This is a genomic window from Klebsiella sp. CN_Kp066 (genome assembly GCF_040065135.1).
Classification (GTDB): Bacteria; Pseudomonadota; Gammaproteobacteria; order Enterobacterales; family Enterobacteriaceae; genus Klebsiella; species Klebsiella oxytoca.
In genome coordinates this window covers 1-49,823 of the sequence record NZ_JBEAIU010000044.1, presented here as the reverse complement: position 1 = coordinate 49,823, position 49,823 = coordinate 1, and the positions used below count along the sequence as shown (strand labels likewise).

Annotated in this window: 49 protein-coding genes and 1 pseudogene; 21 read left to right on the top strand and 29 right to left on the bottom strand. The window is 56.1% G+C overall.

Annotated features, from left to right (window positions below):
- Nucleotides 1–351: 351 nt before the first annotated feature.
- The 6 genes from ABLV75_RS18445 to ABLV75_RS18420 all read left to right on the top strand — a co-directional run bounded on the left by ABLV75_RS18445 (nt 352) and on the right by ABLV75_RS18420 (nt 4,911).
- Nucleotides 352–666 carry a BON domain-containing protein gene (locus ABLV75_RS18445; RefSeq protein ID WP_004104803.1) on the top strand — a complete coding sequence of 105 codons (315 nt, stop codon included), beginning with the start codon at nt 352–354 and terminating at the stop codon, nt 664–666.
- A gap of 127 nt (nt 667–793) precedes the next feature.
- Nucleotides 794–1,360 (top strand): fructose-1-phosphate/6-phosphogluconate phosphatase, encoded by a 567-nt coding sequence (yqaB, locus tag ABLV75_RS18440; protein WP_004104801.1) that lies wholly within the window; start codon nt 794–796, stop codon nt 1,358–1,360.
- On the top strand, nt 1,357–1,785 hold the full coding sequence (locus ABLV75_RS18435) for a YqaA family protein (protein WP_004104799.1): 429 nt from the start codon (nt 1,357–1,359) through the stop codon (nt 1,783–1,785). Before yqaB ends, ABLV75_RS18435 begins: the two co-directional genes overlap by 4 nt.
- 66 nt (nt 1,786–1,851) lie before the next feature.
- Nucleotides 1,852–3,408, top strand: coding sequence for a glutamate--cysteine ligase (gene gshA, locus ABLV75_RS18430; RefSeq protein WP_004104796.1), 1,557 nt, complete (start codon nt 1,852–1,854; stop codon nt 3,406–3,408).
- Between the two features lie 165 nt (nt 3,409–3,573).
- Nucleotides 3,574–4,089, top strand: a complete 516-nt coding sequence (gene luxS / locus ABLV75_RS18425) for an S-ribosylhomocysteine lyase (RefSeq protein WP_004104795.1) — start codon at nt 3,574–3,576, stop codon at nt 4,087–4,089.
- Nucleotides 4,090–4,143: 54 nt separating this feature from the next.
- Nucleotides 4,144–4,911 carry a helix-turn-helix domain-containing protein gene (locus tag ABLV75_RS18420; RefSeq protein WP_004104793.1) on the top strand — a complete coding sequence of 256 codons (768 nt, stop codon included), beginning with the start codon at nt 4,144–4,146 and terminating at the stop codon, nt 4,909–4,911.
- Here ABLV75_RS18420 and leuA read toward each other — a convergent pair.
- The 14 genes from leuA to ABLV75_RS18350 form a co-directional block, all read right to left on the bottom strand.
- Nucleotides 4,890–6,566, bottom strand: coding sequence for a 2-isopropylmalate synthase (gene leuA / locus ABLV75_RS18415; RefSeq protein ID WP_032734353.1), 1,677 nt, complete (start codon nt 6,564–6,566; stop codon nt 4,890–4,892). The genes ABLV75_RS18420 and leuA overlap by 22 nt on opposite strands.
- Before the next feature lie 144 nt (nt 6,567–6,710).
- Nucleotides 6,711–8,249 (bottom strand): multidrug efflux MFS transporter permease subunit EmrB, encoded by a 1,539-nt coding sequence (gene emrB, locus ABLV75_RS18410; RefSeq protein WP_004104788.1) that lies wholly within the window; start codon nt 8,247–8,249, stop codon nt 6,711–6,713.
- A gap of 15 nt (nt 8,250–8,264) precedes the next feature.
- Complete coding sequence (gene emrA / locus ABLV75_RS18405; RefSeq protein WP_004104787.1) at nt 8,265–9,437, bottom strand: multidrug efflux MFS transporter periplasmic adaptor subunit EmrA; 1,173 nt, start codon at nt 9,435–9,437, stop codon at nt 8,265–8,267.
- A gap of 133 nt (nt 9,438–9,570) precedes the next feature.
- A complete protein-coding gene (gene mprA / locus ABLV75_RS18400; protein ID WP_004104785.1) occupies nt 9,571–10,101 on the bottom strand; it encodes a transcriptional repressor MprA in 531 nt (176 codons plus the stop codon).
- 91 nt (nt 10,102–10,192) lie between these two features.
- Nucleotides 10,193–10,528, bottom strand: a complete 336-nt coding sequence (ygaH, locus tag ABLV75_RS18395) for an L-valine transporter subunit YgaH (protein ID WP_004104783.1) — start codon at nt 10,526–10,528, stop codon at nt 10,193–10,195.
- Nucleotides 10,518–11,243 (bottom strand): AzlC family ABC transporter permease, encoded by a 726-nt coding sequence (locus tag ABLV75_RS18390; RefSeq protein ID WP_085955735.1) that lies wholly within the window; start codon nt 11,241–11,243, stop codon nt 10,518–10,520. Before ABLV75_RS18390 ends, ygaH begins: the two co-directional genes overlap by 11 nt.
- A 299-nt stretch (nt 11,244–11,542) precedes the next feature.
- A complete protein-coding gene (gene proX, locus ABLV75_RS18385) occupies nt 11,543–12,538 on the bottom strand; it encodes a glycine betaine/L-proline ABC transporter substrate-binding protein ProX (RefSeq protein ID WP_004104779.1) in 996 nt (331 codons plus the stop codon).
- A gap of 59 nt (nt 12,539–12,597) precedes the next feature.
- Nucleotides 12,598–13,662: a glycine betaine/L-proline ABC transporter permease ProW gene (gene proW, locus ABLV75_RS18380; protein ID WP_004104777.1), complete on the bottom strand. Its 1,065-nt coding sequence runs from the start codon at nt 13,660–13,662 to the stop codon at nt 12,598–12,600.
- Entirely contained in the window at nt 13,655–14,857 is a 1,203-nt protein-coding gene (gene proV, locus ABLV75_RS18375) for a glycine betaine/L-proline ABC transporter ATP-binding protein ProV (protein ID WP_004104775.1), read from the bottom strand. Before proV ends, proW begins: the two co-directional genes overlap by 8 nt.
- Before the next feature lie 345 nt (nt 14,858–15,202).
- Nucleotides 15,203–16,165 (bottom strand): class 1b ribonucleoside-diphosphate reductase subunit beta, encoded by a 963-nt coding sequence (gene nrdF / locus ABLV75_RS18370; protein ID WP_004104773.1) that lies wholly within the window; start codon nt 16,163–16,165, stop codon nt 15,203–15,205.
- Nucleotides 16,166–16,175: 10 nt separating this feature from the next.
- A complete protein-coding gene (nrdE, locus tag ABLV75_RS18365; RefSeq protein ID WP_004104771.1) occupies nt 16,176–18,320 on the bottom strand; it encodes a class 1b ribonucleoside-diphosphate reductase subunit alpha in 2,145 nt (714 codons plus the stop codon).
- Nucleotides 18,293–18,703, bottom strand: a complete 411-nt coding sequence (gene nrdI, locus ABLV75_RS18360; RefSeq protein ID WP_004104769.1) for a class Ib ribonucleoside-diphosphate reductase assembly flavoprotein NrdI — start codon at nt 18,701–18,703, stop codon at nt 18,293–18,295. The genes nrdE and nrdI overlap by 28 nt, the downstream gene beginning before the upstream one ends.
- A complete protein-coding gene (nrdH, locus tag ABLV75_RS18355; protein ID WP_004104766.1) occupies nt 18,700–18,945 on the bottom strand; it encodes a glutaredoxin-like protein NrdH in 246 nt (81 codons plus the stop codon). The genes nrdI and nrdH overlap by 4 nt, the downstream gene beginning before the upstream one ends.
- A gap of 183 nt (nt 18,946–19,128) precedes the next feature.
- Nucleotides 19,129–19,560 (bottom strand): carboxymuconolactone decarboxylase family protein, encoded by a 432-nt coding sequence (locus tag ABLV75_RS18350; protein WP_004104764.1) that lies wholly within the window; start codon nt 19,558–19,560, stop codon nt 19,129–19,131.
- Between the two features lie 87 nt (nt 19,561–19,647).
- On the opposite strand from ABLV75_RS18350, the gene ABLV75_RS18345 reads away from it, so the two are divergent.
- Nucleotides 19,648–21,009: a PLP-dependent aminotransferase family protein gene (locus ABLV75_RS18345; protein WP_004104761.1), complete on the top strand. Its 1,362-nt coding sequence runs from the start codon at nt 19,648–19,650 to the stop codon at nt 21,007–21,009.
- Nucleotides 21,010–21,078: 69 nt separating this feature from the next.
- Here ABLV75_RS18345 and ABLV75_RS18340 read toward each other — a convergent pair whose 3' ends face one another.
- Entirely contained in the window at nt 21,079–21,405 is a 327-nt protein-coding gene (locus tag ABLV75_RS18340; protein WP_004104759.1) for a DUF883 family protein, read from the bottom strand.
- Nucleotides 21,406–21,554: 149 nt separating this feature from the next.
- Here ABLV75_RS18340 and ABLV75_RS18335 point away from each other — a divergent pair, with 149 nt between their 5' ends.
- The gene (locus tag ABLV75_RS18335; protein WP_004104757.1) at nt 21,555–21,905 is read left to right on the top strand and encodes a DUF2002 family protein; all 351 of its coding nucleotides are present in this window, start codon (nt 21,555–21,557) and stop codon (nt 21,903–21,905) included.
- Between the two features lie 41 nt (nt 21,906–21,946).
- Here ABLV75_RS18335 and alaE read toward each other — a convergent pair whose 3' ends face one another.
- Nucleotides 21,947–22,396 (bottom strand): L-alanine exporter AlaE, encoded by a 450-nt coding sequence (gene alaE, locus ABLV75_RS18330; protein ID WP_004104747.1) that lies wholly within the window; start codon nt 22,394–22,396, stop codon nt 21,947–21,949.
- Nucleotides 22,397–23,100: 704 nt separating this feature from the next.
- Here alaE and stpA point away from each other — a divergent pair.
- Nucleotides 23,101–23,502 (top strand): DNA-binding protein StpA, encoded by a 402-nt coding sequence (gene stpA / locus ABLV75_RS18325; RefSeq protein WP_004104745.1) that lies wholly within the window; start codon nt 23,101–23,103, stop codon nt 23,500–23,502.
- Between the two features lie 46 nt (nt 23,503–23,548).
- Here stpA and ABLV75_RS18320 read toward each other — a convergent pair whose 3' ends face one another.
- The 4 genes from ABLV75_RS18320 to ABLV75_RS18305 form a co-directional block, all read right to left on the bottom strand.
- A complete protein-coding gene (locus ABLV75_RS18320) occupies nt 23,549–23,728 on the bottom strand; it encodes a hypothetical protein (protein WP_004104744.1) in 180 nt (59 codons plus the stop codon).
- Between the two features lie 92 nt (nt 23,729–23,820).
- The gene (locus ABLV75_RS18315) at nt 23,821–24,342 is read right to left on the bottom strand and encodes a rhodanese family protein (protein WP_004104743.1); all 522 of its coding nucleotides are present in this window, start codon (nt 24,340–24,342) and stop codon (nt 23,821–23,823) included.
- A gap of 9 nt (nt 24,343–24,351) precedes the next feature.
- Nucleotides 24,352–24,651: a metalloregulator ArsR/SmtB family transcription factor gene (locus ABLV75_RS18310; protein ID WP_004104742.1), complete on the bottom strand. Its 300-nt coding sequence runs from the start codon at nt 24,649–24,651 to the stop codon at nt 24,352–24,354.
- 251 nt (nt 24,652–24,902) lie between these two features.
- Nucleotides 24,903–26,678, bottom strand: coding sequence for a sigma-54-dependent Fis family transcriptional regulator (locus ABLV75_RS18305; RefSeq protein ID WP_004104735.1), 1,776 nt, complete (start codon nt 26,676–26,678; stop codon nt 24,903–24,905).
- A 251-nt stretch (nt 26,679–26,929) separates the two neighbouring features.
- Between ABLV75_RS18305 and ABLV75_RS18300 the strand changes: the two genes are divergently transcribed.
- From ABLV75_RS18300 to ABLV75_RS18270, 7 genes are all read left to right on the top strand, one after another.
- Nucleotides 26,930–28,450 (top strand): aldehyde dehydrogenase family protein, encoded by a 1,521-nt coding sequence (locus ABLV75_RS18300; RefSeq protein ID WP_004114686.1) that lies wholly within the window; start codon nt 26,930–26,932, stop codon nt 28,448–28,450.
- 663 nt (nt 28,451–29,113) lie between these two features.
- Nucleotides 29,114–29,710: a fimbrial protein gene (locus tag ABLV75_RS18295; protein WP_004104732.1), complete on the top strand. Its 597-nt coding sequence runs from the start codon at nt 29,114–29,116 to the stop codon at nt 29,708–29,710.
- Nucleotides 29,711–29,870: 160 nt separating this feature from the next.
- A complete protein-coding gene (locus ABLV75_RS18290) occupies nt 29,871–30,530 on the top strand; it encodes a molecular chaperone (RefSeq protein WP_032692342.1) in 660 nt (219 codons plus the stop codon).
- 25 nt (nt 30,531–30,555) lie between these two features.
- Nucleotides 30,556–33,099 (top strand): fimbria/pilus outer membrane usher protein, encoded by a 2,544-nt coding sequence (locus tag ABLV75_RS18285; protein WP_004104730.1) that lies wholly within the window; start codon nt 30,556–30,558, stop codon nt 33,097–33,099.
- A gap of 18 nt (nt 33,100–33,117) precedes the next feature.
- The gene (locus ABLV75_RS18280; RefSeq protein WP_004104729.1) at nt 33,118–34,212 is read left to right on the top strand and encodes a fimbrial protein; all 1,095 of its coding nucleotides are present in this window, start codon (nt 33,118–33,120) and stop codon (nt 34,210–34,212) included.
- A gap of 154 nt (nt 34,213–34,366) precedes the next feature.
- Nucleotides 34,367–35,161: a CatB-related O-acetyltransferase gene (locus ABLV75_RS18275; RefSeq protein ID WP_004104728.1), complete on the top strand. Its 795-nt coding sequence runs from the start codon at nt 34,367–34,369 to the stop codon at nt 35,159–35,161.
- 36 nt (nt 35,162–35,197) lie between these two features.
- Entirely contained in the window at nt 35,198–35,971 is a 774-nt protein-coding gene (locus ABLV75_RS18270) for a transporter substrate-binding domain-containing protein (protein WP_004104727.1), read from the top strand.
- A 15-nt stretch (nt 35,972–35,986) separates the two neighbouring features.
- Here the strand turns inward: ABLV75_RS18270 and ABLV75_RS18265 are convergent, their stop codons facing one another.
- Entirely contained in the window at nt 35,987–36,931 is a 945-nt protein-coding gene (locus ABLV75_RS18265; RefSeq protein WP_004104726.1) for a LysR substrate-binding domain-containing protein, read from the bottom strand.
- Nucleotides 36,932–37,076: 145 nt separating this feature from the next.
- Here ABLV75_RS18265 and ABLV75_RS18260 point away from each other — a divergent pair, with 145 nt between their 5' ends.
- Together ABLV75_RS18260 and ABLV75_RS18255 are read left to right on the top strand one after the other, a co-directional pair.
- A complete protein-coding gene (locus tag ABLV75_RS18260) occupies nt 37,077–37,853 on the top strand; it encodes an SDR family oxidoreductase (protein WP_004104725.1) in 777 nt (258 codons plus the stop codon).
- Nucleotides 37,854–37,918: 65 nt separating this feature from the next.
- Entirely contained in the window at nt 37,919–39,112 is a 1,194-nt protein-coding gene (locus tag ABLV75_RS18255) for an MFS transporter (RefSeq protein WP_004104724.1), read from the top strand.
- 56 nt (nt 39,113–39,168) lie between these two features.
- Here ABLV75_RS18255 and ABLV75_RS18250 read toward each other — a convergent pair whose 3' ends face one another.
- From ABLV75_RS18250 to speB, 8 genes are all read right to left on the bottom strand, one after another.
- Nucleotides 39,169–39,963 carry an SDR family oxidoreductase gene (locus ABLV75_RS18250; RefSeq protein WP_004104723.1) on the bottom strand — a complete coding sequence of 265 codons (795 nt, stop codon included), beginning with the start codon at nt 39,961–39,963 and terminating at the stop codon, nt 39,169–39,171.
- Between the two features lie 74 nt (nt 39,964–40,037).
- The gene (locus ABLV75_RS18245) at nt 40,038–40,970 is read right to left on the bottom strand and encodes a glyoxylate/hydroxypyruvate reductase A (protein ID WP_004104718.1); all 933 of its coding nucleotides are present in this window, start codon (nt 40,968–40,970) and stop codon (nt 40,038–40,040) included.
- Between the two features lie 5 nt (nt 40,971–40,975).
- Nucleotides 40,976–41,704 carry a class II aldolase/adducin family protein gene (locus ABLV75_RS18240; RefSeq protein ID WP_004104716.1) on the bottom strand — a complete coding sequence of 243 codons (729 nt, stop codon included), beginning with the start codon at nt 41,702–41,704 and terminating at the stop codon, nt 40,976–40,978.
- Nucleotides 41,705–41,707: 3 nt separating this feature from the next.
- Nucleotides 41,708–43,225: an amino acid ABC transporter permease/ATP-binding protein gene (locus tag ABLV75_RS18235; protein ID WP_004104714.1), complete on the bottom strand. Its 1,518-nt coding sequence runs from the start codon at nt 43,223–43,225 to the stop codon at nt 41,708–41,710.
- Nucleotides 43,226–43,249: 24 nt separating this feature from the next.
- Nucleotides 43,250–44,053 (bottom strand): ABC transporter substrate-binding protein, encoded by an 804-nt coding sequence (locus ABLV75_RS18230; RefSeq protein ID WP_004104712.1) that lies wholly within the window; start codon nt 44,051–44,053, stop codon nt 43,250–43,252.
- A 9-nt stretch (nt 44,054–44,062) separates the two neighbouring features.
- Complete coding sequence (locus ABLV75_RS18225; RefSeq protein ID WP_004104710.1) at nt 44,063–45,139, bottom strand: 2-oxoglutarate and iron-dependent oxygenase domain-containing protein; 1,077 nt, start codon at nt 45,137–45,139, stop codon at nt 44,063–44,065.
- 12 nt (nt 45,140–45,151) lie between these two features.
- Nucleotides 45,152–46,000 carry a TIM barrel protein gene (locus tag ABLV75_RS18220; protein WP_016810054.1) on the bottom strand — a complete coding sequence of 283 codons (849 nt, stop codon included), beginning with the start codon at nt 45,998–46,000 and terminating at the stop codon, nt 45,152–45,154.
- 10 nt (nt 46,001–46,010) lie between these two features.
- Nucleotides 46,011–46,961, bottom strand: a complete 951-nt coding sequence (speB, locus tag ABLV75_RS18215; RefSeq protein WP_024274595.1) for an agmatinase — start codon at nt 46,959–46,961, stop codon at nt 46,011–46,013.
- Between the two features lie 115 nt (nt 46,962–47,076).
- Here speB and ABLV75_RS18210 point away from each other — a divergent pair, with 115 nt between their 5' ends.
- The 3 genes and pseudogenes from ABLV75_RS18210 to ABLV75_RS18200 form a co-directional block, all read left to right on the top strand.
- Nucleotides 47,077–47,988, top strand: a complete 912-nt coding sequence (locus ABLV75_RS18210; RefSeq protein WP_020476661.1) for a LysR family transcriptional regulator — start codon at nt 47,077–47,079, stop codon at nt 47,986–47,988.
- 296 nt (nt 47,989–48,284) lie between these two features.
- Nucleotides 48,285–48,689, top strand: a complete 405-nt coding sequence (locus tag ABLV75_RS18205; protein WP_004104699.1) for a hypothetical protein — start codon at nt 48,285–48,287, stop codon at nt 48,687–48,689.
- A gap of 215 nt (nt 48,690–48,904) precedes the next feature.
- Nucleotides 48,905–49,823: pseudogene (locus ABLV75_RS18200) on the top strand (cell envelope biogenesis protein TolA); the annotation flags it as partial.

Sequence of the window (49,823 nt, the reverse complement as noted above, 5' to 3'; positions counted from 1 at the left end):
GGCTACGAACCGAGCGGTCGGAGGTTCGAATCCTCCCGGATGCACCATATTCTCCGAGATAACAGCCACGCGGTTGTTTCATGGTCTGCGAGATGATCGCCAGCACCAGGGAGGATAACGTTGCTTTAGCAACGGCCCGCAGGGCGAACCGAGTGAGTCATGCTCCCGGATGCACCTATTCTCTTCATAATAAATATTCTTCAGTTCCTCCTCCTTATCTCAAGCATGTTAAGCGCAATAATTCACCTTATTCTTCAGCACTTTTTTCATTGGCAACTCCCTCTTTCCACTATAATTTATTCCTGTATATCGATCTGATTTTGGGTGAGATAAGTGCAAGGAGAGAAATCCATGAAATGGTTCAAAGCAATAACTGCGTTTTGCGCGACGCTGCTGGTGGCCGTATCGCTGGCGGGCTGTGCCGGTTCGTCCACAAAGGAGAGTACCGGTGGTTACATTGACGATACCGTCATTACGACTAAAGTAAAAACCGCGCTCTTCAATGACAAAGAGATAAAGTCTTCAGAAATTAGCGTCCAGACCTTTAAAGGTCGCGTACAGCTCAGCGGCTTTGTCTCATCCGCAGACAGCGCTAAACGTGCGGTCGAAGTCACGAGAAAAGTGCAGGGCGTTCGCGTGGTTGAGAACGATTTAAGAATCAAATAATCGCAGCAGACTGCACTGTTATTAGCAAGGGCGCCACAGAGCGCCCTTGTTGCATCTACCGCTGGCAGCGACAAACCTGACCTTTTGCGTTACAGTAACACCTCCTTAACCGGTTGATGAGAAGACGATGTACGAACGTTATGCAGGACTGATTTTTGATATGGATGGCACGATCCTCGATACCGAGCCGACGCATCGTAAGGCATGGGACGAGGTTCTGGGACGTTACGGCATGCGTTTCGATATGCAGGCCATGGTCGCGCTTAACGGATCTCCAACCTGGCGGATTGCTCAGGCCATTATTGAATTAAATCAGGCTGATTTAGATCCTCATCTTCTGGCGCAGGAAAAAACTGCCGCTGTGAAAGCGATGCTGCTTGATAGCGTCCGTCCTTTACCGCTTATTGAGGTGGTCAAAGAGTGGCACGGTCGTCGTCCGATGTCAGTCGGTACCGGCAGCGAGAGCGCCGTTGCTGAAGCGCTGCTGGCTCATCTGGGTCTGCGTCACTACTTCTCGGCGGTGGTTGCCGCGGATCATGTCGCCAACCATAAACCCGCACCTGATACTTTCTTACTTTGCGCAGAGCGCATGGGCGTTGCGGCGGAGAAGTGCGTGGTCTTTGAAGATGCGGACTTCGGGCTGCAGGCGGCGAAGCGCGCCGGAATGGATGCCGTGGACGTGCGATTGCTGTGAGCGACTCGCTGTCGCTGATATCGCTGTTTGCCAGTAGCTTTCTAAGCGCAACGCTGCTTCCCGGCAACTCGGAAGTGGTGTTGATCGCCATGCTGCTGGCGGGGGTTAGCCAGCCGTGGTTACTGGTTTTAATAGCAATAATCGGTAATAGCCTTGGAGGGGTAACTAACGTTATTCTGGGGCGCCTGTTTCCGCTGCGCAAGACATCGCGCTGGCAGGAGAAGGCGACCGGCTGGCTGAGGCGCTACGGCGCGGTCACGCTATTATTAAGCTGGGCGCCTGTTATAGGCGATTTGCTGTGTTTACTGGCGGGATGGATGCGCATTTCCTGGGGACCAGTGCTCTTTTTTTTATGCCTTGGCAAAGCATTACGCTATATCGTCGTTGCGGCGATAACGCTTCAGGGCATGACGTGGTGGCACTAATTGGACTGATTGTTCAACCATTACAATTATGCTAATTCAAACGATTTCGACAGGCGGGAGGTCAAATTGATCCCGGACGTATCACAGGCGCTGGCCTGGCTGGAAAAAAATCCGCAGGCGCTGCAGGGTATTCAACGCGGTCTAGAGCGCGAAACGCTGCGCGTCAACGCTGATGGCACGCTGGCCACTACCGGCCATCCGGAAGCACTGGGTTCAGCGCTGACTCATAAATGGATTACCACCGATTTTGCCGAAGCTTTGCTGGAGTTTATTACGCCGGTTGATGGCGATATTCAGCATATGCTCACCTTCATGCGCGATGTTCATCGCTATACCGCGCGCCATATTGGCGACGAGCGGATGTGGCCGCTGAGCATGCCGTGCTATATCGCGCCCGGCCAGGATATTGAGCTGGCGCAGTACGGCAGCTCAAATATCGGCCGTCTGAAAACGCTGTATCGCGAAGGATTGAAGAATCGCTACGGCGCGCTTATGCAAACGATCTCCGGCGTGCACTATAACTTCTCTCTGCCGATGGCTTTCTGGCAGGCCAGGTGCGGCGTCGAGGATGCTGAAAGCGGGAAAGAGGCCATTTCTGCCGGCTATTTCCGATCTATTCGCAACTACTATCGTTTTGGGTGGGTCATCCCGTACCTGTTCGGCGCTTCCCCGGCTATTTGTTCGTCGTTCCTGCAAGGGAAGCCGACCACGCTGCCGTTTGAGAAAGCCAGCAACGGCATGTACTACCTGCCTTATGCGACCTCATTGCGCCTGAGCGATCTCGGCTATACCAATAAGTCGCAAAGCAATCTCGGAATTACGTTTAACGATCTGCATGAGTATGTGGCAGGATTGAAGCGGGCGATTAAAACGCCATCCGAAGAGTATGAGAATATCGGGCTGGAGAAAGACGGCAAGCGTCTGCAAATTAACAGCAACGTGCTGCAGATCGAAAACGAGCTGTACGCGCCGATTCGGCCGAAACGCGTGACCCGCAGCGGTGAAACGCCTTCCGACGCGCTGCTGCGCGGCGGCATTGAATATATCGAAGTCCGCTCCCTGGATATCAACCCGTTCTCACCGATTGGCGTTGACGAACAGCAGGTACGTTTCCTCGATCTGTTTATGGTCTGGTGCGTGCTGGCCGATGCGCCGGAAATGAGCAGCGACGAGCTGCTGTGCACGCGCACTAACTGGAATCGGGTGATTCTGGAAGGCCGCAAGCCGGGCCTGACGTTGGGTATTGGCTGCGAAACCGCCCAGTACCCGCTGGCTCAGGTCGGCAAAGATCTGTTCCGCGATTTACGCCGCGTGGCGCAAACGCTGGATAGCATTCACGGATGTCAGGCTTATCAGCAGGCCTGCGATGAGCTGGTCGTCTGCTTTGACAACCCGGAATTAACCTTCTCGGCGCGCGTTCTGCGTTCTATGCTTGAAGAGGGGATTGGCGGTACCGGCAGAGAGCTGGCCGATCGGTATCGGACGTTGCTGCGCGAAGAGCCGCTGGAAATTTTAAGCGAAGCGGATTTTGCTGCCGAACGCGAAGCGTCGGTACAGCGTCAGAAGAAGGTGGAAGCGGCGGACAGCGAGTCGTTTGAAGCGCTACTGGCGAGGCATGCGTAGTTTTACGAGCCGTAAAAAAGAAAACGGCCACATCACTGTGGCCAAACTTTCATCTCTGATTCAGGGATGATGATGATAATAAATGCGCGTCTTTCATATACTCAGACTCGCTGCCTCAAAAAGAGTTCATTTTATTTTTAAAAAAATCACTATCGGAGGTGAAGAATGCCGTTGTTAGATAGTTTCACAGTCGACCATACCCGAATGGAAGCGCCTGCGGTGCGCGTGGCGAAGAAAATGAACACGCCTCACGGCGATGAAATCACCGTTTTCGATCTGCGATTCTGCGTACCAAACCAGGAAGTGATGCCGGAAAGAGGTATTCACACCCTTGAGCACCTGTTTGCCGGCTTTATGCGCGATCACCTGAACGGCAATGGTGTGGAAATTATCGACATCTCTCCGATGGGCTGCCGTACCGGGTTCTATATGAGCCTGATCGGTACGCCGGACGAGCAGCGCGTCGCGGATGCCTGGAAAGCGGCGATGGCCGACGTGCTGAAGGTGAAAGATCAGAACCAGATCCCGGAGCTGAACGTTTACCAGTGCGGAACCTACACCATGCACTCGCTGGAAGAAGCCCAGGAAATCGCTCGCCATATCATTGAGCGTGATGTCCGCGTCAACAGCAACGACGAGCTGGCGCTGCCGAAAGAAAAACTGCAAGAGCTGCACATCTAGTGCTATCGCTACGGCCCGGCGAAGGCTGCCGGGCCGCAATTCATCAACGCCGCAATGTCGACGACTTTAACCCTCAACTTCCAGCATCGCTCACTGGTGCCTTTTGCCCATGATTATGCCCATGGCGATAGCGAACCCTGGCATCAGCACGATTGCGCTCAGCTGTTACATATCCTCAGCGGCGTAGTACGGGTGGAAACCGCGCAGGGTTATTGGGTTGTGCCGCCGGGGCGAGGCGTCTGGCTGCCCGCCGGTACGCCGCATACGCTACGGATTACCGGCGCGGCGGCTGCGCGAACCCTGTTTATCGATCCCCTTGCCCGCGCCGATCTCCCTTCAACCTGCCAGATAGTACAGATCACTCCGCTGCTGCGTGAACTGATTGTCGCGTCGCTGACGCTGGCGGAATCTTACGCGCCGGGCAGCCGCGATGAACGAATCTACGAACTGATCCTCGATGAGATTCGCGGTATGGCGGTGCTGCCGTTTGGCCTGCCGGAGCCGCAAAGCGAAGCGCTGCGCCGTTTATGCCAGAAGGTACGAGAAGCGCCAGGAGAGCCGTGGGGCAGCGCCGCGGCGGCGAAAGAGAGCAGCATGAGCGAGCGCACGCTGAATCGCCATTTTCAGCAGCAGACCACGCTCACCTGGAGCGAGTGGGTGCGCCGGGCGAAGCTGATGGAAGCGCTGGTTCGCCTGGCGCAGGGGCATTCGGTACTGCGGGTGGCGCTGGATCTCGGCTACGGCAGCCACAGCGCTTTTAGCGCCATGTTTCGCCGGGTGTTAGGCGTGACCCCCAGCGATTACTTCCGCTCGCCGGAGTGATGGTTTTCGCTCATCGCGTTGCACAGCGCCTGCAGCGAGGCGCGCGCCACATCGTTATCAATTCCGACCCCCCAACGGCTCTCGCCATTCGGGAAGATGCAGCGAATATAGGCCACTGAACGGCTGTCGCTGCGTTCACCCAGGGTGTGCTCATGATAATCTTTAATCACGAAGTTTTGCCTTAACAGGACGCTAAGCCCGGCGGCGGCGGCGGACAGCAGGCCGTTGCCGCGGCTCTGCAGTCGTCGCGTTTCACCGGCGATGCGCAGGGTAGCCTGCAGAGAAAGCTGGCCGTCCTGCTGGCTATCGCTTTGGTAATCCAGCAGCGCAAGCGGCGGCTGGGGGAGCAGTCCGTAGCGCGCGCGAAACAGCTGCCATAGCGCATTCTGGGTCATCTCTTTCCCGTGAGCGTCGGTTTCGTGCTGGACGTGCAGGCTAAAATCCTGCTGCAGCGCACGCGGAAGCTTGAGGCCATGATTCTGTTCAATCAGCCATGCGCTCCCGCTTTTGCCGGACTGGCTGTTAACGCGGATCACCGCCTCGTAGCTGCAGCCGATATCCTGCGGATCGATAGGCAGGTAGGGCATTTCCCAGCGTTCGCCGGGCCGGCGGGCATCGAATCCCTTTTTAATGGCATCCTGATGCGAGCCGGAAAAGGCGGTGTAGGCCAGACTGCCCGCCCAGGGATGGCGCGGATGAACCGGGATCTGATTGCAGCTTTCGACGATTTCGACCACCCGCTTCATCCCGGAGAATTTGAGCCGGGGATCGATGCCCTGGCTGTAGAGATTCATCGCCAGCGTCACCAGGCAGACGTTACCGGTGCGCTCGCCGTTGCCGAACAGGCAGCCTTCGACGCGGTCGGCGCCTGCCATCACCGCCAGCTCCGCGCTGGCAACGCCGGTACCCCGATCGTTATGCGGATGGACGCTGATGCACACATCGGCGCGGCGCGAAAAGTGACGGCAAAAATGCTCAATTTGATCGGCATATACGTTGGGCGTGCTCACTTCTACCGTCGCGGGCAGATTGATAATCATCGGCCGTTCGGCGCAGGGCTGCCAGATTTCCGCCACCGCCTCGCAAATCTCCAGCGCGAATTCCGGCTCGGTGAAGCAAAAGGTTTCCGGAGAGTACTCGTATTGCCAGCGGGTCAGCGGCTGCTGCTCGCACTGCTGACGGATAAGCCGGGTCGCGCGGGTCGCCAGGTCGATCACCTGCGCTTTGTCCATTCCAAAAACCAGCTCGCGAAACAGCGGCGCGGTGGCGTTATAGAGGTGTACGGTAGCGCGGTGGGCATCGCGCAGAGCGGCAAACGTACGCAGGATCAAATCTTCCCGCGCCTGGGTCAGTACCTGAATCGTCACATCCTGCGGAATGCGCTGCTCTTCAATCAGTTGACGTACAAAGTTGAAGTCGGTTTGTGAGGCGGAGGGAAAGGCAACCTCAATCTCTTTAAAACCACACTCCAGCAGTAAATCCCAGAACTGCAGCTTGCGCGCGCTATCCATCGGCTCGGCCAGCGCCTGGTTGCCGTCGCGCAGATCGGTAGAGAGCCAGCGCGGGGCGCGGGTTATTTGCTGCTCTGGCCAGCAGCGGTCAGGCAGGGCGATCGGCGGATAGGGGCGGTATTTTTCACCGGGTTGAGTCAGCATGATTTTCTCCTTCTTAGCGGATCTTCATCGTGCATGAGGTGGGCAAAAGCGATCTCCAGCAAACCGGACATCGACTAGCGCAAACTGGACAATCTGCGTTTTGGGCAATAAAAAAGGGATCCGCAGATCCCTTCAGGGTAAATCTTAATGCGCGCCGCCGCCGCCGCCCCCGGCGCTAAACGGCGGTCTGGCAAACCATACCAGCCCGAGCAGAAGGATAAACACCGCCGCCGAGAACCAGAAAATTTCGTTGGCGGAGATAATCAGCCCCTGGTTGGTAATCTGCTGCGCTATCCAGCCGGATGCCTGCTGTTGCGTCATTCCTAATCCCTGCAGCTGGTCGTACATCTGCTGGGCGTTGGGATTGTATGGCGTCACCGACTCGGTAAGCTGCGCATGGTGCAGCGCCTCGCGGTTCGTCCACATGGTGGTGGTAATCGAGGTGCCGATAGACCCCGCCAGCGTACGCGTGAAGTTCGACAGGCTCGACGCCGCCGCCAGCCTTTCCGGCGGCAGGCCGGACAGGGTGATGGTGGTCAACGGCATAAAGAAGCAGGCCACCGCGAAGCCCTGGATAAACTGCGGCCACGCCGAGGCGCCAAAGTCCATTCCCGGTTCGAAGGTCCATGCGCGCCAGTAGAAACAGACCGCGTACATGATAAAGCTAAAGGTGACCAGCCGACGCATATCCAGCTTATGCGCAAAGCGGCCGATAATCGGCGACAGGATAACCGGGATCACCCCGACCGGCGCCGAAGCCAGACCGGCCCAGGTAGCGGTATAGCCGTATACCTCCTGCAATAGCTGCGGCAACAGCACGATAGCGCCGAAGTAGAGCATATAGGCGAGGCTGATGCACAGGCAGCCGATGGTAAAGTTTCGCGACTTGAAGAGCGACAGATCGACGATGGGGTTGTCGTCGGTTAGCTCCCAGACGATCAGGAAACTTATCGCCACCACCGCGACAATCGTCAGGATGATGATCTCGTTGGAGGCGAACCAGTCCAGCTCTTTACCCCGGTCGAGCATTACCTGCAGGCTACCGATACCGATAATCAGCAGCGCCAGGCCCACGCCGTCGATCCGCCGCTGTTCGGTGCGGGTTTCCCGGTTGCGCAGCGTTTGCAGCGTCATCACCACCACGGCGATGCCAATCGGCACGTTGATGAAGAAGATCCAGCCCCAGTGGTAGTTGTCGCTGATATAGCCGCCGAGAATCGGGCCGCAAATCGGCGCGACGATCACCGTCATTGACCACAGCGCCAGCGCGATTGACCGCTTGGCGGGCGGGTAGTTGCTGAGCAGCAGACTTTGCGACAGCGGGATCAGCGGACCGGCGACGATCCCCTGTATCACGCGGAAGAAAATCAGCATCGTCAGGCTGTTGGAGACGCCGCAGGCCCAGGAGGCGATAGCGAACGCCACCGTCGACCAGAGGAATAGCTTCACTTCGCCAACGCGCTTTGCCAGCCAGCCGGTAATCGGAATGGAGATAGCGTTCGCCACCCCAAACGAGGTGATAACCCAGGTCCCCTGGCTCAACGATGAGCCAAGGTTACCGGCGATGGTGGGGATGGCCACGTTGGCGATGGTGGAGTCCAGCACCTGCATAAAGGTCGCGAGCGACAGCGCAATGGTCATAATGACCAGCTGCGCGCCTTCCAGCGGTTTTTGCTGTTGCATTACGCTCACCCCGAATTATCCGGCGTTGGCCTGGATGATGTCGTTTATCAGCTTATTGACCGGCTCAAGGCCGATTTCACGGGCATTGCTTTCGTAAACCGGAGCGCTACGTACCTGGCTTGCCAGCATCTCGCCGCCGCGGTCGGTGGTGTTCACTTCAACCAGCGTCGAAAGGCCGATGCGCAGCGGGTGCTCTGCCAGCTGTTTTTCATCCAGCTCGATACGTACCGGCAGGCGCTGAACCACTTTGATCCAGTTGCCGGTAGCGTTCTGCGCAGGCAGCAGCGAGAAGGCGCTCCCGGTCCCCATATCGAGACCGACGACTTTACCGGTGTATTTCACATCATCACCATAAATGTCGCTGATCACGGTGGCAGGCTGACCAATACGCATGTGCGCCAGCTGCGTTTCTTTGAAGTTGGCGTCAATCCACAGGTTGGTCGCCGGAACGACGGCCATCAGCGGGGTAGTGGTGGTGATTTGCGCGCCGGGCTGAACGGAACGGCGAGAAACGTAGCCGCTAATTGGGCTGACGATCTTCGTCCGCTGCAGGGCCAGCCAGGCGTTACGCACTTCGGTGGCCGCTTGCAGGACCGCAGGCTGTTGTTCCAGCTTCGTGCCCAGAACGATCGCCTGGTTGGCGTTGTATTGCTGAATCGCCACGTCCAGTTCGGCCTGCGCGCTGGCAACCGTGTCGCGCGCATGCTGCAGCTCTTCGCGGCCAATCAGGTTGGCCGCGCCCAGCGGAATACGACGGTTAAGGTCGGTTTGCGCCTGGGAAAGCGCGGTTTTTTTCACTTCGATGCTGGCCTGCAGCTGCTTGCTGTTGATCATCTGCTGGCGCGTTTGACGTACGCTGGCGGCCAGCTGGGTTTGCGCTTTTTCAAATGCCTGCTGGGCGTCGGTCTGGTCGAGGGTGACCAGCGGATCGCCTTTTTGCACGTAGTCGGTGTTGTCGGCCCAGACTTTCGTCACGCTGCCGGACACCTGGGCCATAATCTGTACCTGATTCCCTGCCACGTACGCGTCGTCGGTCTCTTCGTAGTGACGCAGTACCAAAAACCAATAAATCCCGTATGCCACGGCAACAATAATAAAGAGCAAGGTCAGCAGCAGGAGGGCGCCTTTACGCTTCCCTTTTTTGCTGCCCGGTTGCTGCGGGGTTTGGCTCTCCGCATTTGCGCTCATGTTATTCTCCACGATCTTATTATTTCACATCGGCTGAGCCGACCTGTTTATCAGAAAGGCCAGCAGAAAGATCTGCTGGCCTGTCCGTTTTCCTTGTCAATCCAGAAAAATTGGTGAGCGGTTGGTTCCGCGCTTAGCGCAGAGACTCCGCAAGCACGCCATCCTCTTCCATTTGGTCAAGGCGACCAAGCAGCTTACGGGTGATGTGCTCAAGCTGATCCTTTTCGCTGGTGCTTAAAGAGGACCAGAGCTGATGCAGGCAGTTGTGCTGCGGCGGTAAGACTTCGCGCAGGAACTGATGCCCTTTTTCGGTAAGCTGTAGATGCAGGCAGCGACGATCGTTATCGCTTTCGCGGCGCTCGATCCAGCCGCGTTTTTCCAGCTCGTCGGCAATGCGCGTGGCGTTGGTTCGCGAAGAGCCCAGCGCGCAGCTCAGCTCGGAAGGCTGAATGCTGTGGTTTTCCTGAGACTCAAGCGTGATCAGCGCCATAAACAATGTCTCGTTAATCCCTTGCGCTTTCAGCATCTTGTTACGGTTTTCCAGCAGTTTTCCCTGCATATGCATGCAAAGACGAGTAAGCAGAATTTCCTGAAAAGGGAAGTCTTCGTGACGGCTGGCGCGGAACTTGAGCATTTGCTCAATGGGAGTAAACGAACTATCCATTTTGGTTATGACCTCATTAATTACAGCCGATATAATAACTATTGTGACAAATAAATCAAATCAATTATTGACAAAAACTTATACTTTAAGCTTATAGCCATACGCTGATTTTCCAGACAACACCGTAGGTTAGCGCGCTCAAAAGCGTAGGCGTAATTATGCTGCGTGTTTTCCAAAACGCCAGGCCCAACGCGGCGAAGCCTGCTAATGTGGGCAGCAGGCGGCGGGCGTCATGGAGGATTTCCGGCACGCTGGAGACAACCAGCAGCGCGCAAATGGAGGCGATGCCGATGGTATCGAGCAGGACGCTGACCGGGCCGCGGCGAGTCGGACGCACGTTTCCGGCGCGCAGGCGCAGCGGCAGATAGCGAAAGAGATAGTTCACGCAGCCGACCACGACGCCGAGAATGAAGACATCACTGTTCATCGGGCATCCCCTGAATGCTGGCCTGCACCAGAGCAGTCAGGCAGCCGCAGACAATCCCGGCAAGGATCGCCGCGGGTATGGAAAACAGAATCATGCCAGCCAGCGCGCCTGCCAGCGCGGCGGTAACGCTCAGCGACTGCTTGCGCTGGAATGAGGCGAGTAAAAAGCTCATAAACAGCGCCGGCAGCATAAAGCCCAGCGCCGCTTCCACTGCCGGAAAGTTAGTCAGCAGGCCGCTGCCCGAATAAGCGCCGATCAGCGTGCCGAAGACCCATGAAGCCCAGGACATAAAAGCGATGCCGATCATCCAGTTATCGCTCCAGCGTCGATTGTCGCGGACCAGCTTAGCGGTGGCAGCGGCAAAAACTTCATCGGTCAGGCCGAATGCCCAGAGTGCGGTTTTTTTCTTGCTCATCGCGCGCTGAATGCGGCTGCGCAGGGACGGGCCGTACAGCACATGGCGAACGTCCATCGCCATGACGGTGAGCGCGGCGACCCATAGCGAGCTTCCTGCGGCCAGCATGGCGGTGATCACGAACTGGCTGGCGCCGGCGTAAATAATGCAGGAGAAGAACAGGCTTTCCAGCGGAGTAAAGCCAAGCTTAGTGGCGTTGAGACCGAAGGCGAAGGCGACGGGAATATAGCTGATGACGATCGGCAGGCTGTCCTTAATGCCTTCAGCCAGCGTCGCCTCGTCAGCGGGGGGAGTGTGCATCAATGCGTCAGGGTTTTCCATAGGAGTTGCTTATTAATAACTCACGTGAAAATCACATGATTAATCAGGTGGATTTACCTTAGCAGAGAGCGGCGCGGCTTAACAGTAACGAAAACGTTGATGGCTAAAGTTATGCAGTTTATTTGCATATCAATCCATCATTTAGAACAGGAGATGTCGTGTTGTGCAGGAGGCCGTCTTCCCCGGGGGCGACGCAAAGCGCCTTGCCCGGGCTACGGGTTTTGTAGCCCGGACAGATGTGTAGTATCGCCTCCGGGAATTGGCTATAAATTGGGAGACTATTTCTGCGCGGCCAGCGCTTCTTCCACCCAGCCGTCAAACTGCTGCTGGTGGGCTTTGATCCAGCCATCGACGTGGCCCTGGATATCTGCCTCAGAACCATGTCCCGCGTGCATCATGGCATTTTCGGCGTTGATATCGGCAATCGGCAGCTTCATGATGCTGAACAGTTTCGCCGCCGCCGGGTTTTTCTCGGCCCAGGATTTGTTGGCGACAATATGCATTGTGTTCACCGGGAAGCCATAGTTCATGCCGTTTGGCAGCTTGGTATCAATATCTTTCTGTTCGCCCGGCAGGGAAGAGAACGGCACCTGCAGCCAGACGACATCTTTACCCGGCTTCAGCACGTCGCTGACCCAGTAAGGCGTCCAGGTGTAGTAGATCACCGGTTTGCCCTCCTTATAGCGGGCGATGGTATCGGCCATCATCGCCGCATAGTTGCCCTGATTATGCACTACCGTATTGCTCAGGCCGTAGGCATCAAGCTGATGGTTGATGACCGCTTCACAGCCCCAGCCTGGCGTACAGCCGGTCAGATCGGCTTTGCCGTCGCCGTTGGTGTCAAAAAGTTTGGCGATTTTCGGATCTTTTAGCTGGTCGATAGATTTGATGTGGTACTGCTCGGCCGTTTTCTTATCAATCAGGTAGCCCTGCGCCGCCCCATTCACAAACACGCCTTCGCGGTAGAATTTTTTATCACCGCCGGCGGCTGCGTACATATCGTCATGCAGCGGCTGCCAGTTGGTGGCGATGTAGGTGGTATCACCTGCGGCGATCGAGGTGTAGGCGACGTTATAGTCAACTTCGCTCGGCTTATCGACGGTATAGCCGAGCTTTTCCAGCGCGCGGCTGACCAGCAGGGTCTGGAAGGTCTCTTCCGAAATTGTGCTCTGTGCTGGTTTTACGGTAATGCCTTTACCAGGCAGATCCGCCGCGAAGGCGGTGGTCGAAATGAGGGCGGTAAACGCTGTGGCAAGGATCGCTGTATGTCGCATCGTTGTTCCTTTATTTGTCAGAAGGGAAGTCCATCCCCCCGGCAGGGGGGGATGTGCTCTTATTTACAGAAAGGGCGAGTAATCAGCCCCAGAGGGCCGGTTGCGTACCAGCGGCGGTTGCCGCGGCTGCGCGAGTCCCGTCCTACGGCCTGAGTCAGACGGTCAAGAATAATGGCGAGGATAACAATCCCGACGCCGCCAACGGTGGCCAGACCCATATCAAGGCGACCGATGCCGCGTAGTACCATCTGGCCAAGACCGCCAACGGCAATCATTGAGGCAATCACCACCATCGACAGGGCCAGCATTAGCGTCTGGTTAACCCCGGCCATAATGGTCGGCATGGCCAGAGGCAGCTGAACCTTAAACAGCATCTGACGCGGGCTGGCGCCGAAGGAGCGCGAAGCTTCAATCAGATCCGCCGGCACCTGGTTAATCCCCAGAATAGTCAGACGAACAATCGGCGGTAGGGCGAAGATAATGGTCACTACCACGCCCGGAACGTTACCGATACCGAACAGCATGACGATGGGCACGAGATAAACGAACGCCGGGGTGGTTTGCATCGCATCCAACAGCGGACGGATAATCTTCGCCGCCCGCGGGCTCCGCGCCAGCCATATCCCAAGCGGCAGGCCGATCAGCATACAAAACAGCAGCGCGGTCAGCACCAGCGCCAGGGTTACCATCGCCTGCGACCAGGCGCCGATAGCGCCGATGGCGATCAGCGAAATCAGCGTCGCCGCGCCCATGCCGATGCTGGAAATCTGCCAGGCAATCAGCGAGAAAATAATAATCGCCACCGGCGCCGGCATGCCCAGCAGCAGTTGCTGGAAGGCGCTCAGGATGTAATCCACCGGTACGCGGATCCCCTGGAAAATCGGACGGAAATGCATCACTACCCAGTCGATGCCGTGCGTGACCCAGCTATCGAGCGGAATCAGCGTTTTATGGAACGGATCCATTATATTGAAGTGTTCCGGCTGCGGCGCAGGCGCGCTGCTTAGCCAGTCGGCACCGCCGCCATCGGTCGGTGCTGGCGTAGAAGTGCCCCACGCATCGGCGGATTGCGCGGCGCTATCCGCCGCCGGTGCGGTGTCCCACGGGTTAGATTGATCAGCCATTGTTTGCCCCCTCGCGATCTAAAGCCTGCAGCAGCATGCGTTTTGAAATGATGCCGATGTACTGGTGCCCTTCATCGACAACCGGCACCGCGCACGGTGCATGGCCGACGTGAGAGAGCAGCTCGCTGAGCGGCGTTTGCGCATCCACCGCCTGTGGGGAGTCGATTAACGCCGCATCAATTCCCTGACCCTCGCTCAGCGCGGCTTTCAGGGAATCGATGGAAACAATGCCAACAAACTTATTCCCGCGTTCAATGACGTAGCCATATTCGCGGTCTTCATCCTGAAGTAATTTCAGCGCGGAACGCGGGCCGAAACCTGGCGTTTTACGAATCAGGCCAACCGGACTACGGCGGGCAATATCTTTGGCACTGAATACCTGGCTAATATCGACGCCGCGGAAGAAGGTTCGAACATAATCATTGGCAGGATTATTGAGTATTTCATCCGGCGTACCGACCTGAACCACTTCACCATTTTGCATAATGGCAATGCGATCGCCAATTCGCATGGCTTCATCAAGGTCGTGGGAAATAAATACCACGGTGCGCTGATGTCTGGCCTGTAATTTAGTTAGCTCATCCTGCATTTCCGTACGAATTAAGGGATCGAGCGCCGAGAAGGCTTCATCCATTAACAGAATATCGGGGTTGATCGCCAGCGCGCGGGCGAGACCAACGCGCTGACGCATGCCGCCGGAGAGCTCGTCCGGCCAGGCGTGAGCGTAGTTTTCCAGACCTACCTGACGCAGCGCCTCCAGCGCTTTCTCCTGGCGTTCCTGAGTCGGCACGCCGGCCAGCTCCATGCCGAAAGCGGCATTATCCAGTACGGTCATGTGCGGCATAAGGGCAAATGATTGAAAAACCATTGCAATCTTTTTCCTGCGCACTTCGCGAAGCTCGGCCTCAGAGATTTTAGCGATATCGACACCGTCGATCAGAACCTGGCCGCGGGTGGGTTCAATCAGGCGATTGAGAAGGCGAACCATGGTCGATTTCCCCGATCCGGAGAGCCCCATGATGACGAATATCTCGCCTTCTTCAATGGTCAGACTGGCGTTCTTTACGCCAAGCGACAACCCCGTCTTTTCCAGTATTTGTTCTTTCGATAGTCCTTTTTCGATATATTTGAAAGCCCGCTGCGGGTGCTCGCCAAATATCTTATAGAGATTCTTGATTTCTAATTTAATTGCCATGCAATAGAGCGTTTCCTGTTATTTATTAATATCGATATGGTACCCGGTGGTGATAATTGCTTTTTTACACCCTAACATACTGAGAATCTGTGACAACCCTTTATGGCGAATTACTGCGGGAATGCACAAGGGACAATTCCGGTACATCCCCCGTGATATAAGGGCTGAGCGGGAATTGCTCATGGTTGATATTTTTTAGTTATGTTAGCTTAATTCGGGCGGAAATCGATGGCATTCTGTTGAATATGACGCAGTGATGACCGAAAGATATTGAGTGGGATGAAAATGAATAATGTGAAATAAATCACCAGGAAATATGCAGATATATTCCTGGTGAAAGTAAGGCTAAAAGTCCCAATCGCTATCGACGGTTTCTTCCGCTTTTCCCATGACATACGACGAACCCGAGCCGGAGAAGAAGTCGTGGTTTTCGTCGGCATTCGGCGAAAGCGCAGCGAGGATCGCCGGGTTGACGGCAGCCATTTCCGCCGGGAACAGCGCCTCGTAGCCGAGATTCATCAGCGCCTTGTTGGCGTTATAGCACAGGAAGGCGTTAACCTCTTCAACCCAGCCGCTATCGCCATACAGCTCGCGGGTATAGGCCAGCTCGTTGTCATACAGATCCATCAGCAGATCGAGGGCGAAGTTTTTCATCTCTTCACGCTTCTCGGCGCTGACTATTTCCAGCCCTTTCTGGAATTTGTAGCCAATGTAATAACCGTGTACCGCTTCATCGCGGATGATCAGGCGAATCAGATCGGCGGTGTTGGTCATCTTCCCCCGGCTGGAGAAGTACATCGGCAGCCAGAAGCCGGAATAGAAAAGGAATGATTCGAGAAAAACGCTGGCGATTTTTTTCTTCAGCGGTTCATCAGCCTGGTAGTACTCCAGCATCAGCTGCGCTTTACGCTGCAGCGGCGCGTTTTGTTCGCTCCAGGCGTAAGCGGCATCGACGTCTTTAGTCTGGCAGAGAGTAGAGAAAATGGAGCTGTAGGAGCGAGCGTGTACCGCCTCCATAAAGCTGACGTTCGACAGTACCGCCTCCTCGTGCGGGGTGAGAGCGTCGGCCATCAGCGCCGGGGCGCCAACGGTATTCTGGATGGTATCAAGCAGCGTCAGGCCGGTGAAGACGCGGATTGTCAGCTGCTGCTCCGCCGGGGAAAGCGTTTGCCAGGCGGGGATATCGTTAGACAGCGGCACCTTCTCCGGTAGCCAGAAGTTGCTGGTCAGCCGATTCCAGACCTCCAGATCCTTATCGTCTTCAATTTTGTTCCAGTTGATGGCGCTGACGCGCGATAAATGGGTCATCCTGTTCTCCTTACAGCGCGCAGGACACGCAGCCTTCGATTTCGGTACCTTCCAGCGCCAGCTGGCGCAGACGGATGTAATAGAGCGTTTTGATGCCTTTCTTCCACGCGTAAATTTGCGCTTTATTGATATCGCGCGTGGTCGCGGTATCGGGGAAGAACAGAGTCAGCGACAGCCCCTGATCGACATGACGCGTCGCCTCGGCGTAGGTGTCGATGATCTTCTGCGGGCCGATTTCGTAAGCATCCTGATACAGCGCCAGGTTGTCGTTGGTCATAAACGGCGCCGGATAATAGACGCGTCCGGTTTTCCCCTCCTTGCGGATCTCTATCTTCGACACGATCGGATGGATGCTGGAGGTCGCGTGGTTGATGTACGAAATAGATCCGGTGGGCGGCACCGCCTGTAGGTTGCGGTTATAGATGCCGTAGCGCATCACGTCATCGCGCAGCTGCCGCCACATATCGCGGTCGGGCAGGGTAATCGCGGAGCGGGCAAACAGCGCGCGGACTTTTGCCGTTTTCGGCTGCCAGTCGCCTTCCAGGTAGGGCCGGAAATAGTCGCCGCTGGCGTACCGCGACTGCTCGAATCCGGCAAAACGGGTCCCTCTTTCACGTGCTATCAGCATTGAAGTGCGCAGCGCGTGCCAGGTAATGGTATAGAAATAGAAATTGGTGAAATCCAGCCCTTCCTCGCTACCGTAGGCGATGCCCTCGCGCGCCAGATAGCCGTGCAGATTCATCTGTCCGAGGCCGATGGCGTGTGAAGCGGCATTACCCGCCGCGACCGACGGCACCGAACGGATATCGCTCATATCGGACACCGCCGTCAGACCGCGCACGGCAACTTCGACCGTGCGGGCAAAGTCGGGAGAGTCCATGGTGTGGGCGATATTCAGCGAGCCGAGGTTGCAGGAGATATCCTGGCCGATGCTGGCGTAATCCAGGTTTTCATCAAAGGTGGAAGGCGCGTTGACCTGCAGGATCTCCGAACACAGGTTGCTCATATTGATGCGCCCGGCAATTGGGTTCGCGCGGTTAACCGTGTCTTCAAACATGATGTACGGGTAGCCGGATTCAAATTGAATTTCCGCCAGCCGCTGGAACAGATCGCGGGCGCGGATCCAGCGCTTGCATACCCGCTCGTCGGCCACCAGTTGCGCATACATTTCGCTTACCGCGATATCGCCGAACGGTTTACCGTACAGACGTTCGACGTCGTAGGGCGAGAACAGCGCCATCTGCGCGTCTTCCTTCGCTAGCTGAAAGGTAATATCCGGAATGACGACCCCGAGCGAGAGCGTTTTTATGCGGATTTTTTCATCGGCATTCTCGCGTTTGGTATCGAGGAAACGCAGGATATCGGGATGATGGGCATGCAGATAGACCGCGCCGGCCCCCTGACGCGCGCCGAGCTGGTTGGCATAGGAGAAGGCATCTTCGAGCATTTTCATCACCGGTACGACGCCGGAGGACTGATTTTCGATACGCTTGATCGGCGCCCCGGCTTCGCGAAGATTAGAGAGCAGAAACGCCACGCCGCCGCCGCGTTTCGATAGCTGTAGCGCCGAATTCACCGCCCGGCCAATCGATTCCATATTATCTTCGATACGCAGCAGGAAACAGGAGACCAGTTCGCCGCGCTGCTGTTTACCAGCGTTGAGGAACGTCGGCGTAGCGGGCTGGAAACGCCCGGAGAGGATCTCATCGGTTAGCTGGTGGGCCAGCGCCTCGTTACCCTGCGCCAGGCTCAGGGCCACCATACAGGTGCGGTCGGCAAAGCCTTCAAGGTAGCGCTTACCATCAAAGGTTTTCAGCGCGTAGCTGGTATAAAACTTCCATGCGCCGAGAAAGGTCTGGAAGCAAAAACCGCCGTTTTGCGCATAGGTAAACAGCTCAAGAATAAACTGGCGATCGTAGCGCGCCAGGACCCTGGCATCGTAATAGCCTTCGGCGACCAGCCACGTCAGCTTGTCGTCCTGGCTGGCGAAGGGCACGGTATTCGGCTCAACGTGGTTGGCCATAAACGCCGCCACTGCCTGGCGATCTTTGTCAAACGGGATGCGACCATTGCTGTCGTAGAGATTCAGCATCGCGTTGAGGGCATGGAAATCCGGCGCCTCGGTGGTTATACGTTCTGCGGTTGTCGTTGCCAAAATTCGCTTACTCCTTTACGCACGTTGTCGACATCTTGCGGGGTGCCCATCAGCTCAAAGCGATAGAGGTACGGTACGCCGCATTTCTGCTTGATGACGTCACCCGCCCGACCGTAGGCCTCGCCGAAATTGCGGTTACCCGCAGCGATGACGCCGCGAATGAGCTGGCGGTTATGCGGATCGTTGAGAAAACGGATCGCCTGGCGGGGTACTGCGCCCGCCGTGCCGCCGCCGCCATAGCTGGGGACGATAAGAATGTAGGGTTCGTCTACCTGAATGCGCTCGCGTTCGTTAAGCGGTATACGCACGGCGGGCAGCCCCAGACGCTGGACGAACCGATGCGTGTTTTCGGAACTGCTGGAGAAGTAGACGATCAGGCTCATAGGCTGGCCGCTGAGGCTGTTGGACGCAGGCGGTTAATCATATCGGGACGGAAGCCGGACCAGCGGGTCTCCCCGGCAATCACCACCGGTAGCTGGCGGAAGCCTTGCTCGCGCAGCATATCGACGGCTTCAGGATGATGGTCAATATTGACCATGTCGAACTCAAACCCGCGGGTTTCCATGGCCCGTTTCGTGGCATGGCATTGCACGCAGTCATTTTTAGTGTAAATAGTAATGCGCATGATTCGTATTTCCATTTAAGATAACAGCACGACGCAAAAACTGGCGCCGCGTGCTATGGGTTATCGTTGAAGGAAATACTAGATGTAGTTATTTAAAAGTTCAACAACTCAATATATATGGTTTTTGTAAAGACTGGCCCCCGAGGAAAGATCCGCCGGGGGACGGGATTTCTTACCGAAAAATTACAGACGCATGCTTACCGCCAGGCGGTTAAAGGCGTTCATCAGGCTGATGGCGAAAGTCAGATCGCTAATCTGCCGGGCGTTAAAATGATCGAGGAGCGGTAGATAAACAGCGTCTTCCGCATGGCTTTCGGCGATATGGGTGACCGATTCAGCCCACGCCAGCGCCGCGCGTTCCGCATCGCTGAAATGGGCGCTCACCCGCCAGCCTGCCAGGGCGTCCAGTTTGTTTTGCGCCACGCCGGATTGACGCAGGGCTTTGCTGTGCATCTCCAGGCAGAAGGCGCAGCCGTTGATTTGCGATACCCGCAAATACACCAGTTCTATCAGCGCGCCGTCCAGCTCGCTTTTTTCCAGCGTAATCTTGGCCTTAACCAGAGCGTTATAGACTTCCGGGCTCAGTTCATTGTACGGCTGACGTAGTGTGTTCATTTTACTCTCCTCATTAAGACGCGAGGAAAATAGCACTATAATGGACTGCATAAGATAGCCATATTGTGATGAAAAAAGCAGACCATGATGGATGCCAAAAAAATCCCGCATTACCAGCGTATCGCCCGACAGCTCAAGCAGGCAATTGAGCGCGGCGAGCTGGCGCCGGGCAGCAGGCTGCCGGCGAGTCGGGTCTATGCTCAGGAGCTTGGCGTATCGCGAGCAACGATTGAAAACGCCTGGGGAGAGCTGGTAGCGCAGGGCTGGCTGGAGCGGCGCGGGCAGGCGGGAACCTTTGTCAGCGATCGCCTCAGCCCACAGCAAAGCGTGCCTGAACGCTCTGTTACCGGCGATGAACCGACGGCGCCGCTGCCGCTTCAGCTTGGGCTGCCCGCGCTGGATCTGTTTCCACGCGGTCTGTGGACGCGGATCATGGGGCGCCGGCTGCGTACGCAAACGCGTTTCGATCTCGCGCCCGGCGATCCCTGCGGGGACCCGACGCTTCGGCAGGCGATCGTCGATTATTTGCGCCTGTCGCGCAGTATAGAGTGTCGTCCTGAGCAGGTGCTGGTGACGGGTAGCTACGCGGCGTCGATGAGCCTCATTCTGCGAACCCTGTCCCGGCCGGGCCAGCAAATGTGGATGGAGGATCCGGGATTTCCGCTTATCCGGCCGATCGTGAGCGGCGAAGGGGTGGCGATCTGCCCGGTTCCGGTTGACGAAGACGGAATGGATATTGGCTGGGCGCAGCGGCATTACCCAAACGCGAATTTTGCGCTGCTGACGCCGGCTCATCAAAGCCCGCTCGGCGTTGCGCTCTCATTGACCCGGCGCAGACAGCTCCTGCTATGGGCGGCGCAGAATAACGCGTGGATTATCGAAGATGATTACGATAGCGAATTCCGCTATCGCGGCAAGCCGCTGCCGCCGCTAAAAAGCCTCGACGCCCCGCAGCGCGTCATCTACGCCGGTGCGTTCAGTAAAACGTTTTTCCCGGCATTACGCGCAGCGTGGCTGGTGGTGCCGGAACCGCTGGTGGCGCAGTTTCGCCAACAGGCGGCGCTGATGAGCTGTAGCGTGCCGACGTTGTGGCAGCAGACGCTGGCTGATTTTATCCGCGAAGGCCATTTCTGGCGCCATCTGAAGAAAATGCGCGCCAGCTATGCTCAGCGTCGTCAGTGGCTTGAATCGGCGCTGCGGGAGCACGGTATCGCGGTGGTTCCGCAAGCGGGCGGCATTCAGATGGTCGTCAGGGTAAGCGGCGACGATCGTCAACTGGCCCTGCGCGGCAGACAGGCCGGTCTGGCCATCCAGGCGTTAAGCGACTGGCGAATGGATAGCCGGGGAGAAGGGGCGCTGCTGATGAGCTTCACCAATTTAACCTCAGCGGAGATGGCGGGCGAGGTGGTACGAAAGCTGACTCGGGCTCTCGCTTCTCAGGACAAATAAAAACCCCTGCATACCGGAGTAGGCAGGGGTGGACGCGTATTTGTTATCTTCATTGGTCTGACAGTTTTATTATCGACGTAAATTCAACAATACGCCAATAAATACCCCAACGGCTGCTGCAGCGCCAACGCTTTGCCACGGTTTGTCGCGCACGTAGCTGTCAGCGCAGCCCATGGCGTCGCATGCCGCCTGCTGAACGCGGTTGTTGCCGTTAAGGCGCGCGCGGGTCTCTTTTAGCAGCGCCTGCGCTTTTTTACGCGCGGCATCCGCTTCGTCTTTGGCGTCGCTGCCCCATGATTTCAGCACCTCTTCCAGCGTATCCGCTAATTGGCTGACATCGTTATGGATATCTTCAGCGCTCTCTTCTACGTTGTTGCGGTTTGCTCGGTTGGCCATTGGTTTCTCCCTTTATTCCATTGAGTCTATAAGTGTAGGACAAGATTTTGCTTTATGCTGTAAATCGCCCTTTATGGAATATTCCGAAAGCGTTGGCTTTAATGAATAAGGTAAGGTTAACGTGCGGTAAAAGATAATGAGGAATTAGTATGTATTTAAGACCCGATGAGGTGGCGCGAGTTCTTGAAAAAGCCGGCTTCACCATGGATGTAGTGACGCAAAAAGCCTATGGCTATCGCCGTGGCGATAATTATGTTTACGTGAACCGTGAAGCTCGTATGGGGCGTACCGCGTTAATTATTCATCCGGCTTTAAAAGAACGCAGCACTACGCTTGCGGAGCCCGCGTCGGATATCAAAACCTGCGATCATTACGAGCAGTTTCCGCTGTATTTAGCGGGAGACGCTCAGCAGCATTATGGTATTCCACACGGGTTCAGTTCGCGCATGGCGCTTGAGCGTTTTCTGAGTGGCCTGTTTGGCGAAGCGCAATACAGCTGACAAAAAGCGGCTGGCGGAACCAGTCGCTTTTTTGCATTAACTCAGGCTTTGGCCTGCTGGTAGGGACTGACGCGGAAAAGGCGTCGGCAGTAGTCGAGGAAGTAGCCGTACGCTGCGCCCATCATCATCGACACCACGATATTTGAACTTACCGCCGCGGCAATCTGATGCCAGTCAGCGCCGACAACCAGCAAAATCGCCACGTAGACCGGCGACTGGAAAGTCACATAGGCCACCACATCCGCAATGTTCTTCATCCAGCCTGATGTGCTGACGCGGCGCGCCTGGCGCATCGCAAAATCGCGATAAAAACCGTAGGGGACGGCAATAATAATGTTCACCGGAATCGCCACCAGTCTTGAAGATAACGACTGCTCGAAGCTCATTCCGGAGAGAAAGATTTCGATCATCATGTTCACAACGGTGCAGTAAACCACCATCGCAAAGGTGTCTGCTACCGCATGACGCAAGCGGGACTGCGCAGAGAACATCGGTGTGCTCCTCGAAAATGAAGTCGATAATGCCAAAAGATTCGCTTTTGTTTAGCGTTTTGGGTTGCCTGTTTTGATGTGCGTAGAGTATATCTCTGCATTAAAAGTGGCAACTAGCTATAAATTTTTATTTAAAGGCTTTTTGTCGATAAAATACTCTGCAACTGGCTGTTTTTTGTTCATTACGCTACTTTTGTTGTCATTGCTTCATTTTTTATTATTTATCAATGATTTGATTTTATTACGCGCAGAATGGACGATACCTCTGGCAATGGGTAACAGCGTCGTTTCGCGACAGAATCGGGTTCTGATGTGAACGGGGTCACTTTTGGAGTTTTTTACGTATCAAAGAGCATAAAACCAGCATGATATGCTGTATAACTCTCTGGGTGGCTATTCATAACTCATGCATGAATATTCCGTACAGACGCCTGCCGCATTTTGCCTGGCTAAGCGGAATATTCTGATAACTCGCTGAGCCTACAGGTATTACATCAAAGAATGGCCGCTATTCATATTGACCTATCTTTCAGCGCTTATTCATTGCTAATAATTACCCTGTTATCGGTTTGTTTATCATATTTGTTGTCGCTAAGTGAGGATGGATATACAGAATTATCCAGGGCTGGAAATAAATAATCGAATCAATTAAACTATTGCCGTCACTTTTGTTTTATTTGCTATTTGGGAATTTTTTGAAATATATGTCATTACTATTAGAGAAACTGAATAATATTCGTTCACTCCGCGCCATGTCTCGTGAATTCTCCATTGACGTGCTTGAAGATATGCTGGCAAAGCTAAGGACCGTCACTGAAGAAAAACGCGCTGAAGAGCAGGCTGCTCAGGCACAGCAGGCGGAATATCAGGAAAAAATAAACACCTGGCTGGAATTAATGACCGCTGACGGTATCACCCCAGAGGAATTAGTGGGCCACGCGACCGCGACTTCAAAAGGCGGCAAAAAGCGCCAGCCGCGTCCGGCTAAATATCGTTTTACCGATCATACCGGCGCCGAGAAAACCTGGACCGGGCAGGGACGTATGCCGAAGCCGCTCGCTAAAGCCGTCGCTGAGGGTAAATCCCTTGAGAGCTTCCTGATCTAATATTCAGAACGGTGGGGAAACCCACCGTTATTTTTACCCGGCTTAATCAGCACACGCCAAAATCGCCGTCTTCTTTATAAGCCGTTACCTCGGTTGCTTTCAGCGTATATTTCTCCCCCTGCTCGTTACCGGCCTGAACGGCAATAATGCTGTCGCCCTGGACTTCAACGACTTTGAGTTTTGGTCCGCCTGCGCGCGGCTGTACCAGGTCACCGACTGTAAACATACTTCTTCTCCTGTGTGCTGATAAAAATCATCGCTGACAATAACCATAGCTCAGCAAAAGCGTTATCAACAGCTGACCGAAAGAGGTAGGGGTTAACGACGATTCCAGGGCATCAGCGCCAAAAGCCGCGCCATGCCGCAAAAGCCGGTGATACCGGCGAAGGCGAGTCCGGCGCCGACGAATGCGCTAAGCAAAAAAAAGCCGCTGTTAACCGCATAACCTAAAGCGACGCCAAGCAAAATCAGGACGCCTGCGGCGATTTGAACCTGACGCATCAGCGGTAGCGGCTGTGATTTATCCTCTTCCACCGGCAGACCTGCCGCTTTCCAGGCCTGTATTCCACCAGCCAGCAGCCTGGCCTGCGCCGGCGCGGCGGAGGCGGCCAGACGGGCGGCGTTATTCTGAGTGCGCGAACCTGCCTGACAGTGAAAAACAATCGTCTCCTCGGGGCTGGCGTGCAGCGCTGCGCCTTTGTTCAAGGTTTCCAGTGGGACGAGTTGTGCGCCGGGAATATGCTCACGGGCGTATTCATCGGCATCGCGGATATCGACCAGCCGGGCGCCTCTGTCGATGAGCGCCCGGGCTTCGGCGGGAGAAAGTGTAGCGATAGTCATAGACGCTCCTTAAGGACAGTAAATTGACTTTAGCGCGGTGACGATTTGCTGCACCGCTGGCCGGGTAATGAAGTAGTGGATCCGCTGCGCCTGACGCTCGCAGCCGATCAGCCCTTCATCGCGCATTCGCGCCAGATGTTGAGATGTGGCGGAGGGGCTTAATCCGGTGATCCGCGCCAGCTCGCCGGCGCTGGTGCCCGGCGAATCGCACAGCATGCACAGAATCAAAAGCCTGCTGGGATGGCTCATGGCTTTCAGCAGCGCGGCGGCTTCGCCCGCGCTGGCCTGTAGCTGTTCTGGTGTATTCATTTATTTTAGTCTTTTCTAAATTTAGTAAATACTAAAATAAAAAAGCGCATTACGCCAGTCATGAATGTTGTGAGGCTAAATAGCCTGGCTGAATCCACGACGATTTATTTCAGCCTGTGGCGTCGGTAGCGCGCAGCTTGTCTGGCAGGGCGTCGGGCGACGATTAACCTCCCTGTGCGAAACGATAAGTAAACGCCTGTTCGCCTGGCTACCGCCGCGCTTCATGCCCTGACGTAATCTCCATGGCTGGCTCACTGGCCTCCGCGGCGGGCGGCGCGGCGATAGAGCGTACTGCGTGCGACGCCTAAAGCCTGCGCGGCCTTACTGATATTGCCGTTATAGCTTGCCAGGGTGTCGGCAATCAGCTGCGCATCGTGCTGCTGTAGCCCACCCGGCGCGGCGGTCGGGGTTCGGTACTCATGAGGCAAATCATCGACCCCCAGCGTTTCACCATCTTCGGCAAGCGCCAGCAATACTCTCATCAGGCTTTGCAGCTGGCGCACATTGCCTGGCCAGGGCTGAGCCGCCAGCCGTTGTATAACCTCCGGGGCCAGCGTGATGCGACGTTTCTCTCCGCCCTGCTCGCGCCACAGCCGCTGAATAAACGCAGGCAGTTCAGGCCACTTGCGCAGCGGCGGCAGCGTCAGGGCAAACTCACGCAGGCGGTAGAGCAGGTCTTCGCGGAAGACGCCTTCGGCCACCCGCTGCGCCAGGTTGCGATGGGTCGCGCAAATGACCGCGAAGTTCACCGGCGAGCTCCGGCTGGCGCCTAGCGGCGTGACCTCTTTCTCCTGCAAGACCCGCAGCAGCCGGGTCTGTAGCGCTAACGGCATATCGCCAATTTCATCAAGAAAAAGAATGCCGCCATCGGCCTCGCGGATTTTGCCGATATAGCCGTTTTTGTTTGCCCCGGTAAACGCGCCGGGCTGGTAGCCAAACAGTTCTGATTCAATTAGCGATTCCGGAATAGCGGCGCAGTTGATGGCGACGAATTTGCCGCTGCTCCAGCGGCTGTGCCGGTGCAGCGTGCGGCTGACGTACTCTTTGCCGCAGCCGGTCTCTCCTTCGATACATAAGCCAATCCCGGCATTAAGCAGACGCAGCAGCTTTTCTGATTCATGCGGGCTGGAGAACGGCAGATCGAGTGCCGGGCGCGCGGTCGTCGCCACGCTGGCGGTCGCGGGAGCACGCAGACGGTAATAGTAGTTGTGCCCTCCGACGGCGACCGGCAGCGGGATACTAACGGCGGTTTGCCGCAGCTGCGAAAAAAGCTGCTGGAAAGTGAGATGACCAAACCGGGCGGCGTCGAGGTCGAATTCGCGCATCGCCAGCCGGTTAGCCGCCGTCAGCACGTTATCGGTAAAGACCAGCAGCCGTTCGTCTACGCTGTCGAGTTTTTCCGCCCGGGGATGCAGGCTCATCAGCCACTGCTGCGGGTGCAGACTCTGTTTCACCCATAGATATTCTATTTGCTTCGCGGCGCCTTTTACCCACGCCAGCGTCCGGGCGTGCGGATAGTGGGCCGGGCCGGAGATATCCAGCACCCCGGCTATTTTCCCCTCGGGATTTTGCAGCGGTACGGCGGCGCAATACAGGCCCTGGTTGCTGGTGAGGAAATGCTGACGGCCATCAATTTCGCAGCTGTCGTCTATCGCCAGCGCGGTGCCGATGGCGTTGGTTCCGCGTCCGCTTTCGCTCCACAGGTTGCCCGGGGCTAAAGCGAAGCGCTGCGCTTTCTGCATGGCCTGCGTCTCACCAAAGGTTTGCAAAACCAGTCCGCTGGCGTCAGAGAGGATCACCACCGATTGCAGATCGTTGACCTTGCTGGACAAGGCATTAACCACCGGCTGGGCCAGCTTTTGCAGACGACTATGGCTGGCGAGCCTGTCGGCCAGCTCGCTGGCGTGCAGGCGAGGGAAGTCGTCAGTAGCGGGGTCGATGCCATAGCGCTGGCTGCGGCACCAGGAGTCGCTCAGCAGCGGGCTCGCTTTGATCTCTGGCGTCAGGGCAAATGGATTTCCTGGCACGGGACACCTCGTCATCTCACTAGTGTTGCAATATTGTAGCTACAAGGTTTTGTTAGTGTTGCGATTTGCAACACATAAGGAACATTCAGTGCAACAGAAAGCGAGATTTATAGACTATCAATATGAAAAATAGAAATATTTTTGGTGGCGAAAAAGGTGGCACGCCCCCTGCAATGGTCTGAAGACGCAGCGAGCCGCCGGACAAAACTAATACGCCGCTGCGCTTCAACCCTACATGAAGGAGATTCGCGATGCGTTATGCACATCCTGGCACGCCGGGCGCTTTGGTTTCACTGAAGTCTGCTTACGGTAACTTTATTGATGGTAAATTTGTCGAGCCGATTGGCGGCGAATTCTTTATGAACACCTCCCCGGTCGACGGTAGCAACATTGGTCAGTTCCCGCGATCGGATGCCAAAGATATCGACTTCGCCCTGGATGCGGCGCATCGGGCCGCCGACGCCTGGGGCAAAACGTCGGCTCAGCAGCGCGCCAATCTGCTGCTGCAGGTTGCCGACCGTATTGAGGCCAACCTCGAGTATCTGGCGGTGGCGGAGAGCTGGGATAACGGCAAACCGATCCGCGAAACGCTCAACGCCGACCTGCCGCTGGCGGTCGATCACTTCCGCTACTTCGCCGGCTGCCTGCGCGCGCAGGAAGGGAGCACGGCGGAGATTGATGAAACGACGGTGGCTTACCATTTCCATGAGCCTCTTGGCGTGGTCGGACAAATTATCCCGTGGAACTTTCCGCTGTTAATGGCCGCCTGGAAACTGGCGCCGGCGCTGGCGGCAGGTAACTGCGTGGTACTAAAACCGGCGGAGCAGACGCCGCTAAGCATCACGCTGCTGCTGGAGATTATTGGCGATCTGTTCCCGGCGGGCGTCCTTAACGTGGTTCAGGGTTTTGGCAAGGAGGCGGGCGAAGCGCTGGCCACCAGTAAACGCATTGCCAAAATCGCCTTTACCGGCTCGACGCCGGTTGGCCGCCATATTATGGCCTGCGCGGCGGAAAACATTATCCCTTGCACCGTTGAGCTGGGCGGTAAATCGCCGAACATCTACTTTGCCGACGTGATGGAGGGGGAAGAAGAGTATATCGAGAAGGCGGTGGAAGGCCTGGTGCTGGGCTTCTTTAACCAAGGGGAGGTTTGTACCTGCCCGTCCCGCGCGCTGATTCAGGAGTCTATTTACGAACCCTTTATGGCGCGGGTCATGGACAAAGTGGCGCAAATTCGCCGCGGCGACCCCTTTGACACCGGTACGATGATCGGCGCGCAGGCGTCACGTCAGCAGTTCGATAAAATACTCTCGTATATCAAGATCGCTCGCGATGAAGGCGGTACCATCCTGACCGGCGGCGAACGCGCCAGCATCTCTGCCGAACTGGATAACGGCTACTATATTCAGCCGACGCTGATTCAGGGACGCAACGATATGCGCAGCTTCCAGGAAGAGATTTTCGGCCCGGTGATTGGCGTGACCACCTTTAAGGATGAAGCTGAGGCGCTGTCTATCGCTAATCAGACCCAGTTCGGCCTTGGGGCTGGGGTGTGGACGAGGGATACCAATCTTGCCTATCGCATGGGGCGCGGCATAAAAGCCGGCCGGGTGTGGACCAACTGTTATCACATCTATCCTGCGCACGCCGCATTCGGCGGTTACAAACAGTCCGGCGTAGGGCGTGAAACGCATAAAATGGCCCTCAACGCATACCAGCAGACGAAAAACCTGCTGGTCAGCTACGGTACCGCGCCGCTGGGCCTGTTCTGATCGAAGCCTGCTATTTATTCATTTTTCAATACCGCCCGCAATCTTGTTTGATTGCGGGTTTTTATTCCATAAAAAAAGTACTGTTATTGCTTTTGCGTCCAGCCGCTTGCCGCTTAAAAAAGCTTCTTCCATATTGATTATTAATAATTACTCACGTGATTATTGATTATTCGTTTACGAAAATAAGATTGAACGCAACCTAAGATTAATCCTAATATTTAATAAATGCCGCGCGTGCTCACGGATTTATTGCCGCAAAATAGCGGCTAAATTCGTTGCGTTTGTTAAATTGTGCAATCCAATGTTGCGATTTGATGTTATTGTATCGTGATTTTTGGTTGCGTTAATTAACAAAAAGCGCAATGTCTTTAATATTATTTTTATATGTGAAATAAAACAGCATTTCATTAACATAACAAAATATTGCGATTTGTAATGGGTAGGGATAGTATTTATTTGTTCCCTGAATAAATGGTTAGTCAATTTCGCTAAAAGCACTTTTTATTTTATTACGCATGATCAATTGAGCGGCACGGGTTTTTTCCTGATGGCCTGCGGACGGAACGCCAATACTATTAACATGGAGGATCTGTATGCAGATTTGCGCGGCCTTAAGCCTTAGCGCGGAATCTGTAAAAATATAAGTTAGAGATGAGATAAATAATGAAAAAGCAATTTCGTATTATGGCAATGTTTGTCGGTGCTCTGGTGTCTGGCAGCGCATTATCCACGCCTTCACAGCCGGCCAGTTCGGCAATGACCGTGAATCCCGGCTCGAATGCGGGCACGCAAGGAACGGGCGGTCAGGTGGAATTTACCGGCTCTATTACCGACTCCTCCTGTAATGTTGATAGCACCAGCGCGAATCAAAGCGTCGATCTGGGAAAATGGGCGAGCAGCTATTTTACCGGCACGGGTTCAGAAACCACCAAAACCTCCTTTCATATCAAAGTCAAAGATTGTCCTTCCACCGTCACCACCGTCTCGGTGCTGTTTGACGGTACCCGCGATAGCAACAATAGCGATCTACTGGCGATTAACGGTACCGCAAAAGGGGTAGCGATTAAGCTGTATGAAGATGACAAATCGACGCCGGTTGAGCTTGGCGACGTTTCTCGCGGCCATAGCGTTACCGCCGGTGCCAGCGGCACCACTACCGGAACCGCCGATCTCGAATTCTTTGCTGACTATGTCTCGACCAGTGCGGTTACCGCGGGTTCTGCCAACGGTACAGCTAACTTCAATATGGTTTACAACTAATAAAATAAAAGCGGGTAACGCTACGGTTATTAAAGCTTGCCCGGGCCGGGCAAGGCGTTAGCTTCTGCCTGGCTGAAAGACGGGCGCCCTGGTTTATCCATATTTATTATCAGGCTTTGTTACTGATACCCGCTTTTATTATTCCCGGACGGTAATGATTATGAAACGAACGATCGCCGCGCTAGCCTTGTTAATATTATCCACCGCGGCCCACGCCGGTATTGTCATGGGAGGAACCCGGGTAATCTATCAGGAAGGGAAGCGAGAGGCCGCAATATCAGTTACTAATGCAGATAGCCATTCGCCTTATCTGGTGCAATCGTGGGTGGAAAATTATGCGGAGAATAATAAGAGCCGGGTGCCGTTTATCGTTACGCCGCCGTTATTCCGGCTCGATCCAGAACAGCAGAACGTGTTGCGTATTAATTTCATTGGCGCAACGCTGCCCGCGGATCGGGAATCGGTATTTTGGCTCAATGTAAAAAGTATTGCGCCAACGAAAAAAGATGAAGTGAATAAGCTACAGGTCAATATTAAATCAAAATTTAAAATCTTCTATCGCCCGAATGGCCTGACGGGTGACCCAGCCGATGCATGGCGCAAGCTGACATTTAAAATTGACGGCTCACGGCTGGTAGCACAAAACCCGACGCCCTATTTTGTTTCATTTTTTACCCTTTCGGTGGGCGGCAAGGAGATTACTGAACCCGGCATGATTGGACCCTTTAGCCAGCAAGAGTGGCCGATTCATCGCACCGGCATTATTAAGTGGCGCGCCATTAATGATTTCGGCGGGATGACGGATTTCGCGCAACAGTAATTTTGCTTCGTCTGGTCAGGATATTGTGAAAAATAACCCCTCTGGTATGACTTCCGGTTATACGGCGATCGCTGCGCCAACCGGCGGGATTTCATTATTAGCGACGGTGCCGACGGCGCTTTTCCTGCTTTGTCAAAGCGGCATCGCGCGGGCGGATGAGTACTTCGATCCGGCGGCCTTAGAATTTGCCAATCCGCAGCAAAAGACCGCTGACTTACGCTATTTTGCAAAATCAGGCGGCCAGCAGCCGGGGACTTATTCAGTCAGCATTTGGGTGAATAATCAGGAAATAACCCGGGGCGAGGTGACGTTTATCGACAGCAACGGCGCGCTGCAGCCGCAGTTAACCCCGGCGCAGCTGGCGGAATATGGCGTGAACGTCAGCGCTTTTTCTGCCTTTCAATCGCTGCATGAGGGGCAAGCGTTCACCCACATCGAGCGCTACATTCCTGATGCCAGTAGCCGTTTCGATTTTGCCGATCAGCGCCTGATCTTAAGCATTCCCCAGGCGGCCATGAACGTCCAGAGCCGCGGATACGTGGATCCAGCGCGCTGGGACGACGGTATCCCGGCGGCGTTTGTTAACTACAACCTGACCGGGTCGCAAACCCGGCAGCCGGATGACAATAGCCAATCCAGCTATCTGAACCTACGCAGCGGGGTTAACCTTGGGGCCTGGCGCCTGCGCAACGTATCGTCGATGGAGTACGATCGCACCCGGCGCTGGAATTCGCAGAGCACCTGGCTACAGCGCGATGTGAAATCCCTCAAAAGCCTGCTGCGAATGGGCGATACCTTTACGACCGGCGACGTTTTTGACAGCGTGCAGTTTCGCGGTATTCAGCTAATGTCCGATGATGAAATGCTGCCGGACAGCCAGCGCGGCTTCGCTCCAACGATCCGCGGGATGGCGCATAGTAATGCCAAGGTGACGATATCCCAGCATGGCTACGTGATCTATGAAACGTTCGTCTCGCCGGGGGCGTTTGCAATAAACGATCTCTATCCGACGGCGCAAAGCGGCGACCTCGAAGTCCAGGTGAAAGAGAGCGACGGTTCGGTGCGAACCTTTACGCAACCTTTTTCAGCCGTACCCTTTATGCTGCGCGAAGGGCGGGTTAAATACAACCTGAGCGCCGGGCGCTTCCGTTCAGCGCAGCGCCAGGGGCAGTCGCCGACGTTTTTACAGGGCACGCTGTTTTATGGGCTACCGGCTGAATTCACGCTCTACGGCGGTAGCCAGCTGGCGCAGGATTACCAGGCGTGGGCGCTTGGCGTCGGGCGCGGTTTGGGCGAACTGGGGTCGATCGGAGGCGATGCGACGTGGGCAAACACCACAGCGCCGTCGGGAAAGCGCTCGGCAGGTCATTCGGTGCGCGTGCAGTATCAGAAGGATTTTGCCGGCACGGGGACTTCATTCAGTCTCGCCAGCTATCGCTACTCCTCCAGCGGCTACTATGACTTCAGCGAAGCGAATACGCTTGAAAGCCGCAACGGGCTGCTCGACAACAAGCGCAGCCGCGAAGAAATATCGCTTTCTCAGGCCTTTGGCGGTATCAGCAGCCTGGCGATATCCGCCTGGTCGCAGGAGTACTGGCACAGTCATAGCCGCGATGAAACGCTGCATCTCGGATTTTACAGCGCCTGGCGAGGCGTGACGTGGGGCGTGGGTTATTACTACACCCAATCATCCGATCGACAAAAAGCCGATCGTTCGTGGTCCTTTAATCTGAGCGTTCCGCTTTTCGGCCCGCTATCCGAGAGCGCGATCAGCTACAGCACGACCTCCGACAATAGCGGACGTACTTCGCAGCAGGCGTCGCTGTTCGGTTCGCTTCCACATCATCCCAATCTCTACTACTCCCTCCAGCAGGGCTACGTTAACGGCGGCCAGGGCAGTAACAGCAGCGCCGCACTGGATTACCACGGCGGCTACGGAACCGCGCAGCTCGGCTATCGCCACGATAGCGCCAGTCAGCAGCTTACCTGGGGCGCATCGGGCTCCGTTGTCGCCCATCCTCATGGCGTGACGCTCGGGCAGACCGTCGGCGAAAGCTTTGCCATCGTGCGCGCGCCGGGCGCTGCTGAGGTGGCGATTCAGAACGGCAGCAATGTGCATACCGACTGGCGAGGCTATGCGGTGGTGCCTTCGCTGACGGCCTATCGCAAAAATACCATTACGCTTGATACCGAATCGCTGGCCGACGATGCCGATGTCGAACTTGAAGGACAGACGGTGATCCCCGGCGGCGGGGCGGTGGTGCAGGCGAACTACCAGACCCATATCGGCAGCCGCGTGCTGTTTACCCTCAGCGATAGTCACGGGCCGCTGCCGTTCGGCGCCAGCGTTCGCTTGCGGAAAGCTGAAGACGATCCTGGCGGGGCCCCGGGCGGCATGGTGGCCGATGGCGGGCAGGTCTATCTGAGCGGCATTCCGCAGGAAGGGACGCTGGATGTTGCCTGGAATGCCGACAACATCTCACGGAGATGCGCGCTGCATTTCCATCTTACCGATACCGTACAGCAGAGGCAGAGTCCGGTTAAAACCGTCTCTGGCTTCTGCCAGTAGGTCTGCACAGAGGTGATTTTGCGCATAGTATCGTTTTTATTCCTGCTGATAGCGGGCATCTATAGCCACAGCGGCTGGGCGGAAACCTGCAAAGGGGATATCGGCCAGATGACCGTTAACGTCCAGAATATCAAGTACCTGCCCACGCTGCCGCTGAATACGCAGATGACCGGCGTGATGGCGGATAACGGCAGCGGGATTCATTTCTCCTGCGATCTTCAGGTGCCGAAAGCGGCGGCAAAGCGTCTGGTTTATCGGCAGCTAAAAACGGCCTCATCGCCGCTTTCCATCGGCGGTCAGCACGTGTTCCCCTCGGCGCTGGAGGGTATCGGATACTCACTGGGCTTCCAGTGCAGCGGCGGCGCGGTTCGCTTTATTGATGGCAGCCACGCGGCTGATAATGCGGAATCCGTGACGGTGTGTGACAGCCAGGAGATGGCTAACCTGCTGAACCAGCAGCAGATTGTGGTGAAAGTCTTTGTGACGTTTTATAAGACCGGGGACGTCGCCCTGGTCAGCGGTAACCACGCTAACGTTCCGGCGCAGCCGCAGATTGGCGAACTGACGATCCAGCAGCAGGCCGACAGCCGCGCCGGTTTTGTCGCCAGCTCGCCGGTCACGCTCGATATGGCGGCGCTGAACGTCGATATCGGCAGCAGCGGTAGCTGTCAGGTTTCAACCACGAATATTCACGTTAGCCTGGGGACGGTGAATAAAGCGGAGTTCAAGGGTAAAAGCACCACCGGCGGCAGCGCGAAAAGCTTCTCCATACCGGTCTTTTGCTCCACGCCAACCGATATCCGCATAGGCTTTTTTGGCGTCACCTCACCAGGCGGCGGTACGGATACCCTCGCGTTAAGCAAAGCCAACGCCTCTGCGAGCGGGGTGGGCGTCAGGCTCACGTACGGCAATAACAGCGCCCCGGCGCCTGCGGCAGGGACCAGCGTCAAAATCAACGAGGCCAGCAATCTCCCGGTGCTAAAGCGGGTTAACGCCAGCAGCGCCGGCAGCGCGGAGAATATCAACTTCAACGCCCAGTACGTTCAGACCGATGATGCGGTGACCGCCGGCACCGCCAATAGCATGGTGACCTTTGCGCTGGAGTATAACTGACGATCGCAGGCGATTACGGCCCAACGCTTTCGCGTTGTAGCTCACAAAAAAGAGATGTCATAGGGATTTTTCGCGCGGCGAGCGGATCGGTACGCTATCAATGATCGAGAGATGAAGCGGCTGACCGGAAATACTTTGGTGCGGGAAATCGATCATGAAAATCACCTTTGGGGAGCTTAAACCCCTGTTGCAGGCGCAGCGAATTTTTGTCGGCGGGCAGAAGCTGGTCTGCGCCCACGCCTTTTACCGTGACGATCTGCCGATCGAGATACCGGAAAATTTAACCACCGAGGCGTATACCACCTACTGGGGGCGCTGCGGCGAACGGCTGGCCTCATTGGGCGCTTTTAGCTATACGCGAACCCTGCTGCCGGCGCTGATTAAAGTGGGGCGCTACACATCGATTGCCGACCGGTTACAGGTACTTGGCGATCGGCATCCCCTGGAGTGGGCCAGCGCCAGCCCGGTTTTTTATGCCCATCACTCCGGCGTGATGGCGACGCTGGCTGCCGATAGCGGCAGGCCCAACCAGTTTTACCCTTTTGAAAAAACTCCCCGACCGATAACCATCGGCAACGATGTCTGGATTGGCCAGAACGTCACTCTGGCGCAGGGCATTACTATTGGCGATGGCGCAGTTGTCGCCGCCAACGCGCTGGTGGTCAAAGATGTCGCGCCTTACGCCATTGTCGGCGGTAACCCGGCGAAAGTTATCCGCATGCGCTTTAGCGAGGCGATTATCGAGCAGCTGCTGGCGCTACGGTGGTGGCGTTTTTCCGCCCAGGATATTGCCGGCTGTCCGGTTAATCAGGTTGAGCGCTTTTGCGAGCAGCTCGCCGGGCAAGCGGCCGACGGAACGATCTCGCGTTTTTCGCCGCCGGTATTGACGGCATCCATGATTAAAGATTTTATGAACGATAAACAGAATCCGCTGCGCAGCGCAGGATAATCATAAAACGGTTCACATTTGAACAAGGATATAAAGATGAAGTTGAAGTCAGGTATTGCTTTCGTCATCGCTGCTGTCGCCTTCGGCGCCCAGGCGCGCGACATGAACAGCATTCAACAAAGCGGCGAACTTAAAGTCGGCGTACCGGGAGATTACGCGCCGCTGGCGTTTCATAATAAAGCCGGAGAACTGCTGGGATACGATGTTGATATGGCGAAGGATCTCGGCAAGCGGCTTGGGCTAAAGGTAAGCTTTGTGCCGACCAGCTGGCCAACGCTCTCTGCGGACCTGAAAGCGGATAAGTTTGATATTGCTATGGGCGGGGTGACGGAAACTGCGGCCCGGGCGAAGGAATTCGCCTTAAGCCAGCCGGTCGTGCCGAACGGCAAAATTGCGCTGGCTAACTGCGCGGCGGCGCCCGCTCTCGGCAGCCTGGAAAAAATCGACCAGCCAAACGTGAAGGTGGTAGTGAACCCGGGCGGCACCAATCAAAGCTTTGTGGATGAACATCTCAAGCAGGCGCAGATTATTCGTGTGAAAAATAACGTGGATAACCTTGAAGCGCTGCGGCAGAAAACGGCGGATATGATGGTAACCGACCTGATCGAAGGCGTGTATTACCAAAGCAATGAACCGGGCGTGTTTTGCGTGGCCAATGAGCAACCCTTCCCGGGCACCGCCAGCTTCAAAGTCTATATGATGAATAAAGATAACCCGCAGCTGCTGGAAAAGGTAAATCAGTGGCTGGATAGCCAGGACAAAAATGTGCTCAAACAGAAGTGGCGCATCCATGACCAGGTCAACCCATAAAACAACAAAGGTTTTCTATGGCGGGGTCAGCGGCAGAAAATCAGCGTTCCCGCTCTCCGCCAGCACATCGTGAAGCAGCCAGTCATGAAATACCTTCACTTCCGGGCGCATGGCCGCATGCCGGGGCGTCACGATATAGTAGGACCAGCTGAGGGGCCAGCGGTAGGCCGGATGTAGCTGAACGAGCTGACCGGTGGCGAGAAGCTGTTTTACCAGCGCCCGGCGGACAATGGCGACGCCGCGCCCGCTGAGCGCGGCCAGAATGACCGCCGACGTTGAGTTGATATGCAGCCCGCTATCGCGCGCCGCTGGGGCCTGAGCGGCCTGCAGAACCTCCTCCCAGGAAGGAAAACGGGCTCCCGGGTGCGGCGTATCATCGTGGATCAGCTTTTGCTGTGCCAGCCAGTCGCCGCAGGCGGATTTGCCCGCTGGAACGATCAGCGGGCTGCACACCAGCACTGCTTCTTCATCCATTAGCCAGGTTTTATCCACACCGGGCCAGTCGCCGCGACCGCAGCGGATGCCTAAATCCGCTTCGCCGTGGGCAACATCCATCAGCTTTTCCGTAACGTTGAGGCGCAGGTCGATGTTTTCATAGGCTTCGGAAAAGCGGTTTAACCGCTCCATCAGCCAGTTCATCATCAGCACCTGTGAGGCGGTGATCACTACCACGGAACGCGCCCGGCGACCGCGAAGTTTATTCAGCCCGCTTTCCAGCTTATCCAGCCCCTGAGTAATATCCTGCAGCGCCTCCTGCGCCTCGTTCACCAGAGTGAGACGCTCTTTACCGCTGCGGGTGCGGTGCAGCAGCGGATGGCCAACCCAATCCTCCAGCGCCCTAACCAGTTGCCCGACGGCGGCAGGCGTCACGCCCAGCTCTCGGGCCGCGCCGGTAAAGCTGCCGTGGCGGGCGGCGGCTTCAAAAGCGTGAAGCCATTTCAGTCGGTTAAGCGAGCGCATGCTGAATATCCATCAATGAATTTTGGCATGAGTATAATCCATCAAGATAGATTTTCTTTATTGTGACGCGATTTCTTCTCATTCGTCAGCGCGGCTCTGCAAAGGCATGCTTAGGTCATCCAAATCAAGCATAAAGAGGTTAATGATGAACACAGCGTTTGCCGGTAAAAAATTGTTAGTGGTTGGCGGAACCAGCGGTATGGGGCTGGCAACGGCCAGACGGGTTGTTGAACAGGGCGGTCAGGTCGTGCTGGTGGGCAATCGCCAGCAGAAGGCTGAGCAGGCCCGTCAGGCGCTGGCGGCTGAGGGTAACGTGGAGATCATCGTCGCTGACCTGATGAGCGAAGCGGGTATGGCGCGGGTTATGGAGAGCATCAACGCGAAACATCAGGATATCAGCCTGCTGGTTAACGCCGCTGGCGTTTTCTTCCCGAAGCCGTTCATCGAACATGAAATGGCCGATTACGATCGGTATATGAATCTCAACCGCGCGACCTTTTTTATCACCCGCGACGTGGTGCGCAATATGCTGGCCAATAATATCAAAGGCTCAATTGTGAATATTGGATCGATGTGGGCGCAGCAGGCGATTGGCGCAACGCCGTCGTCAGCCTACTCAATGGCAAAAGCGGGTCTGCATGCGTTGACCAAAAATCTGGCAATTGAGCTGGGCAGCAGCGGGATTCGCGTCAATGCGGTATCTCCGGCGGTAGTGCATACACCGATATATGAAGCCTTTCTACCTGAAGATGCTGTGAAGGATGTGATGAGTAGCTTCGACGGCTTCCATCCTATTGGCCGCGTCGGTACGCCTGACGATATCGCGCAAACCGTAGCGTTTCTGCTTAGCGATAGCACCCGCTGGGTGACCGGCGCGGTATGGGATATTGATGGCGGCGTGATGGCTGGTCGAAATGCCTGATTACGTTCATTATGTCATCCTGGGCGTTGGCATAACGAAAAATGAATTCAGGATAATGAAAATCTATGAGCGCTGAAATGACGTTGCCCGTCAGGCAGCAAAACCAGAATATTGTTCGCCTGGCGACGGCGCAGGCGCTGGCTGGGGCAAACTCGGTGGTGTTCTACGCTACCGGGGCGATTGTTGGCAACGCCATCGCGCCCTCTCCAACCCTGGCCACGCTGCCGATTACCATTTTTGTGCTGGGCATGGCGGCCTGTATTTTGCCGTTTGGCGCGCTGGCCAGAAGGCGCGGACGCAAAACGGTGTTTATGGTCGGGACCGGCGCCGGTATGTTGACGGGACTGCTGGCGGCGACGGCGGTGGTCATAAGTTCGTTCTGGCTATTCTGCATCGCGGCCTTTTTCGGCGGCGCCTATGCGGCGGTGGCGGTTTCCTTTCGCTTTGCCGCTACTGACGGCGTCAGCGGCGAACGGCGCGCGCGTGCGCTCTCCCTGGTGATGGGGGGCGGAGTGGCGGCAGGGGTCATCGGTCCGATGCTGGTGACCGGCACCATGAATCTTTGGCCGCCGCACACCTTTGCCATGACCTTTATTGCTCAGGGGCTGGTGGCAGCGGTATCGGCGTGGGTATTACTGGGAGTAAAAACCGCCGAACCGGCGGCGCAGGCGAAGTCCGGCGGGCGTCCGCTGGGCGAAATTGTGCGCCAGCCCGGGTTTTCCCGAACGGTATTTAGCGGCGCAATCGCCTACATGGTAATGAACTTCCTGATGACCGCCGCACCGCTTTCCATGCATATGCACGGCCTGTCGCAGCAGGCGTCGAATCTGGGTATCCAGTGGCACGTAATCGCCATGTACGGCCCCGGATTTTTCACCGGCAAATTGATCGCTCGTTTCGGCGCCCGGCGTATTAACGCTGCCGGGTTGATTCTGCTGGCGCTCTCGGTGATGGTTGGCCTGGCCGGTATTGATGTTATGCACTACTGGCTGTTGCTGATCCTGCTGGGCATCGGCTGGAATTTTGGTTTTACCGGCGCGTCGACGCAGATTATGGATTTCCACCGACCGGAAGAGAAAAACCAGGTGCAATCGCTGAACGATTTTATCGTTTTCGGCGTCATGATGATTGGCTCATTTTCCTCGGGCGCGTTGATGAACCTCTTCGGCTGGAACGCCGTATTGTGGGGATCGCTGGTCCCGGTTGTGGTTGCGCTGGCGCTGCTGCTGGTCGGCGAAAGGGCAGCGCGCAGGCGCTAACTTTGCTCAAGATAAACGCCTGCGCGCTGAACGTTTTGTTATCCGCGCGCAGCGCGTCAGACGATATCATCCACTACGCCGCCATCCACGCGCAGCGCCGCGCCTGACGTCGCCGAAGCCTGAGTCGAACAGACGTAAACCACCATACTGGCGACCTCTTCTACCGTGGCCGCGCGCTGAATCACCGAACTGGGGCGGTTTGCCATCACAAACTCTTTGGCCAACTGCTCCAGCGATTTGCCGGTTTTAGCGACTTCATCTTTCATCATCTCGGCAAAGCCATCCGAGAGGGTCGGTCCCGGCAGGACGCTGTTCACGGTGACGCCGCTGCCGGCAACATATTTCGCCAGCCCGCGGGCCAGCGATAGCTGAGCGGTTTTAGTGACCCCGTAGTGAATCATATCCGCCGGGATGTTGCGTGCCGATTCCGAAGCGATAAAAACCACCCGACCCCAGCCTTTCTGTACCATGGCCGGTAGCAGCGCGCGGGAAAGACGAACCCCGGACATCACGTTGGTTTGCCAGTATCTTTCCCAGGTTGCATCGTCGGTGGCATAGAAATCCTGCGGGCCATAAATACCCGCATTATTCACCAGTATGTCGACGCCGTTTACCGCTTGTATCAGCTGATTCACGCCTTCTGCGTCGCTCAGATCGGCTATCGCCGGTCGGGTCTTCGCGCCGGGAACCTCGCTCTGCAGGCGGGCAATGGCCGCATTCACGCTACGCTCGCTGCGGCCATTCACGATCGCTTCCGCGCCGCTTGCCGCCAGACCTTTGGCGATGGCGAAACCAATGCCGCCGGTGGAGGCGGTAACCAGTGCAACTTTCCCCGATAGATCAATATTCATGCTGCCAGCCTTATTTTTTATTGGACAGACCATTAAGCGTAGCAGCGGATATTATGCTTTTGACGTTTTCGGGCTTAATAACCACTCTGTTTGTTCACCCGGTTTTTCAGCGGCAGCGCCCGATGTAGCCGCTGGATGTTGTCCAGCAGCTGGCGGGCGATCGCCTCCGTCTGGGCGATGGAGGCCATATGCGGCGTAATTGCTACCTGCGGGTGTTGCCACAGCGGGTCTTCCTGGGGAAGAGGCTCGACGGGGAAGACGTCGAGCACCGCGCCGGATAACTTGCCGCTATCCAGCGCCCGGATCACGTCCTGGTTCACCATATGCTCGCCGCGGCCGCAGTTTATCAACGCCGCGCCGTTGGGGAGCCGATCCAGTAAAGGGTGGGCGAGGATACCTCGCGTCTGCTCGGTTAACGGCAGGACGTTGATAAGCACATCCAGCTGACCAAGAAATTCACCGGCCTGCGCGTCGCCGTGAAAGCAGCGCACGCCGGCAAGGGATTTCTCGCTACGCGCCCAGCCGGAAACCCGATACCCCATCCCGGCGAGCTGCGAGGCGATATAGCCGCCAATTTCACCGAGGCCCATGACGCCAACGTGGTAATCGGCCGCCGCGCGCTGCGGATACATCTTCCAGATGCGCTTGCGCTGGTGAGCCAGCGCCCGGTCAAAGCGGCGCTGAAACCACAGCACGCCCCACAGCGCGTATTCAAACATGCCGTGGCGAAAGTCATCGTCAACCACCCGGCAGAGCGGAACATCGCTGGCGAAAATGCTGGCCGGGAGATGATCGACGCCGGCGGACGCTGCCTGGATCAGCTTTAGCTGCGGCGATCGCGCCAGGATCTGCGGATCGGGAAACCAGCAGCAGGCGTATTGCGCCTCGCGAGCGGCGGGGTGGTCAGGCAGGACCGCTTTTGCCTGCGGAAATGGCGCGAAAGCGGCGCAAATCTCCTGGGCATATTGAGGATCGTTACAATCCACGACGATAGTGAACGGAGTCATAGGCGTTAACTCTTATAAGAAGTATCAAGACGGTCGAGGCGACGCAGCCACGCCTGCCACACCAGCTGGCGTTCATGTTCGACTCCCTTCAGCTGCTCGCAGGCGTGCTGGCTCAGGCGATCGGGGATCGTATGAATGGAGCCGAGCGAAGCCAGCTGCGCGGCGGCCATCTGGATTTCACAGGCGCGGTTCAGGTAATACATGATGTAAAACGCGTCGGCGACGGTGCGGCCGACCGACAGCAGGCCGTGGCTTTGCAGGATCAGGGCGATATTCTCGCCGAGCGAGCGCTGGATCCTCACGCGTTCATCGAGATCGAAGGCCACGCCTTCATAAGGATGATAACCGACGCGTTGATAAAACTCGGTGCTGATCTGGTTGAGCTGCAGCAGCCCTTCCGCACAGGCGGCGACTGCCATCCCCGGCAGCGTGTGGGTGTGGATCACGCAGTGGGCGTCTTCGCGAGCCATATGGACCGCGCTGTGGATTGTAAAGCCCGCCGAGTTTGCCGGTGCGCTGCCTTCGACGACTTTGCCCTGCATGTCGACCACGATTAAGTTGCTGGCCGTCACTTCATCAAACATCATGCCGAAGGGGTTAATCAAAAATCGCGGCTCGCCGTCGCCGGGCAGGCGAACGGAGAAGTGGGTATAGAGCGTGTCTTCCCAGCCGAACAGCGCCGCCAGACGATAGGCGCCCGCCAGCTGCTGGCGTAATTCCAGTTCAGTTGTCATTTATTACACTCCCATAAATTCACGAATGCGGGCCAGGGACGGTTCGGCGGCATCGCTGCGAATACGCTGCGGCGGCACATCGCTCTGCACGACGCCGTTTTCCATCATCACCACCCGATCAGAAATCGATAAGGCGAAGTCCATCTCGTGGGTCACGATCAGCATCGTCATGCCTTCACGGGCGAGGGACTGAATGACCTTGAGTACTTCGCCAACCAGCTCCGGGTCCAGCGCCGAGGTGGGTTCATCAAACAGCATGATGTCCGGTTTCAGCGCCAGGGCGCGGGCGATGGCCACGCGCTGCTGCTGACCGCCGGAGAGCTGGTACGGGTATTTTTCGGCGTGCGCCAGCAGACCGACGCGATCCAGCAGCCAGAGCGCCTGCTCTCTGGCAGCGGGGCGGTCAAGGAGCTTGTGATAGAGCGGGGCGAGCATCACGTTATCCAGCACCGTACGATGAGGAAAGAGGTTGAAGCCCTGAAAGACCATGCCGATGCGGCGCACGCCCGCGCGCATTTGCTGTTTATCGATAATGGAGGCGCCCTTCAGATAATCTTCGCCGTAAAGAATGATCTCGCCGCCATCAATGCTTTCCAGAGCGTTGATGGTACGGATCAGGGTGGTTTTGCCGGAGCCGGACGGGCCGATGATGCTGATCACCTCGCCGTTTTCTACTTTCAGGTCAATCCCCTTCAGGACGTGGTGCTGGCCCCAGGATTTTTCGATACCCTGCAAATCGAGCGCCGGCGGGTTGCCGCGGGCGGACTGCGCTTTTGTTGTCTGCACCGGCGGCTTCAGGTTTTGACGCAGGGTTTCGCATTCCGTTTCATTGAGCGTTTGCGGACGTTTGCGCTGAATATCCAGCAGGTTTTCCAGCGCCCGGAAGAGCCAGGTAAAGGCCGTGACCACCATGACGTAATAGACCGCGACCGCCAGCAGCGTCTCCATTACGAGAAAATTCTGCGCGTACAGGCGCTGGCCGGTCAGCAGCAGTTCCGGCAGCGAAATAACCGACAGAATCGAGCTGAGCTTAATGATAGTGATATATTCGTTGATCAGCGTGGGCAGGGAGATACGAAACGCCTGCGGAATAATAATTAAGCGCTGAATTCCGATAAAGCTAAAGCTTAAGGCATGCCCGGCTTCGCTTTGCCCTTTAGCGACCGAAAGCAGGCCGCCGCGATGGATTTCCGCCATATAAGCCGCTTCGGTCACCGTCATCGATACCAGCCCGGCGATAAACGGAATGCCGAGCAGCGGCTGGGTGGCCGGAAACAGCTGCGGCAGGTTATAGACAAAGACCAGCAGCACCATCAGCGGTACGCTGCGAAAAAACCAAATATAGAGTTCGACGGGAACCTTCAGCCAGCGCGGGCCGGAGAGCTTAGCGCAGGCTAAAAGAAAACCTAATATCAGGCCAATAAACCAGGACAATGAACTGACGACAATGACGGTAATGCACGCCTGCCAGAATGCCCCAACGCTAAATAATGAGAAAAAATATCCCCAATCGAACTCCATAGCGACTCCCGTTTAATTATTGTATTAATTGATGCTTTCTAAGCTGTATTTCTTGATGATGGCGTCATATTTGCCGTTGGCTTTAAGGGTGGCTAACGTTGATTTAATGGCCTCGGCCAGCTCGGTATTGCCTTTGGCGACGTAGATCCCCAGCGGCAGCGGATAGACCAGACGATTTGAGCTAATGGCCAGGCGGCCGCGGCTTTTCTCGACGATAATTTGCGCCGCCGGGGCGATTTCTAACTGGGCGTTGATATTTTTCGACAGCAGGGCCTGGGAGGCTTCCGGCGCGGTGGGGAACTCCTGAACGCTAATCGCCGGTTTACCCTTTTTCAGGCAGTACTCGTCGGAGTGTTTTTTGAGACTGGAAACCCAGGCGGTACCCGCCTGCAGACCGACCTTCACGCCGCACAGCTCATCTTCGGTTTTGGGCTGAATGGTGCTGTTTTTCAGGGCAATAATTGATGCGCCGGACAGGGCGTAAGGAATCGCATCCGCCTGCTTCTGACGCTCGGGAGTCACGTACATTCCGGAAATCACCGCATCGTATTTTTTACCGATACCTAAAATCAGGCTGGTGAATTTCGTGTCGATAAGCTGCGGTTTGGCTTTCAGCTGTTCGGCGATCAGCGCTGCAAATTCCGGGTCGATGCCGACGATATTATTATTGCTGTCGTAGGACTCAAACGGCGGATAGGTCACCTCCATCCCGACCTTAAATACGCCCTCGGTCAGCAGCTCTGCGGCCTGAGTCAGCGGTGAAAAACAAGCGGTGACGGCGATGGTCAAAGCCACACGGCGCGAGAGTTTTTTTAGCGTTCTTTTCATCATTTATCCTCACGGGTTATTAACGGTTTTTTGCTGGGCTTGTTTTTTCAGATGGCCAAAGGTGTTGGTGCCGCGGGCGCGTTCGGGGAGCTGGAGCTCGCCGCGGGTGACTTTCTCGCGCAGGTAGCGATAGGTCTGTAACGCCTGGCTCCACATATGTTCACCAATGCTCAGTTCTTGATACTCGCTGGCTTCGCCCGCCTTAAGGAAGCCCGGCAGCGGGCGGATCAGCGTGTGGTAGTCGCAGGCGAAAAACAGCGGGAAGGAGTAACGTTCCTGCGGCACTTTACGTACGCGGTGTGCTGTTGCAACAAATGTGCCAGCGCTCAGCACTTCCAGCATGTCGCCGATATTGATCACGAAAGCCTCTTCTCCGGTCGCGTTCTTCAGCGGTGGGGCGTCGATCCAGACGCTATCTTCGTTCAACACTTCAAGGCCCGGCTGGTCGGCGAGCAGCAGAGTGAAGCATTCATAGTCGGTATGTGCACCAATACCGGGAACATCTTCGGCGCTGGCGTCAAAGGGGTAGTGGATCAGGCGCAGCTTTGACGGTGGGCAGGTGACCATCGACCTGAAATAACCTTCCGGCAGGCCAAGCGCCAGAGCGAAGGCGTCAAACAGGCGATGTCCAAGGGAGAAGACCGCGTCATACCAGGCCAGTACCCGGGATTGAAATTCGGGTATATCCGGCCATTCGTTGGCGCCAATCAGCGGCGTGTTAGCCACGACCAACGGGTGGTCGTCGGCGGCCTGGAAGCCGATATCAAACGCCTCTTTGCGATCCGGCTTGCCGGAGCCGTAAATCTCTTCGCCTTCGGGAACGTAGCCCTTATGGCTTTTCGACTGTCCGATGTAGTACGCCATCTTGCGCTCCATCGGCAGGGCAAAAATCTCTTTCGCCGCCGCGCGGATGCCGGCAATCAGCTCGGGCGCAATGCCGTGTCCGGTGATGTAGAAAAAGCCGACCTCGCGGGCCGCCTGACCGATGGCGTCGGCCACCGCCTGGCGTCGGGTGAGATCGGCGCAGGTCAGGTCGCTGATGTCGATGGTCGGTAATTCAGTAAAAGAACTTTTTGCAGCGGTCATCTCTTCCGTTCCTTATGCAGTTAGCGAGGTGAATTCGACAAAATGTTGCTGTTCACGCCGGGCCATCCAGGCGTTCAGCGACCAGAGATCGGCGACCGGAACGTTGGTAAACGGCAGGTGATGCAGATAGCCATCGGGGCCAAACTCCGGGGTCAGCGTGGTGTGCTGGTAGCCGCGCCGGCGCTGCGATTGCCAGATTTGCTCCCAGAAGCGCTGTTGAAACCGCAGGGCCGCCTGATATTCCGGCGCGGCCGGGTGTGGCACCTGCGGCCCCTGGTCGTATCCGGCGCGGGCCTGAATATGGTGGACCCGTTCGATAAAGGCGCTGAAGTCATCGCAAGGGTCATCCAGCAGGCGTTCGCTGACCACGATCCAGTGGCTGATATCGGCGGTAAAGCGCAGCTGCGGCAGCTGTTGAATAATCTCCAGCGTCAGCCACGGGCTATACAGCGAGGTGGCGCGATGGGTTTCAAAGCTACAGAGCAGCTCATACTCGGCGGCCAGTTCATGCGCTCTGCCGAGAAAATCCACCTGCTGCGCCAGCGGCCAGCGGTCGTTACCGGCCAGTAGATTGACGAAGCGCGGATTAAGCGCTTTTGCCGCCGCAAAACGTTCTTTTAAGCGCTCCAGATGCTGCGCGGGCGTCTCGGCCTGGGCCGGAATGACGCCGCCGCCGCTGAAGACAATGGCGATATACTGAAGCGCGGACGCTTCGAGGCGCCGGGCCAGCGTTCGCTGCTCTTCTGTCGTCAGCGGCAGTCGCGCTTCGATGCCGCAGCAGCCGACGCTCTGGAGTTCGCTAACCGTTTGCTGCCACGGGGTGGTGACGCCCCACAGCGTGCGAAAGACGTTAAGCTGCATGGTTTTTCCTCTATGGATATTTCACGCCCGGGAGAACGCAGAGCATTTCATACAGCAGGTTGGCGGCCAGCTGGGACGTGTTGCCGCTGACGTCATAGGGGGGCGAGACCTCGACCAGGTCGCAGCCAATCAGGTTCAGACCGCGGCAGCCGCGCACAATTTCCAGCGCCTGAATTGACGTCAGGCCGCCTACTTCCGGGGTTCCGGTGCCGGGGGCCCAGATCGGATCGAGGCTATCGATATCAAAACTGAGATAAACCGGGCCATCTCCCATTTGTTGACGCACTTCGGCCATCAGCGGGGCCAGGGATTTGTGCCAGCACTGCTCCGCCTGAACCAGACGAAAGCCCCGATCGACGCCCCACTGGAAGTCGCCGGCGGCGTAGCCCTGCGCGCGCTGGCCAATCTGGACGACGCGTTTAAGATCAAGCAGCCCCTCTTCGACGGCGCGGCGGAAGGTGGTGCCGTGGGCAATCTTTTCGCCGAACATCTCATCGTTGGTATCGGTGTGGGCGTCGACGTGAATCAGACCTACCGGACCGTGCTTTTTGGTCAACGCGCGCAGAATCGGCAGGGTAATGGTGTGATCGCCTCCGAGCGTCAGGGGGATAAGCGGAAAACTATTTAAACCGGTGTAGTAATCCTCGATAATCTGCACCGATTTGAGCAGACTATAGGTGTTAATCGGTACGTCGCCGATATCCGCCACCGACAGTGAATCAAAAGGCGCGGCGCCGGTAGCCATGTTGTACGGGCGAATCATCACCGATTCGGTACGAATATAGCGCGGTCCGTAGCGCGTTCCGGAACGCTGCGAGGTCCCGATATCCAGAGGGATGCCGACAAATGCGGCATCAAGCCCCTGTAAATCCTCAATAAATGGCAGGCGCATCATCGTGGCGCGGCCGCCAAAACGCGGCATCTCATTGCCACCCTGCGGTTGATGAAAGACGTTATCCATTTCTGCTCCTGAATCTGATATTCAAAACTCAACAGCAGGGATAGTGCGCAAGATGTGCTGGACTTTAAATCGTCCGCCGCAAATACTTAGTTCATTTATCAGTGAACTAAACGCCATGCTTAACGACGCGACGCTAAACATTCGACAGCTCCAGGTTTTTGAGGCGGTGGCCCGCCTTGAGAGCTATGGCCGGGCCCAGCAGGAGCTGGGGATTTCCGTTTCCGCGATCAGCAACGCGATGTCGCAGCTGGAGGGCCAGCTGGGCTTTAGCCTGTGCCAGCGCGGACGCGGCGGCTTTGCGTTAACGGAGAAAGGGCAGCATTTTTTACAGCAGGCGATCCGCGTGCTGAGCGAACTGAACGAGCTGGAGCGCCAGTCGGCGCTGCTGAAAGGCGAGCATAGCGGCACGATTTGCATCTCAACGCTTGACTCCATCGAAACGGAAACCGCGCTGTCGCTGCCGGTGGTGCTGCGCAGCTTTAGCGATAAGTTTCCTAACGTACACATCAAGCTGATTATTCGCACCCCGGCGGAACAGCTGAACGGAGTACTGAATAACCATATCGATCTCGCCATCGGTAGCTACAATTCGCGGGTGCATAACATCATCAGCGAACCGCTCTACCGCGAGCAGCACTGGCTCTACTGCAGCGACCTGCATCCGATGTTCTTTAGTCGCCAGCTCGATAAAGATCTCATCAGCCAGTGTCCACTGGTGACGCGCAGCTACTGGAATACCAGCGATCTGCGGCGGCGCGGGTTCAGCAAGGGCAGCGCCACGGTTGAAACCGTCGATGCGCAGCTGCTGTTGATCCTGTCCGGGAAATACATCGGCTATCTTCCAGAACACTACGCCTGGCCGTGGATTAAAGAGAATCGCCTGCGCGTGCTGCTACCCAATGAGTTTGGCTTTCAATCTCCCTTCTCGGCGATCTGCAAGCGCGGGCGCAGCAATGAACCTTATCTCAAGGAGTTTCGCAATCTTCTGAAGAAGAATACCGTAGCCAGGCCGAAGTGGAGTGCATGAGTTTAGTAATGAATGAGAAACAGCTTATGCCTGATTTTATTGGGAAATAGACCGCTTAATATCAGGCATATAGCAGACGGCACATCATTAACTATATGTTATTAAGAAAAAAATCAGATAAAAATATCGCCTGGTTCCAGGATAATTCCCACTCTGCAATTGGTCAAGAAATAACCTTTTTATGTGTTTTTTCTGAATTACGAGTAAATCCAACCTGTAACGTTGTTTGTTAATTTTTTTTCTGCTGGAATCGAGAAATATATTTTTTGTGCACTATTTTTCTAATGGATGGGAAAATGATAAGAAATAGCTTATTGGCATTGGTGTGTATTTCTGTGGGTGTATTGCAGGGGTGTACTAATATTAAAAAAACAGATAGCGCACTAATAAAGAAAGATGTGAGTCAAACCGAACAGCCTGCACAAGTTCCTGCTTTACAGCAGTGTATCCAGGATGCGGATGCTTTAGTTAAGCTGGATAACAAGTTCCAGAAAGATTCAAGTGAACTCTATGGCTTAATTAACGACGCTAAGTTTTATGCCTCTGTTTCGGGGCAAACCTCAGCCAGCGTAAAATCAACCATTACCCCGCTTTTTGAATATAAGATAAATGATAAGTGTAATAGTATTTCTCAGAAATTAATCAAAGAGTTCGAAACCCGCGCCCGGAAAGCCGATCTTAAAGATGGGCTGACCAGATGATGAGCCTTAAGGGGAAACTGAAATTATACGATCTCAGAGGTCTTGCGATTGTATTTGCTCTCTCTACCCTTTTTGTCATGCTCCCTGCTCGTTCCGAGGGGGGAGACTTCCTTGATAATATCAAGAAACTTGAAATTAAGAATCCGCCGGCCTCAGGCGCCGCTAGCGCGGAGTCGGCCTCGTCTAAACTGAATAACGAGAGCCGTGATAAAAAAATGCCGCCGAAGCAGGATGGCGTCAGCAAAAGAATAAATCAGAGCAATAAAACGCAAAGTACGATTAACGCTCTGCGCAAACAGAATGCGGAGCTGAGCGCGGCAGCCAAAACGGCGGAGAAAAAACTCGCTGAAACAACGCGCGAACTGTCGGCGCAGATCGCCGCGCTGAAGGCACAGAGTAGCCAGGGTGTACAGAAAGAGAGTGGCGATCCTGCCGCGGTGAGCGCGCTGACTAAAAAGAACCTCGAACTGGCCGCCACTGCCGAAGCGGTGCAGCAAAAGCTGGATGAGACCACCCGCACGCTGTCGGCGCAGATTGCGGCGTTAAAGGCGCAGCGTGCACAGGACGAAAACGGGCATAAGAGTACTCTTGAAGCACTGCGCAAAAAGAACGCTGAACTGAACTCCGCTGCCGAAGCGGCGCAGAAAAAGCTGGATGATACGACCCGCACGCTGTCGGTGCAGATCGCCGCGTTGAAAACTCAGAAAGGGCAAAGTGAGAACGCTCAGAAATCAACGATAGACACGCTGATGGGCAAGAACCTTGAACTGAGCGCTGCCGCCGCAATGGCGCAGAAAAAGTTGGATGAGACCACTGGCACACTATCAGCGCAGATTGCCGCGCTGCAAAAGCAGAACGCCCAGGGCGAAAGCCAGCAGAAATCCGCGCTCGACGCGCTGAACAAAAAGAATGCTGAGCTGAGCGCCGCTGCCGAAGCGGCGCAGAAAAAGCTGGATGAGACCACCCGCACGCTGTCGGCGCAGATTGCCGCGCTGCAAAAGCAGAACGCCCAGGATAAAAGCCAGCAGAAATCCGCGCTCGACGCGCTGAACAAAAAGAATGGCGAGCTGAGCGCCGCAGCCGAAGCGGCGCAGAAAAAGCTGGATGAGACCACCCGCACGCTGTCGGCGCAGA

Excerpts from the sequence above, each read along its gene's own strand:
- ABLV75_RS18445 (WP_004104803.1), top strand. The coding sequence starts at position 352 with ATGAAATGGTTCAAAGCAATAACTGCGTTTTGCGCGACGCTGCTGGTG.
- yqaB (WP_004104801.1), top strand. The coding sequence starts at position 794 with ATGTACGAACGTTATGCAGGACTGATTTTTGATATGGATGGCACGATC.
- luxS (WP_004104795.1), top strand. The coding sequence starts at position 3,574 with ATGCCGTTGTTAGATAGTTTCACAGTCGACCATACCCGAATGGAAGCG.
- ABLV75_RS18420 (WP_004104793.1), top strand. The coding sequence starts at position 4,144 with ATGTCGACGACTTTAACCCTCAACTTCCAGCATCGCTCACTGGTGCCT.
- leuA (WP_032734353.1), bottom strand. The coding sequence starts at position 6,566 with ATGCTGACTCAACCCGGTGAAAAATACCGCCCCTATCCGCCGATCGCC.
- emrB (WP_004104788.1), bottom strand. The coding sequence starts at position 8,249 with ATGCAACAGCAAAAACCGCTGGAAGGCGCGCAGCTGGTCATTATGACC.
- emrA (WP_004104787.1), bottom strand. The coding sequence starts at position 9,437 with ATGAGCGCAAATGCGGAGAGCCAAACCCCGCAGCAACCGGGCAGCAAA.
- mprA (WP_004104785.1), bottom strand. The coding sequence starts at position 10,101 with ATGGATAGTTCGTTTACTCCCATTGAGCAAATGCTCAAGTTCCGCGCC.
- ygaH (WP_004104783.1), bottom strand. The coding sequence starts at position 10,528 with ATGAACAGTGATGTCTTCATTCTCGGCGTCGTGGTCGGCTGCGTGAAC.
- ABLV75_RS18390 (WP_085955735.1), bottom strand. The coding sequence starts at position 11,243 with ATGCACACTCCCCCCGCTGACGAGGCGACGCTGGCTGAAGGCATTAAG.
- proX (WP_004104779.1), bottom strand. The coding sequence starts at position 12,538 with ATGCGACATACAGCGATCCTTGCCACAGCGTTTACCGCCCTCATTTCG.
- proW (WP_004104777.1), bottom strand. The coding sequence starts at position 13,662 with ATGGCTGATCAATCTAACCCGTGGGACACCGCACCGGCGGCGGATAGC.
- proV (WP_004104775.1), bottom strand. The coding sequence starts at position 14,857 with ATGGCAATTAAATTAGAAATCAAGAATCTCTATAAGATATTTGGCGAG.
- nrdF (WP_004104773.1), bottom strand. The coding sequence starts at position 16,165 with ATGACCCATTTATCGCGCGTCAGCGCCATCAACTGGAACAAAATTGAA.
- nrdI (WP_004104769.1), bottom strand. The coding sequence starts at position 18,703 with ATGAGCCTGATCGTCTACTTCTCCAGCAGTTCCGAAAACACGCATCGG.
- nrdH (WP_004104766.1), bottom strand. The coding sequence starts at position 18,945 with ATGCGCATTACTATTTACACTAAAAATGACTGCGTGCAATGCCATGCC.
- ABLV75_RS18350 (WP_004104764.1), bottom strand. The coding sequence starts at position 19,560 with ATGAACACACTACGTCAGCCGTACAATGAACTGAGCCCGGAAGTCTAT.
- ABLV75_RS18345 (WP_004104761.1), top strand. The coding sequence starts at position 19,648 with ATGGATGCCAAAAAAATCCCGCATTACCAGCGTATCGCCCGACAGCTC.
- ABLV75_RS18340 (WP_004104759.1), bottom strand. The coding sequence starts at position 21,405 with ATGGCCAACCGAGCAAACCGCAACAACGTAGAAGAGAGCGCTGAAGAT.
- ABLV75_RS18335 (WP_004104757.1), top strand. The coding sequence starts at position 21,555 with ATGTATTTAAGACCCGATGAGGTGGCGCGAGTTCTTGAAAAAGCCGGC.
- alaE (WP_004104747.1), bottom strand. The coding sequence starts at position 22,396 with ATGTTCTCTGCGCAGTCCCGCTTGCGTCATGCGGTAGCAGACACCTTT.
- stpA (WP_004104745.1), top strand. The coding sequence starts at position 23,101 with ATGTCATTACTATTAGAGAAACTGAATAATATTCGTTCACTCCGCGCC.
- ABLV75_RS18320 (WP_004104744.1), bottom strand. The coding sequence starts at position 23,728 with ATGTTTACAGTCGGTGACCTGGTACAGCCGCGCGCAGGCGGACCAAAA.
- ABLV75_RS18315 (WP_004104743.1), bottom strand. The coding sequence starts at position 24,342 with ATGACTATCGCTACACTTTCTCCCGCCGAAGCCCGGGCGCTCATCGAC.
- ABLV75_RS18310 (WP_004104742.1), bottom strand. The coding sequence starts at position 24,651 with ATGAATACACCAGAACAGCTACAGGCCAGCGCGGGCGAAGCCGCCGCG.
- ABLV75_RS18300 (WP_004114686.1), top strand. The coding sequence starts at position 26,930 with ATGCGTTATGCACATCCTGGCACGCCGGGCGCTTTGGTTTCACTGAAG.
- ABLV75_RS18295 (WP_004104732.1), top strand. The coding sequence starts at position 29,114 with ATGAAAAAGCAATTTCGTATTATGGCAATGTTTGTCGGTGCTCTGGTG.
- ABLV75_RS18290 (WP_032692342.1), top strand. The coding sequence starts at position 29,871 with ATGAAACGAACGATCGCCGCGCTAGCCTTGTTAATATTATCCACCGCG.
- ABLV75_RS18275 (WP_004104728.1), top strand. The coding sequence starts at position 34,367 with ATGAAAATCACCTTTGGGGAGCTTAAACCCCTGTTGCAGGCGCAGCGA.
- ABLV75_RS18270 (WP_004104727.1), top strand. The coding sequence starts at position 35,198 with ATGAAGTTGAAGTCAGGTATTGCTTTCGTCATCGCTGCTGTCGCCTTC.
- ABLV75_RS18265 (WP_004104726.1), bottom strand. The coding sequence starts at position 36,931 with ATGCGCTCGCTTAACCGACTGAAATGGCTTCACGCTTTTGAAGCCGCC.
- ABLV75_RS18260 (WP_004104725.1), top strand. The coding sequence starts at position 37,077 with ATGAACACAGCGTTTGCCGGTAAAAAATTGTTAGTGGTTGGCGGAACC.
- ABLV75_RS18255 (WP_004104724.1), top strand. The coding sequence starts at position 37,919 with ATGAGCGCTGAAATGACGTTGCCCGTCAGGCAGCAAAACCAGAATATT.
- ABLV75_RS18250 (WP_004104723.1), bottom strand. The coding sequence starts at position 39,963 with ATGAATATTGATCTATCGGGGAAAGTTGCACTGGTTACCGCCTCCACC.
- ABLV75_RS18245 (WP_004104718.1), bottom strand. The coding sequence starts at position 40,970 with ATGACTCCGTTCACTATCGTCGTGGATTGTAACGATCCTCAATATGCC.
- ABLV75_RS18240 (WP_004104716.1), bottom strand. The coding sequence starts at position 41,704 with ATGACAACTGAACTGGAATTACGCCAGCAGCTGGCGGGCGCCTATCGT.
- ABLV75_RS18235 (WP_004104714.1), bottom strand. The coding sequence starts at position 43,225 with ATGGAGTTCGATTGGGGATATTTTTTCTCATTATTTAGCGTTGGGGCA.
- ABLV75_RS18230 (WP_004104712.1), bottom strand. The coding sequence starts at position 44,053 with ATGAAAAGAACGCTAAAAAAACTCTCGCGCCGTGTGGCTTTGACCATC.
- ABLV75_RS18225 (WP_004104710.1), bottom strand. The coding sequence starts at position 45,139 with ATGACCGCTGCAAAAAGTTCTTTTACTGAATTACCGACCATCGACATC.
- ABLV75_RS18220 (WP_016810054.1), bottom strand. The coding sequence starts at position 46,000 with ATGCAGCTTAACGTCTTTCGCACGCTGTGGGGCGTCACCACCCCGTGG.
- speB (WP_024274595.1), bottom strand. The coding sequence starts at position 46,961 with ATGGATAACGTCTTTCATCAACCGCAGGGTGGCAATGAGATGCCGCGT.
- ABLV75_RS18210 (WP_020476661.1), top strand. The coding sequence starts at position 47,077 with ATGCTTAACGACGCGACGCTAAACATTCGACAGCTCCAGGTTTTTGAG.
- ABLV75_RS18205 (WP_004104699.1), top strand. The coding sequence starts at position 48,285 with ATGATAAGAAATAGCTTATTGGCATTGGTGTGTATTTCTGTGGGTGTA.